This is a genomic window from Mesorhizobium yinganensis, assembly GCF_040081985.1.
GTDB classification, from domain to species: Bacteria; Pseudomonadota; Alphaproteobacteria; order Rhizobiales; family Rhizobiaceae; genus Kumtagia; species Kumtagia yinganensis.
In genome coordinates this window covers 1-56527 of record NZ_JBEBMH010000007.1, presented here as the reverse complement: position 1 = coordinate 56527, position 56527 = coordinate 1, and the positions used below count along the sequence as shown (strand labels likewise).

Sequence of the window (56527 nt, the reverse complement as noted above, 5' to 3'; positions counted from 1 at the left end):
GATGAGCGGGCGTGGCTTTCGCCGCCTCGCCCGCCCAAGCGCATAATCAAACTCCCGCGGCACGATCCGCTCACGACGGAGTTGGCCGCGGAGACCGCTCGTTCGTCCGACGCGCGAATTTGGACGCTGCGGCCAGCAGTCGATGCAATCATCGGCGCCGGCGTTCAGGCAGTCCGCCTCATCGCGCTCCGCTGAGCCATTGCCGGCATTTCAACCCACCTCGGCAGCCCGGCCAAGCTTTGCTTCCGCCGTCAAAGATGCCGGCGCCGGAATTCGGTCCACCAGCCCCTCGTCTCCATTGCGTCCGCGCGGCGCAACGCCGCCTCTGCGGTAGATCGGACCATTCCGGACGCGGCTCCGAGATCCCGCAAAAGCGTCCGCCATAATCGGCAATGCCGGCCTAGGCCCGATCATGGTTAAGCAACAGGGTTAAGCGCACCTTAACCTTTACCCTTCATTGTCCACGTCGAGTTCAACCTCTTTCGGGCGAGTGCCTAGTCCCGGGGAACGTGGGGTATTGAAAATGTTCAGACTTGGAATCGCGGGCCTCGCGGCCGTCCTCGCAAGTGGCGCCGCACTGCCCGCGCTCGCGGCGGACTATGTCGAACCGCCGGTTGTGGAGGCGCCCGTCGAGCCGGTCGTCTATGCGCCGAATGTCGGCGGATGGTACATTCGCGGCGACATCGATTACCACTGGTCGGATTTCCGTGGCGCCGACTACGTTCTCTACGGAACGGATGGCGAGATGGGCAATCTTGACGGCGACCTGAAGGGCGCCATGTCGCTCGGCGCCGGTATCGGTTACCAAGTCAACGACTATTTCCGCGTCGACCTGACGGGCGATTATTTCTTCAGTGCGGACTTCGACGGCAGCACCGAAGGTTTCTGCGGCGACGTGCCCTGCACGTCATCCGACAGTTCGTCCGTGCAAGCCTTCCTGATGCTCGCCAACGCCTATGTCGACCTCGGCACCTATAACGGCTTCACGCCCTATGTCGGCGCGGGCATCGGCGGCGCGTATGTCAAATGGGACAATCTGGTCAACAACGACGACAATGGCGAATTCACGCATGACGGCGACGGCAACTGGCGGTTTGCCTATGCCGCCATGGCGGGTGTTTCCTACTGCCTGACCGACACCACGAAACTCGACGTCGGCTATCGTTTCTCGCATATCGATGGCGGCCAGATGTTCGGCTACACGGCCAATGCCGGCCCGGGTTACGACGACGGCTTCAACACGCATGAAGTACGCGCGGGCCTGCGCTATCAGTTCAGCGGCAGCAATGGCTGCGTCGCCCCGGTCCCGTACGAGCCGGCGCCGGTCTACAAGCAGTAGTCGCACGACGAGATCCCGATCCCGACCGCCCGGCCTTGTGCCGGGCGGTTTTGTTTTGCACCGCGCAAAGTTCAAAACTTAACCAGCGGCGTAAAGGATCGGTTAGGCTTAACGCTGATTTAACCGTTATGGTTAACAATACTTCTCGACCGCGATGGATGAACTGTCGGCGTCATCGTCGTATGAGGAGTATCCTGACCATGTTTCTAGCCAGACGCTTCGCCTTGCTGCTCGCCGCCACCGCGTTCCCGCTGTCCCAGGCCGCCGCGGCGGACTACGAACCGCCGGTGGTGGTGGAGACCGCGGAAGAATTCGTTCCCGTGGAAGTCGGCTCGGGATGGTACCTGCGCGGCGACATAGGCTACATCTTCTCGCAGGATTCCGGACGATACTCCTACACCATATCCGACGGAGTGAACTCCACGAATTCCTCCTTCAACAGCGCCTCGCTGGACAATGATTTCACCTTCGGCGGCGGCGTCGGTTACCAGTTCAACGAATGGTTCCGCGCCGACGCCACGGTCGACGGGTTCCGCTCCGATTTTTCCGGAAGCACCAGCAGCTTGGTGCCTTGCTCCGACGATCCGGACCTCGACGGCACGGGCTGCCGTTCCTCCGACAGCGCCGACATGTCCGCCATCAGCGTCATGGCCAATGGTTATGTCGACCTCGGCACCTATGCCGGTTTCACCCCCTATGTCGGCGGCGGCCTCGGTTTCAGCTATGTCAGTTGGTCCGATCTCGGATCGAAATACTACTGCGTCGACGGCGATGCGGCCTGCCCGGACTCGACCTTTGCAGGCTCCAGCAGCATGGGCGGCGAGAGCGACTGGCGCTTCACCTACGCCCTCATGGCGGGCGCGGCCTATGATCTTACCAACAACTGGAAGGTCGATGTCGGCTATCGCTACAAGCAGATCGACAATGGCGATATGTTTAGCTGGGCCAGCGACGGACTGAGCATCAAGGGCAAGGACAGCGACCTCTCGCAGCACGAAATCCGCCTCGGCCTGCGTTACGAAATCTGGTGAGCATGCCGCTACGGCGGCACGGTATCCTCGCGGCGGGCTTTTGCCCGCCGTTCGCTTTTGGCGCTGCCCCTGCGGCATCCTGTTCCGGATACGACGAAAACTTTGCCCTTGACGGCAAATGAGCGACCGAATATTTCCGCCAGTGGGACACCCCTCCCCAACGAGGGGCTTTCTATCTGGAAGGATAGCCACAATGACGACGACCGTCTCCAAGCCCGGACTCCGTCCGGCAAACCCCAATTTCTCCTCAGGTCCCTGCGCGAAACGCCCCGGCTGGTCGGTCGAGGCGCTGAGGAATGCCGCGCTCGGCCGTTCCCACCGCGCCAAGATCGGCAAGACCAAGCTGGAGCAGGCAATCGCGCTGACGCGCGAAGTGCTTGAGGTTCCCGCCGACTACCGCATCGGCATCGTGCCGGCCTCCGACACCGGCGCCGTCGAGATGGCGATGTGGTCGCTGCTCGGTGCGCGCGGCGTCGACATGCTGGCCTGGGAAAGTTTTGGCGCCGGCTGGGTGACCGATGTCGCCAAGCAGCTAAAGCTGAAGGACGCGCGGATTTTCGAGGCGCCCTATGGCGCGCTACCGGACCTCGCGAAAGTCGATTTCGACCGCGACGTGGTCTTCACCTGGAACGGCACGACATCGGGCGTGCGTGTTGCCGATGCCGATTTCATCCCGGCCGACCGCAAGGGCCTGACCATCTGCGACGCCACTTCGGCGGCTTTTGCCCAACGGCTGGACTTTTCGAAACTCGACGTCGTGACCTTCTCTTGGCAAAAAGTTCTGGGCGGCGAGGGCGCGCACGGCATGCTGATCCTGTCGCCGCGCGCCGTCGAGCGGCTTGAGACCTACAAGCCCGACTGGCCGCTGCCGAAGATTTTCCGGCTGACCTCGGGCGGCAAGCTGATCGAGGGCATCTTCAAGGGCGAGACCATCAACACGCCGTCCATGCTGTGCGTCGAGGACTATATCGACGCGCTGGAATGGGCGAAGTCGGTCGGCAAGCTGGACGGGCTGGTCGCCCGCGCCGACGCCAATGCCGCCGTGCTGGCGGATTGGGTGGCGGAGAATGCGGCTGTGGACTTCCTTGCCGAAGTCGAGGCGACGCGCTCCAACACCTCCGTCTGCCTGCGTTTTGTCGATCCGGCCGTTGCCGGTCTGGACGATGCCGGCCAGCAGGCTTTCGTGAAGGCGTTCACGGCGGCGCTTGAGGCGGAGAAGGTGGCCTACGACATCGCCAGCTACCGCGACGCCCCGCCCGGCCTGCGCATCTGGTGCGGCGCGACCGTCGAGACCGACGATTTGCGCAAGCTGACGCCCTGGCTCGACTGGGCCTTTGCGCAGCAGAAGGCGGCGCTGAAGGCGGCGGCATAATGCGACGTTCCCCCTCCCCCTTGCTGGAGGGTGGCCGCGAAGCGGCCGGGTGGGGTTATCTCCACCGCTCCGACTTTCAACAAGGACAGGCCGAGTTCGGCCGCTAGGACCCCACCCGGTCGCTGCGCGACCACCCTCCCCGCAAGGGGGAGGGAAGCCAATCGCAGAGGATTCCCATGCCCCGCGTACTCGTTTCCGACAAACTCTCCACCACCGCCGTGCAGATCTTTAGGGATCGCGGCGTCGAGGTCGACTATTTACCCGATCTCGGCAAGGACAAGGATAAACTACTCGAAGTGATCGGGCAGTATGACGGCCTTGCCATCCGCTCGGCGACAAAGGTCACGGAAAAACTGATCGCCGCCGCGACCAATCTGAAGGTCATCGGCCGCGCCGGCATCGGCGTCGACAATGTCGACATCCCCGCCGCCTCGCGCCGCGGCATCATCGTCATGAACACGCCGTTCGGCAATTCGATCACCACCGCCGAGCACGCCATCGCCATGATGTTCGCGCTGGCCCGCCAGATCCCGGAGGCCAACGCCTCGACCCATGCGGGAAAATGGGAAAAGAACCGCTTCATGGGCGTCGAAATCACCGGCAAGACGCTGGGCGTCATCGGCTGCGGCAATATCGGCTCGATCGTGGCGACGCGCGGCGTCGGCCTGAAGATGCATGTCGTCGCTTACGACCCGTTCCTGTCGGAGAGCCGCGCCACCGAACTCGGCGTCGAGAAGGTCGAACTGGAGGAACTGTTCCACCGCGCCGACTTCATCACCCTGCACACGCCGCTTACCGACAAGACCCGCAACATCATCGACGCGGCGGCGATCGCCAAGATGAAGGATGGCGTGCGCATCATCAATTGCGCGCGCGGCGGGCTGATCGTCGAAAAGGACCTCATCGCCGCACTGAAGAGCGGCAAGGTGGCCGGCGCCGGCATCGACGTGTTCGAGACCGAGCCGGCGACCGAGCACCCGCTGTTCGGCATGGAGAATGTGGTGACGACGCCGCATCTCGGCGCCTCCACCAGCGAGGCGCAGGAGAATGTCGCGCTGCAGGTCGCCGAGCAGATGTCCGACTACCTGATCAAGGGCGCCGTCTCAAACGCCATCAATATGCCTTCCATCACAGCCGAGGAAGCGCCGCGGCTGAAACCCTTCATCAAGCTCGCCGAAGTGCTGGGCGCCTTTGTCGGCCAGGTAACCGAGGAGCCGATCACCGAGGTGGAGCTGCTGTTCGATGGCGCGACCGCCGGCATGAACACCCGCGCCCTGATCAGCGCCGCGCTCGCCGGCCTGATCCGGCCGCAGGTGGCCGACGTCAACATGGTGTCGGCGCCGATCATGGTGAAGGAACGCGGCATCGTCCTGTCGGAGGTCAAGCGCGACAAGTCGGGCGTGTTCGACGGCTACATCAAGCTGACGGTAACCACCGAGAAGCAGACGCGCTCGATCGCCGGCACCTGCTTTTCCGACCACAAGCCGCGCTTCATCCAGATCAAGGGCATCAATCTCGACGCCGAGGTGGGTCAGCACATGCTCTATACCACCAACCCCGACGCACCGGGCATCATCGGCCTGCTCGGCACAATCTGCGGCAAGAACAACGTCAACATCGCCAACTTCCAGCTCGGCCGCAACAAGCCGGGTGGCGACGCCATCGCGCTGCTTTATCTCGATGCGCCGTTCCCGGAGGACGTGCTGGCCGAACTGCGCGCCAATCCGAAGATCGTTTCCGCCAAGCCGCTGAAGTTCGACGTGGCGGCGGCCTGATGGAACCCCGGGCCGGCCGCCGGCCGACTCAACTCTTCACGGTCGAGGCGGCATAGATTTCGTCGATCGACTTTTTGAGCGCCGCCTGGAACTCGGCGTCGCTCATGGAATGTCTGAGGTCCTCAGCCAGGGCGCGCGAAAAACTGGCGATCATGCCGTGGTTTTCGGCCAGCCGCCTGCAGGCGTCGGCGCGGGTATAGCCGCCCGACAGTGCCACCACCCGGGCGACGCGCGGATGCTCGACCAGCGGCGCATAAAAATCCGGCTGGTCGGGGATCGTCAGCTTGAGCATGACCTTCCGGTCCTGCGGCAGGGCGTCGAGCCGGCCAAGAATCTCGCTACGCAGGATCGCCTCGGCGCCGGGCTTGTCGGGGCTCTTGATCGAGACTTCCGGCTCGATGATCGGCACCAGCCCGTGCGCGGCGATCTGCGCGCCGACGTCGAACTGCTGCGCCACCACCGCGGCAATGCCGGTCTTCGACGGCAGGTTGATGACGGAGCGCATCTTGGTCCCGAACACGCCGAGTTTGACCGCGCGCTCCAGCAGCGGGTCCAGCGTCGGCATCGGCTTCATCAGGCTGACGCCGTCGTTCTCTGCCTCCAGCCCCTTGTCGACCTTCAGGAACGGAATGATCTTCCGCTGCTCCCAGAGATAGGATGGGACCGGCCTGTCGCCGACCGAGCCGTCCATCGTGCGCTCGAACAATATGGCCGCCAGGATCTTGTCGCCGGTGAAGGCCGGCGCGGTCATGATGCGCACCCGCATCTCATGCACCAGCTTGAACATCTCGGCCTCGCCGCTATAGGCGGTCTCGGGAATGCCGTAGAGTTTCAGCGCGCCCGGCGTCGAGCCGCCGCTCTGGTCCAGCGCGGCGATGAAGCCCGGGCTTTTGGACATCCGTGCCATCATCTCGGTATTGCTCATGCCGGTCTCCCTTGTGAGGACGTCGGATCGAGCGCCCTTTGCTGTTTCGGAGACATTGCCACGGAGTTCGAAGCGCGCGCAATCGGGGATGACTCGCTGCAACCGGTCAAACGTTCCAGGGATTGACCAGGCGGATGTCGAGGTCGCCAAAATCCTTGGTGTTGCGGGTCGCCAGCGTGGCATTTCGCACAATGACGATGCCGGCGATTTGGATGTCCCAGGTCCCAACATTGCTGCCCCGGAGTGTCCGGGAGGCAGCGATTCCGGCCGCCCGCTCGGCGGCATCGGCATCGAACGGCAGGATTCGGCCAGAAAGCTGTTCCCGAAGCAGTCGGCTGAAGCCCGCGCCGAGCCTCTCTTTTCGGCGGCCGTCCGGCAGAAACAGGATTCCAGTCCTGATCTCCAGGACGCAGACCGCCGTCGTCCAGATCGACTCCGCCGGCTGCCCGTCAGCCCATTCGACGATCGCAGCGTTCCGCTCCGGCATCATCAGGGCGGACAAGACATTCGTGTCGAAAACGATCACTCGCCGAACCGCGCCGGCCGGACCGGCTCGTCCGGAAGGTGTGGAAGCGGTTCGTCGTTGCCGGGAATGTCCTTGAACAGTTCAGCGATCCTGGTGCCAAGACCCGGCACCCTCGGTTCGTCGCGCAGAACGATATCCTGCAGGATGGCGCGCACCTCTTCTTCCATGCTTACGCCATGCCTTGCTGCCCGCTGCTTCAGGCGGGTCTTCAGGTTGTCATCGACGCGCCGGACGAGGATTTGCCCCATGTTTCAACTCCCAATTTGCTATCGTGATAGCATATTGGAGGCGGATCGCCAAACTTGTCTGCCTTGTTTCTCCATCGGCAAACCGTTCCGCCCGAGCCCGTTCCCAACTCTTATACCCTTGCCCGGCGATATGCCGGCCGGAGCGAAACCGTCTGAAATCCGGAAAATTATTGTGCCCGTATCCCTTTTTCACCGATGACAAAGGTCGCGCTCGCGTAACCTTGCCGCTATAGAAGCCCGTTGCCCGGTTCCGGGCTTTCTGTGTTTGAGGAAATGACATGGCCAATGTGGTGGTCGTCGGCTCGCAATGGGGCGACGAAGGCAAGGGCAAGATCGTCGACTGGCTGGCCGACCGCGCCGATGTGGTCGTGCGTTTCCATGGCGGTCACAATGCCGGTCACACGCTGGTCATCGGCGGCGTCAGCTACAAGCTCGCGCTGCTGCCATCCGGCCTCGTCCAGGGCAAGTTGTCGGTCATTGGCAACGGCGTGGTCGTCGACCCGCATCATTTCGTCCAGGAAATGGAGAAGCTGCGCGGCCAAGGGGTTACGATCACGCCCGAGGTGCTGCGCATCGCCGACAACGCACCGCTGATCCTGTCGCTGCATCGCGAACTCGACGGCATCCGCGAGGACGCCAATTCCGCCCTCAAGATCGGCACCACGCGGCGCGGCATCGGCCCTGCTTACGAGGACAAGGTCGGCCGCCGCGCCATCCGGCTGATCGACCTCGCCGAGCCCGAGACGCTGATGCTCAAGATCGAGCGGCTGCTCACCCACCACAACGCGCTGCGGCGCGGCATGGGCCTGGCCGAGATCGAAGCGGCTGCGATCCATGAGGAACTGACCTCGATCGCCGAAAAGATCCTGCCTTTCATGGACCAGGTCTGGCGCGTGCTCGACGAGAAGCGCCGCGCCGGCGCGCGCATCCTGTTCGAGGGCGCTCAAGGCGCCCTGCTCGACAATGACCACGGCACCTATCCGTTCGTCACCTCGTCGAACACCGTGGCAGGACAGGCGGCGGCAGGCTCCGGCCTTGGCCCGACGGCGATCGGCTATGTGCTGGGCATCACCAAGGCCTATACGACCCGCGTCGGCGAAGGGCCGTTCCCCTGCGAACTCGACGACGAGATCGGCCGCCATCTGGCGACCGTCGGCCGGGAGGTCGGCGTCAACACCGGCCGTCCGCGCCGCTGCGGCTGGTTCGACGCGGTGCTGGTGCGCCAGACGGTCAAGACCTCGGGCATAACGGGCATAGCGCTGACCAAGCTGGACGTGCTCGACGGCCTGAAGGAAATCAAAATATGCGTCGGTTACGAGCTTGACGGGCAGAGAATCGACTATCTTCCTGCCTCAATGCGGGCACAAGCTGCGGTTAAACCGATCTATGAAACCCTCCAAGGGTGGTCGCAAACGACGGCCGGGGCGAGAAGCTGGGCCGAATTGCCGGCCCAGGCGGTGAAATACGTGCGATACATCGAGGAACTGATCGGCGCGCCCGTCGCGCTGCTTTCCACCAGTCCGGAACGGGACGACACGATACTTGTGACCGACCCGTTTCAAGATTAATTTTGGCGAATCCCGAACTGCCGCCGCCGGCCGGCGCGCCGCGGGCAATCCAGACCACAGGTCGACAGTAGAATGGCGGATTTCGTAGCGGTCCTGAAAAAGACCCTGGAAGGCTTGAGCGACACCACGCCCGCGATGCGCGAGAAGGTGTACGAGAAGGCGCGCATCACCATTTCGGGAAAACTGGCGGCGATGAATCCGCCGTTGCCGGACGGCGTGGTCGCCAAGCAGAAGCAGGCGCTCGAGGAAGCGATCGTCCAGGTCGAGAAGGAATATGCGCGCGGCAAGCCAGCCGATCCGCTGAGCGAGTTGGAGAGTGTCTTTGCTTCGCTGAAGAATCCGGCTCCGCACATCCCGCTGCGCGATCCGGCTGCCAAGGTTCCCGCCGCCGACAAATCGCTCGCTGCCCCTGTCGCAGCCAAGCCCGCCGCCCCGGCACCGGTGGCAAAAGCGCCGGCTCCAGCTCCGGCTCCGGCGAAATCGCCGGTTCCCGCTTCACCTCCCGCAAGGACGGAGCCGGCTCCGCGCCCCGAAGCGCCGGCAACCTCGCCGGTTAGCGCCAACGATCCGAAGCCGATCGATGAGGTCGTGGACGAGGAGCGCAGCAATGACGATGCTCCGCCTTCGTTCCTGCCGGAGCGGGACGATGGCGAGACGATCGCGCCGGAAGAGGAACCGGAGCGTCGCCGCGGCTACGGCCGCCTCATAGCCGCCGCCGTGGTCCTGGCAATCCTCGCGGGCGGCGGATACCTGGTTTGGGCGAAGCCCGATCAGGTCGAGCAATTGCTGGCGCGCGTCGGCATAACCGGCGCGCACCTCTCCTCGAACGAACCGGCGGCGACACCGGAGCAGCCGGCAACCGAGACTCCCGCTCCCGATGTCGCGGCGGTTCAGCCGCCGGCTGCGCCTGAACCTGCCCAGCCGGCGCCGGAGGCCACGGCGCCCGAGCCGGCGAATGCGGGGCCCCAGAAATTCACGCAGCGCCTCAGCCCCGATGGCACCGAGATTGACGCAGGGCCGGCCGGAGGGCCAGCGGCAATCGGCGAAGGAACCTCTGTCGCAGCCGTGACGCAGCCTTCCATGCCGGCCACCGAACCAGTCGAGCCGCCAACGGCTGAGCCCCCGGCCGCGACCCAGCCGCCCACAGCGGCGCAATCGCCGGCGGAATCTTCGGAAACGACGGCACAAGCCCCCGCCGCGACCGGAGAGACGCCAGCCTCCGAGACAACGCCGGCCCCAGAGACGGCGCCGGCCGCTGGGACTCCCGCACCGGACGCGGCGGCCCCGCCTGCCAATGCCGCGTCGCCGAACGAGCCGCCGGCCGCGGTTGCCGAAACGCCTGTGCCGGCCGCCGAAACGCCGCCGGCGGCTGAAACACCCGCTGCCGAGCCTCCTGCCGCAACCGATTCTGCCACACCGGCCCAGCCCGCGCCGGCCACGCAGGCCGCGCAGCAGGAACAGTCGGTTCCGGTCGGGCAGCGCGCGATCTTCTACGAGGAGCGCACCAACGTCGCCGAGGCATCCGCCGAGCCAGGCTCGATCGTCTGGTCGCTGGTGCAGGAATCCCCCGGCGGCGACCTGCCGCCTGAACCGGCCATCCGCGCCGAAGCGACGATCCCCGGCAAGGACGTGCAACTGCGCATGACCATCCGCCGCAACGCCGACAGAACCCTGCCGGCGAGCCACATCGTCGAGATGATCTTCCTCACGCCGCAGGGTTTCGAGGGCGGCGGCATCGACAATGTGCTGCGCCTGTCGCTCAAAGGCTCGGAACAGGAGGCCGGCAGCCCGCTGCTCGGCATTCCCGCCAAGATCGCCGACGGCTTCTTCCTGATCGCGCTCAACGACAGCAAGCCGGAGATCGAGGCGAACACGCGCCTGCTGCGCAGCCAGGCCTGGATCGACGTGCCGGTTCAGTACAAGTCCGGCCGCCGCGCTCTGTTCACGATGGAAAAGGGCATTCCCGGCGCGAAAGTGTTCGACGAGGCGCTGAAGGCCTGGGAGGCGGCAGGCAGCGGCTGATTGTTCGAGACCGCTGCGGCGCGAGGCCACTCACCGCTTTAAAAGCCCTGGAAGAGCATTTCGAGCGCCGCCACGATCTCTTCCTGGTGACGAACAAAATTCGTTCGCGGCTCCGACAGGCGCGACAGCGGAACGGTCGCGATCAAGTGCGCAAACATGATGTATTGCTTGCCATCGATGGTGAAGGTGGGATTGAGCCTGCGTATGACCTTCACCGACGCGGTCGCAGGGAGCAGCGGCGCCACTACCCTCGTGTTGAGGTCACTCAAGAGATCGGCCTGAAGTTCGAGCAGGAAGCCGTCGCCCGAGGGGTTGGGAAACACATCGTATCTGGCCATCAGGCTTGCTGCGGCTCGTCTAGCGGCAGGCCCTGCTTTTCCGCGTAATCATTGAGGCTCTGGATGACGTCGCGATTCTCGATCTTCCAAAGCCGCGCTTTTTCCTCGCTCACCGCTTTGGCGATGCTTTCCTCGGCAACGCGCGAGATGTTGATGTCGAGATTCTTGGCCTCGACGACCAGACGGGCGTCGAGAGTAAGGTTGGTCGGCTTTCGCACTACGGAACGGGCCCCGGCGCGCATGACGCATTCCCAATCCAGAAGACGCGCATATCCTATGCGCATGAATGCCGGCCTTGCAACCGGTCAAGGAGAAATCCGGCCCGACTACCCTTCCATCTCCTCGCGCAGCATTTCGAGTTCAAGCCATTCGTCTTCCAGCGCCTTCAGGGTCGCGCGCTCCTTGTCCAGCGCGGCGATGGTCTTCTGGAAACCGCCGGGATCGCGCGTGTAGAAGGCGGGATCGGCTATGCGGTCCTCCAGCGCCGAGATTGAAACGGATACCGCCTCCATCTTCTTCGGCAGGTTCTCCAGCGCGAATTTCTGCTTGAAGGAGAGTTTTTGCGCCGGTGCCTTCGGTGACGGCTGCGCGGGCTCGGTCCTCGGCGCGGAACCGTTGTCCGGTCTGGCATCCTTGCGCCGGTCCGCGAGTTTCGTGCCGCCGCGCTGCGCCAGCATGTCGGAATAGCCGCCGGCATATTCGATCCAGCGGCCGCCGCCGTCCGGCGCGATGACGCTGGTGACGGTGCGGTCGAGAAAGTCGCGGTCGTGGCTGACCAGCAGCACGGTGCCGGCATAACCCGCCACCAGTTCCTGCAACAGATCCAGCGTCTCCATGTCGAGGTCATTGGTCGGCTCGTCCAGCACCAGCATGTTGGAGGCGCGCGCCAGCACGCGCGCCAGGATAAGCCGCGCCCGCTCGCCGCCGGACAGTTCACGGATCGGCGTACGCGCCTGCTCTGGCTTGAACAGAAAATCCTTCATGTAGGAGACGACGTGTTTTTCCTCGCCATTGACGACGAGGTTGTCGCCACGCCCGTCGGTGAGGAAATGCGAGAGCGTTTCTTCCGGGTCGACTGCCCGCTTCTGGTCGAGCGTGGCGATCTCCAGATTGGCGCCGAGCCGGATCGAGCCGGTGTCCGGCGCGAGGTCTCCGGTCAGCATCTTCAGCAGCGTCGTTTTTCCCGCCCCGTTCGGCCCGACCAGGCCGATCCTCGCGCCGCGCGCAATGCGGGTTGAAAAATTGTCGACCACGGTGAGGTCGCCGTAGCGCTTGCCGATGCCCTTGGCCTCGATCACCAGTTTTCCGGATTCGGAAGCATCGGCAGCGGCAAGGTTGACCAGCCCCTCGGGTCCGCGATGGCTGCGCAGGCGCTGGCGCATGTCCTGAAGGTCACCGAGGCGGCGCATGTTGCGCTTGCGCCGCGCGGTGACGCCGTAACGCAGCCAGTGCTCCTCGCGCACGATCTGGCGCGCCAGCTTGTGCTGGTCGCGTTCCTCTTCCTCCAGCACCGTGTCGCGCCACGCCTCGAAATGCGCGAAACCCTTGTCGAGCCGGCGCGTCTGGCCGCGGTCCAGCCAGACGGTGGCGCGGCTGACGCGCTCGAGGAAACGGCGGTCGTGCGAGATGACGATGACGGCGGAACTCGACCGGTTGATCTCGTCCTCCAGCCATTCGATGGTTTCGAGGTCGAGATGGTTGGTCGGCTCATCCAGCAGAACGATGTCGGGCTGTGGCGCCAGCACACGGGCGAGGGCGGCGCGCCGTGCCTCGCCGCCGGACAGGTTTTCCGGTTCCTCCTCGCCCGTCAGGCCGAGATTTTCCATGAGATAGGTGGCGCGATACGGGTCGTCTGCCGGCCCGAGGCCGGATTCGACATAAGCGCGTACAGTGACAAAACCTTCCATGTCGGGAATCTGCGGAAGATAGCGTATCGTCGCCGAAGGCTGGCGGAACACCTCGCCGTCCTGCGGCTCGATCAGTCCCGCGGCAATCTTCAGCAGCGTCGATTTTCCCGACCCGTTGCGGCCGACCAGCGCGATGCGGTCGCCGGCGGACGCCGAAAGGGCAGCCCCGTCAAGCAAGGGCGTGCCGCCAAAAGTCAGGCGTATGCCGTCGAGGGCAAGCAGCGGAGGAGCCATGTCGGTCTTTCTATTCCTGCCCGGCCGGGGCGGCAGTCGGATGGACGATCAGCATGGCGCGGCCGCCGCGGACGGTGATTTTCAGAAGACCGTCGGTTTCGTTGGAGACGGTCCATGACGAGCCGAAAGGCACCTCCACATCGTACAGTGGCCACTTTGCGCCGGTCACCGTCAGGCCGGAGAGTTCCGAGAAGGCGATGACGCTGAACAAGGTATTGTTCGGATAAGAAAATTTGGACTTTCCGCTGAGCGGAAACCCCTCCTGCGTACCGCTGGTCAGTGCCACCGGAATCCCCTTCTCCGCCAGGCGGATGGCCAGCGTCAGATGCAGGAATTCGTGGTCGCTGCGTTCGCCACCGAAAGCGCCGACCAGCAGCAGCGAGGTGGCGCCCAGCGACAGCGCAATGTCGGCGGCAAGCTCTCCGTCCGTCTTGTCCTTTTCGCGTGGAAACCCCTGCCGCTGCACCGCCTTCAGATGGTCCGGCAGCGTCTCCGGCTCGGAATCGAAATCGCCGACCCACAGTTCCGGCACGATGCCGAGGACCGCCGCGTGCTTCATTCCCGCGTCGGCCGCGATGACGCGCGATCCCGCGACACGGCGCGCGACGGCGGGCGTGGGGAAAAGGTCGCCGCCAAGCAGGATGGTGAAAAGGCTCATGCGGCAGGGCTCTATCACGGCGGCGGCGGAAAACGGAAGCCGACAAAGCCGCTTGCGCGCATGCGCCGCCGGGCCTATGGTCCGCCCCGCTCTAACGGGGTGCCGGCTGCGGGAAATCGCTGACCGGCTGAGAGGCTAGACGCCAACCCGCTGAACCTGATCCGGCTCGTACCGGCGGAGGGATTAGAAGCGATCGGACAGTCCGGCGCCCATTCCCTTCAATTCAAACGATGGAGGCGCCGATGCGCAAGACGTTTACGATACTGCTCCCCGCCCTGCTGGCACTCGGCCTTGCGCCGGCGGCCGCTGAGGAAAAGACCCTCACCGTCTACAGCTATGAGAGCTTCAACTCCGAATGGGGTCCAGGCCCGCAGGTGGAAAAGGCTTTCGAGGCCGAATGCGGCTGCGACCTCAAATTCGTCGGCGTGGCCGATGGCGTCGCGCTGCTCAACCGCGTGAAGCTGGAAGGCGCCGGCACCAAGGCTGACATCGTGCTCGGCCTCGACACCAACCTGACCGCCGACGCCAAGGCGACCGGCCTGTTCGCGCCCTCGGGCGTCGACACGTCGGCCATCAATGTGCCTGGCGGCTGGAGCGACGACACTTTCGTGCCGTTCGATTACGGCTACTTCGCCGTCATCTACGATTCCGAAAAACTGCCGAACCCGCCGAAGAGCCTGCATGAGTTGGTCGACGGCGACCCGGCGCAAAAAATCGTCATTCAGGACCCGCGCACCGCGACTCCCGGGCTTGGCCTGCTGCTCTGGGTGCGCTCCGTCTATGGCGACGATACCCCCGCTGCCTGGGCAAAACTTCGCAAGCGCGTGCTGACCGTCACGCCGGGCTGGAGCGAGGCCTATAGCCTGTTCACCAAGGGCGAGGCGCCGATGGTGCTGTCCTACACCACCTCGCCAGCCTACCACATCGTCGCGGAGAACACCGAGAAGTACAAGGCCGCGCCGTTCTCCGAAGGCCACTACCTGCAGGTCGAGGTGGCCGGCATGACCACCACCGGCGCCGCCAATCCGCTGGCAAAGCAGTTCCTCGCCTTCATGACCGGCCCGAAATTCCAGGACGTCATTCCCGAGACCAACTGGATGTTCCCGGCGGGGAAAACCGACAAGCCGCTCAACGCCGCCTTCGACACGCTGGTGAAGCCGGAAAAGACGCTGATCTACAGCCCCGAGGAGGTCGAGGAGAACCGCAAGGCCTGGGTCGACGAGTGGCTTTCGGCGATGAGCGAGTAGGTCGTCAATAACGTATGCTCGCCGCTATCCACCCCCCTCTGGCCTGCCGGCCATCTCCCCCTCAAGGGGGGAGATTGGCTGTTTCGGTGCCGCTTCCAATCTCCCCCCTTGAGGGGGAGATGGCCGGCAGGCCAGAGGGGGGTGGGACAGGTTCTTCCTCTCCCCAGGAACACCCCTAGATGCCGGCGTCACCGATCGACCGCCGCATCCTCGCTGGCATAACCGCCCTCACGGCAATCGGTATCTTGATCGGTGGCGCGTTTCTCGGGCTCATCCTCGAAGGTTTCGGCGACTGGTCTGGCGCCATCGCCGCCTTTGACAGCTATCTCCTGCGCATCACGCTGTTCACGGTCTGGCAGGCGGCACTGTCGACGCTGCTGTCGGTCGCCCCTGCCATCCTGCTGGCCCGCGCCCTTTCGCGCCACCCAGCCTTTCCCGGCCGTGCGCTGATCCTGCGGCTGTTCGCGCTGCCGCTGGCGCTGCCGGCGATCGTCGCCGCGCTCGGCCTGCTCGAATTGTTTGGCCGCGCCGGCTACCTTGCCGGCGTGCTCGGCTGGCTTGGCGGCGGCGACTGGCCCGGCATCTACGGCCTCTCCGGTATCCTCGTCGCGCATGTCTTCTTCAACCTGCCGCTGGCGACACGTCTGTTTCTCGAAGCGTTGAACACCGTGAGTTCCGACCAGTGGCGGCTGGCGAGCCAGCTCGGCATGCACGCGGGACCGTCCTTCCGTTTCATCGAATGGCCGGTTTTGCGCTCCGCCCTTCCCGGCGTCGCCGGGCTGGTGTTCATGCTGTGCATCACATCCTTCACGCTGGTACTGACGCTCGGCGGCGGGCCCCGCGCGACGACGCTGGAGGTCGCGATCTACCAGGCGCTGCGCTTCGATTTCGATCCGGCGCGCGCGGTGACATTGACGATATTGCAGATCGGGCTGACGGTTGCGGCGGTGCTGGCGCTGGCGCGCCTTGGCGCCAACATGACCGGCGAAGCCAATCTCAGCGTCGCATCGCTACGCCCGCCGGCGGCCGGCAAGGGTGAGACGGCGCTCAACGCGATCCTGCTTGGCCTGGCTCTGCTCTTCGTCGCAGGGCCGCTGGTTGCGACGCTGATGTCCGGTCTGCAGGCCGACCTTCTCCGCCTGGCAGGCGAGGCCAGCGTGCAGAAGGCGACGGCGACGAGCGTCCTTCTGGCGCTGACGGCTTCCGCCCTCTCGGTGGCGCTGGCATGGTCGTTGGTCGCGGCGCGTCGGGCGCTGGCAGCATCCCGCCGCTCCGGCTCACTGCTGGAACGCATGATGGACACGGGCGCGGGCTTCGTGCTGGTCGTGCCGCCGATCGTCATCGGCGCCGGCTGGTTCCTGCTGGTGCGCCGCCACGCCGACGTGTTTGCAATCGCGCCGGTCATGATCGTCACCGTCAACGCCGTCATGGCGATGCCGTTCGCCATCCGCGCCATCCGCCCGGCCCACGACGCGGCGGCGGAGCGTCACGACCGGCTATGCGCAGGGCTCGGCATTTTCGGCTGGACCCGGCTGAAACTCATCGACTGGCCGGTGCTGAAGCGGGCACTTTCCACGGCCGGTGCGTTCGCCATGGCGCTGTCGCTGGGCGATCTCGGTGTCGTCGCGCTGTTCGGCAGCGATTCCGTGCAGACTCTGCCTTACCTGCTGCTGGCGCGCATGGGGAGCTACCGCACGGCGGATGCCGCCGGCGTCGCGCTGCTGCTCGGCCTGCTCTGCCTGGCGCTTATGATGATCGCCGACCGGTTCGGCAGGGAGCCCGCCCGATGACAGAAGCCGGCATCCGGATCGACGGCGTGCGCTTCCGCTATCCGGAGATGGAGTTGCTGTTCGACGCGGTCATCCCGCCGAAAACCATCACCGCCGTGATGGGGCCGAGCGGTTCGGGAAAATCGACACTGCTCGACCTGATCGCCGGTTTTCGGACACCGGAGGCCGGGCGCATCCTCGTCGGCGATCGGGATGTCACAATGCTGCAGCCGGACCAACGTCCCGTGTCGATGGTGTTCCAGGAAAACAATCTCTTCGCCCATCTCAGCGTGGAGAAGAATGTCGGGCTTGGCCGCTCGCCATCGCTGAAACTGTCACCGGCCGATCACCGGGACGTGGCGGATGCTCTCCAGCGAACCGGTCTTGCCGGCAAGGAAAAGCGCCTGCCCCGCGAGCTTTCCGGCGGGGAGCGGCAGCGCGTTGCGATCGCCCGCGTGCTGGTGCGCAACCGCCCGGTGCTGCTCATGGACGAGCCGTTCGCGGCACTCGGCCCATCACTGCGCGACGATATGATGGACCTGATCACCGCGGTGCAGGCCGAGCGTGGCCTCACGGTCGTGCTGGTGACGCACCATCCGGAAGACGCGCGGCGTGTGGCCAGCCACATGATATTCATCGACGAAGGAAAGGTGGCTGCGGCCGGCCCTTCCACCGATTTCTTCGGCAAAACTGGACCCGAGGCGTTCCAGCGCTATATCGGTCAAACCGGCTCTGCCGACGAATTGCTGAGAATCGCCCGCAAGCCGACATAATTGTGAGGCAGACGAGGCCTTGCTACCTTACTGTCGTTGTGTTCGGAATGTATATGGTCTTGCCCGCACAACGCATGGAAGGCGAGATTCGCCCGCGGCCACAAACGAGAGGATTGAGCCCTGCCGGACGTCCTGAACAGACGCGAAGTTTCGTATGCTTTCCTGCGTGCGAATGCCCGGCGTCTGGTGGCGCTGGCCTTTGCGGTGTTCCTCGCGGGCTGCGAGAGCTTTCCGTCGAGCGTCGAAGAATCGAACTTCCAGCCCTCGGACAAGCCGGTCACGGTGGACACCGTCACCCGAAACGACCGGCTGGCGGAACTGGCGCGCGCCCAGCATCCGCGTATCCTGGCCACCTATGGCGGCGAGTATTCCGACCCGAAACTGGAGCGCATGGTCGCGAAGGTGGTCGGCAGCCTGACCACGGTTTCGGACAATCCGACCCAGAGCTACCGCATCACCATCCTGAACTCGCCCAACGTCAACGCCTTCGCACTGCCGGGCGGCTATCTCTACGTGACGCGCGGCCTGCTGGCGCTCGCCAATGATTCCGCGGAACTGGCGGCGGTGATCGCGCACGAGATGGGCCATGTCACCGCCAATCACGGGCTGGCGCGCCAGCAGAAGGAGGCCGAGGAGGTGCTCGCCAGCAAGGTGGTGAGCGATGTTCTCGGCGAGACGCCGACCGCCAGGGTGGCGATGATCCGCGGCAAGCTCAGGCTCGCGCAGTTCTCGCGCAACCAGGAACTGGAGGCCGACGCGATCGGCATCAAGACCAGCGGGCTGGCCGGCTACGACCCCTATGCGGCCGCGCGCTTCCTTCAGTCGATGGCGGACTACAGCAATTTCCGCTCGATCAGCGGCGCCACCGATCCCAGCCTCGACTTCCTTGCAAGCCATCCCAACGCGCCGCAGCGCATCGAACTGGCGCGCGCGCATGCCAGGCAGTTCGGGCAGCCAGGCACCGGCGCCACCGATCGCGACTCCTTCCTCGCGGGCATAGACGGGCTCCTCTTCGGCGATACGCCGGAGGAAGGTTATGTGCGCGGCAGCACCTTCCTGCATCCGGGGCTGGGCATTTCGTTTTCGGTGCCTTCGAACTTCGTCATCGACAACACCGCCGCCGCTGTCACCGCCACCGGGCCGGGCGACGTGGCGATCCGCTTCGACGGGGTCACGCTCGACCGCAAGGTTTCGCTGCCCGACTACATCCGCTCCGGCTGGGTGACCGGCCTGGACACCGCAAGCGTGCGAGCCGAGACGATCAACGGCAACGAGGCGGCAATCGCCAGCGCGCGCGCCGAAGGCTGGCAGTTCGACATCACGGTCATCCGCGTCGGCGGCCAGGTCTACCGGCTGCTCACCGCCGCGCCGGTCGCTAATACGACCATCAACGTCATCGCGCGCTCGGTCGGCGGCAGCTTCAAGGCGCTGAGCGCCAGCGAGAAGGCGGCGCTGAAGCCGCTGCATGTGCGGGTCATCACGGTGAAGGCTGGCGAGACCGTCGGCACGCTGTCGGCGAAGATGGTGGGGGTCGACCGCAAGCTCGACCTGTTCCGCCTGCTCAACGCGCTGTCGCCGGTGGCGTCGGTGTCGGCCGGCGACAAGGTGAAGATCATCACGGATCAGTAAGCCGGCGGCGCCCGAGACTGGCCGATTGATCGTGCCTCCTTCGAGGCTCGCCTCGAAAGCCCACAACACGTTGAAATTATGCCATAGTGTTCGCGGGTGAGCCTCGAAGGACGCACCTGCGCAACAGCCCTCCTCGAGGCAGTGCCGTCAGGCGAGGAAAGCCGAACTGCCGCTGACCAGCGCGACGCGCAGCTTCTCCAGCGCGCGGCTTTCGATCTGGCGCACGCGCTCCTTGGAAATGCCCAGCGCTTCGCCCAGCGATTCCAGCGTGGCGCCCTCGTCCTGCAAGCGGCGTTCGGCGATGATCTGCCGCTCACGGTCGTTGAGCACGCCAAGCGCCTTGTGCAGCCAGCCGGAGCGGCGTTCGACGTCGATCGTCTCGCCGACGATTTCGTCAGGCAGCGGGGCGTCGGAAATCAGAAAATCCATCCGGTCCGCCGATCCGGAACCCTCGTCGTTCATCGGGGCGTTCAGCGAGGAATCCGGGCTGGAAAGCCGCGAATCCATCAGCGCCACGTCGGCTTCGGAAACACCAAGCTCGGACGAGATCTCCTTGTAGAGCGCCGGGCCGGTCAGCATGTTGTCGCCCCTCGCGAGCCGCGCCCGCAGCCGTCGCAGATTGAAGAACAGCGCCTTCTGCGCTGAACTGGTGCCGCCGCGCACGATCGACCAGTTGCGCAGGATGTAGTCCTGCATCGAGGCGCGGATCCACCATGTGGCATAGGTCGAGAAACGGACTTCGCGCTCCGGTTCGAAACGCGCCGCCGCTTCGAGCAGGCCGACATGGCCCTCCTGGATCAGGTCGCCCATGGAAAGCCCGAAATGCCGGAAGCGGGCCGCCATCGAGATCACCAGCCGCATATGGGCGACGGTGATGCGGTGCATGGCGTCCTGATCGTGGTTGTCACGCCAGCGCTGGGCAAGTTCCAGCTCTTCAGCGCGCTCCAGATATGGCGCCGCCATCGCCGCGGCGATCATCGATCTTCTGGCTTTGTCGTCCATGACCGTCGTCCCGAATAAAGGGCCCCGTCCCGGAAAATCTAAAACCGGCAAAGTGGAAAGATCACGGGAACGACGATGACGAGAGCGTGATCCCCACGCACATGCGCCGCCCGGGAGACTTCAACGCTCCGCACTTGGCGCAGAACGCGGGTTTTCACCGATTGTTCCGGTGGGAATCGCACGACTTCGTGAACAGCGCCGATCGGTCGGCGCGAATAGTCGATGGTTCAGAAACAAAAAACCCGGCGCGAGGCCGGGTTTCGGGGATTGGCAGAAGAAAACCCGTCAGGCAGCTTCTTCCTGCTCGGCTTCCTCATTGTCGGCCTTGGCGCCACGCTTCGGACCTTTGGCGAGGTTGGCCTCGATCATGCGCACGGCCTCGGTCTCCGAGACGCGGTTCACCGCCGCGATCTCGCGTGCCATGCGGTCGAGGGCAGCCTCATAGAGCTGGCGTTCCGAATAGGACTGCTCCGGCTGGTTCTCGGCACGGTAGAGGTCGCGCACCACCTCGGAGATGGAGATCAGGTCACCGGAATTGATCTTCTGATCGTATTCCTGCGCACGGCGCGACCACATGGTGCGCTTGACGCGGGCACGACCCTGCAGGACCTTCAGCGCCCGTTCGACATAGTCGGTCTCGGACAGCTTGCGCATGCCGATGGCGGTCGCCTTGGCGACCGGCACCTTGAGGCGCATCTTGTCCTTGGCGAAATCGATGACGAAGAGCTCGAGCTTGTGGCCGGCGACCTCCTGCTCGTCGATCGACACGATCTGGCCGACGCCGTGAGCCGGATAGACGATGAATTCCCCGCTCTTGAACCCGTGACGAACCGGGGACTTCTTCTGCACTGGTGCCGTTGCCATTACGCCGTGAACTCCTGTTGCGCCGCCGGCACCCCGTGCCGGCCGACAAATGGATCGGCTTTTCGCCGAACGAGAGCCGCCAGAGACAACACGAACCCTTCCGGAAAAGCCTCGACCGGGGTAATGCCTAAACGGCAAAACCCAGCCCAAGTTGCCTTGGCCGGATGGAACTACACCTTTCAGTGATAGAGGCTCTTCGCCATTAAACGACGACGTGTCTGCGGCATGTTTTTATGGGGTAGCATAAAAACGGGCAAGAATCAAGAATTTACTGCACCCGCGAAGACGGATGCCAGCGCAAGGCCTTTCGCCCGCACTGTCCGCACATTTCCAAAACCGCCGGAGCGCGGGCTTCTTGTCAGTCGCCTTCGCCGGGTTCCGGCGAAAAATACTTCTCCAGCTTGTTCTCCACCCCGTCGAATTCCTTGGCGTCCGGCGGTTCGTCCTTCTTTGTGGTGATGTTGGGCCACTTGACCGAATATTCGGTGTTGAGCTTCAACCACTTGTCCAAGCCGGGCTCGGTGTCGGGCTTGATGGCGTCGGCCGGGCACTCCGGCTCGCAGACGCCGCAATCGATGCACTCGTCCGGATGGATGACGAGCATGTTCTCGCCTTCGTAGAAGCAGTCGACCGGACAGACCTCGACGCAGTCCATGTACTTGCACTTGATGCAATTGTCGGTGACGAGGTAGGTCATATCGAGGCTCCGGCGGCTTGCCGCTCATCGGTCATTGGGTGACGTAATTCCTTTGCCGCACGCTGGCAAGGGTCAGGTTTGCGCCGCTAAGCCGCAGGACGGAATGGCGTTTCGGAACATGGGGCGAGCAAGCATGGACATGGTCCAACATCGTCTCGATCTAGGACCCATCGCGCAACCGGTCGGTCTGCCGCCGCTCCTTCTTGGTGGGGCGGCCGCTGCCGATGTCGCGAACCGCGGGAAGCGCGTCCGGCAAGGATTTCTCGCTCGCGGATGGCGGCGAGAGGTCCTCGTAGAGAGTGCGGGCTTCCTCCGCCGGTCCCCGCCGGCTGCCCGGCAAGAGCACCTTATAGACCAGGATACGGCGTTCGAGCGTGATGGTGAGCGTGTCGCCGGGCTGCACCAGGTCGGAAGCCTTGTCGCTTTTTTCGCTGTTGATCCGCACCCTGCCCGCCTGCGCGAGCTTGGCGGCGAGCGAGCGGGATTTGACGACGCGCGCGAAAAACAGCCACTTATCAATGCGTTGCCGCGCCTCGACCATTACTTCTTGAGCTGATCGCGCAAGGCGGCGAGTTTTGCGAAAGGCGAATCCGGATCGAAACGAACGGGGCGTTCTTCGCGCGGCTTGGCCTGAAAATTGGGCTTCCCGCCGTCCTTGTTGCGGTGATCGGGTCGGTTTCCGCGATCCGGGCGCTCTCCGCGATCCGGCCGGTTGCCGTCCGCTTGCGGCCGGTTGCCGTCAGGCTTCCCCTTGAACCGGCTGCGGTCGAATTTCGGTTTGTTTCCAGGACGTTGATCGGACTGTCGCTGGTCGCCTGCCGGTGCTCCCTCGGGACGGTCACGCCGCGGACCGCGCGCATCGCGCTGGCCTTCCGGTCTTGGACCCTCGTGCCGCTGGCCATCCCGCCGTTGTCCGTCTCCACGAGACTGGCCATCCCGCTGCGGGCGATTGCGGTCGCCATGGCGATGATGTCGCGGACGCTGCTCGAAACGGATAGGGCGCCACAAAAGCAATGGCTTAGGCTCTTCGACCGGCATTTCCGGCGTCGCGGCCGGCGCCGCGTCAACAGATTTTTCCTCTGCCTTTTCAGAGCCTTGCGCGGAATCGGCGACGAGTTCGGCCGATTCAGGCTGACGCAAGGTGCCGTCGAGCTTGCCGTCACCCTCTTTTTCCCTGACGGAGCCAGCGGATTCCTCTTCCGACACGACGCTGGCCGTGCCGTCCTCATGAACCGCTTCAACCTGCTCGATCGGCTCCGACGCCGCTACAATCGAGGACGCTCCCTCCGGCTCGACCGACACGGCCTCGTCCGGTGCGACGACCTCATTCTGGACCACTGCGATCTCGGTCCCCTCAGCCCCTGCCGTTTCATCAACCACCGTCTCGGTGGCTGCTTCGGCTCCGGCGGCGTCATCAGCTTGAACAGCGGCATCACTGGATTCGGTGGCCGCGACTTCGATGGCCATCCCGGTGTCAGCCTCGTCCTGATTAGTCCCGGACGATCCGGCCAACGCGGATTCGGCGTCCGCGGAAACGGACCCTTCTTCTCCGGTGGCGGCCGCAACGGCACCGTCTCCTGCGACAACCTCGGCAGGTGAAGCGGATTCGGCACCAGAATCGGCGGCCGGTTCGGCACCGTTCGCGGCCTCGTGCGCCGCCTTTTCGGCAGCGGCTTCCCTTGCCGCCTTCTCGGCGGCGGCGGCTTCCTGCGCGGCGGCGCGGTCGGCGGCGGCCTTGGCAACGGCTTCCCGGGCGGCGAGGTCCAGGGCTTCTAGGCGCGACTTGACGTCGACGGCCGGCTTCGGCTCGGAACGATAGCCGAGGCCTTTCAAAATATCCTCGATGTCCTCGCCGGTGGCGCCGAGGATCGACATCATCGCCGGTGTGACCAGGAAGGCGCTGCCGTCGAAGGCACCATCGGGGCGCAGGCCGGTGCCGGGCTTCCACGACAAAGCCGGACGGATCAGGTCGGCCAGACGCTCCAGAATGTCGACGCGAACGGCCCGGCGGCCAAGGATGCGGAAACCGGCGAGAGCGTAAAACGCCTTGTCGAACACGGCATTGACCAGAACAGACGTGCGGCCGGCGGCAAGCATGTGGACAACGTCGCCAAAGCCGGGCTTGTCCTTGCCGTCATTCTTCAGCGACCAGAGCAGCGTGATGATGCTGGCGGGCGCCGGCTTGATGAGGGCTGGAACAAAGATGTGGTAGGCGCCGAAGCGCACGCCGAGCCGGCGCAGCGCAGCGCGGCCTTCCTGGTCGAGCGACTTCACCTCGTCGGTGATGTCGCGGCGGTTGATCAACCCGAACTGCTCGACCAGCCGGAAGGCGATGCCGCGGGCAATGCCGGTCAGTTGATCGGCCTGCTTCAAATCGATCAGCGGCTTCAGCAAGGTCTCGATCTGGAACGTTACGAAACGCTCGGCCCGCGCCGCGACCTTGTCGCGTGCCGGTCCCGTCAACTGCTCGTCGGCGAGCAGGATGACGCGCGGCTTCAGCGCGTCCTCGGTGGCGGCCAGCGTGCCGATCGGCGCGCCGATCCAGCGCAGGATGCCATCGGAGGCCAGCGCGATGTCGTGATTGGCGCACAGCGCGAATTTTTCGGCGCGCGTCTCGAACTCGGCCGCCAGCGCCTTTTGGGCAGCGGCGCGCACCGCCTTGGCGTCCTCGCCGCCGGCGCTCTGGTCGGCGGTGAAACGGAAGCCCTGCAGGTCGCCGACATGGTGGCCTTCGACATTCACAGTTCCGGACGGGTCTATTTCGGCTTCAAGCATCGTATTTTCTCTAAGGCGCCGCATGAGGACGGAAGTCCTGCGATCAACGAAGCGTTTCGTCAACCGCTCATGCAGCGCATCCGACAATCTGTTTTCGATCTCGCGCGTTTTTTCCTGCCAGTGCAGCGGATCGGCCAGCCAGCCAGGCCGGTTCGACACATAGGTCCAGGTGCGGATCTGGGCGATGCGGTTGGAGAGCGTGTCGATATCGCCGTCGGTGGAATCGGCGCGACGCACCTGCTCGGCCATGTAATCCTCGTCGACATGGCCGCGCCGGGCGATGTCGGTGAAGATCGAGCCGACGAGTTCCGAATGCTGCGCGGGTGCGATGCGGCGATAGTCGGGCAGCGAGCAGACGTCCCACAGCAAAGCTACCTGCTGGCGGCCGACAGCCAGCCTCTGGATATCGGGATCGCGGGCGAGTTGCTCCAGCGCGCGGGCATCGACCGCGGGCAGCGCGCGCGTCAGCCCCTCGACCGGCGTCGGCGTCTCGATCGAATGCCGCAGCGCGTCGAGGCTGGAGAAGTCGAAATGCGCGGTGCGCCATTGCAGCACCTTCACCGGCTCGAAATCGTGGCCCTCGATCTTCTCCACCAGATCGTCGTCGAGCGGATCGACCTGGCCGGTCACACCGAACGTGCCGTCCCGCAGATGCCGGCCGGCACGCCCGGCGATCTGGCCGAGCTCCGCCGCGGTCAGCGCCCGGTACTGGAACCCGTCGAATTTCCGGTTCTGGGCGAAGGCGACATGATCGACGTCGAGATTGAGGCCCATGCCGATCGCGTCGGTGGCGACGAGATAATCCACGTCGCCGGACTGGTAGAGCGCAACTTGCGCGTTTCTGGTGCGCGGGCTGAGCGCACCGAGTACCACCGCCGCGCCGCCGCGCTGGCGGCGGATCAGTTCTGCGATGGCATAGACCTCGTCGGCGGAGAAGGCGACGATGGCCGAGCGGCGCGGCAGGCGGGTGAGTTTTTTCGACCCTGCATAGGCCAGATGCGACAGGCGCGGCCTTGTCACCACCGAAATGCCGCGCAGCAGTTTTTCCAAAATGCCGCGCATGGTGGCCGCACCCAGCAGCAGCGTCTCCTGCCGCCCGCGCAGATGGAGGATACGGTCGGTAAAAATGTGGCCGCGCTCCAGGTCGCCGGCGAGCTGGATCTCATCTATGGCGACGAAAGCCGCGTCGGTCTCGCGCGGCATGGCCTCCACGGTGCAGACGGAATAGCGCGCGCCGGCCGGCGTGATCTTCTCCTCGCCGGTGATCAGCGCGACCTTGTTGGCGCCGACCTTTTCGCAGACGCGGCCATAGACCTCGCGCGCCAGGAGCCGGAGCGGCAGGCCGATGACGCCGCTTTCATGGGCAACCATTCGCTCGATGGCGAGATGGGTCTTGCCGGTATTGGTCGGCCCCAGAACGGCGGTCACATCGCGCCCGGAAAGGATCAGCGGGTCGGTCTTGAACTGGTGGAGATTCATCGGATCGGAAATCGGCCCTTCGTCAGGGTTGCGGCGCGGCACCCGGAAACAGCCGGGTCACGGGATCTAGGCAAGCCGTCCCCTCCCGCCACAGATAGGGTTTTCGGGCTGGAAACGAAAGCCTTAGTTTTCTGCTCGGTCGGTTGATTCGCGGAACGAGTCTGGAACGAAACGGAGACGAATCGCTGACTCCGGCTGATTCAGGGTTTGTTCCTTTGGTCCATGGCTAGTCCGTTCGGGCTATCTTGTTGATCCTGAATCCAAAATCGATTCAACGGAATCCTTCACCGGCACGCTCGAAGCGTGCAGCTAAACCCTTGTACAACCGCTTTTTTTTGCGTGTCGGCAGCGATAGAGTGTGAGTCGTGGTCAAGGAGGGAATTTTGCCATGTCAAAGCGATTGATCGCTGAATTTATCGGTACGTTCTGGCTTGTGTTGGGTGGTTGCGGCAGCGCCGTGCTGGCCGCGGGTTTTCCCGAGTTGGGCATCGGGTTTCTTGGCGTTGCCCTGGCGTTCGGACTGACCGTGCTGACAATGGCCTATGCGGTGGGCGGCATTTCCGGCGGTCATTTCAACCCGGCGGTGACCGTGGGACTGTTTACCGGCGGCCGGTTCGAGGCAAAGGACGTCATTCCCTACATTATCGCGCAGGTGGTGGGCGCGATCGTCGCGGCAATCGTTCTTTATGCGATCGTCAGCGGCAAGGCGGACTTCGCCGGCGTCGGCGGCTTCGCCTCCAATGGCTACGGCGATGCGTCGCCGGGCAAATACTCTTTGCTGTCCGGCCTGATCATCGAAATCGTCATGACGTTCATCTTCCTGTTCGTCATCCTGCGGGTGACGTCGGGTGACGTTCCCGCCGGCTTCGCGCCGATCGCCATCGGCCTGTGCCTGACGCTGATCCACCTTATTTCGATCCCCGTGACCAACACCTCGGTCAACCCGGCCCGCTCGACCGGCGTGGCGCTATTCGCCGAAGGTCCGGCGCTGGCGCAGCTCTGGCTGTTCTGGGTCGCCCCGCTGATCGGCGGCGCGTTGGCCGGCATCGTGCATTCGGCGCTGTTTGGGAAGAAGTGAGGGCCGGGTCTCCCTCCCCCTTGAGGGGAGGGTGGCCGCGTAGCGGCCGGGTGGGGTCGCCGCGGCCAAACTCCACCCTCGCTTTGCGTCGGAGCATTTCATCACCGACCCCACCCCGCGTCAAAAACCTCGCGTTCCGCTCGGTTTTCTCCGCGACCCTCCCCTCAAGGGGGAGGGTAAGCCCCGGGCAATGTCGGCATCACGTAATATACTGCCCGCCATTGGCCGTGAGCGTCGAGCCGGTGATGAAGCCGGCCTCGTCGGAGGCGAGGAAGACCACGCAGCGGGCGATCTCGTCCGGCTCGCCGAGGCGGCCGACCGGGATTTGCGCCACGATCGATTCCCGTACCTTTTCCGGCACGGCCATCACCATGTCAGTGCCGATGTAGCCCGGCGCGATGACGTTGACGGTGATGCCCGCGCGGGCCCCCTCCTGAGCAAGCGCCTTGGTGAAGCCGATGTCGCCGGCCTTGGCGGCGGAATAGTTCGCCTGGCCCATCTGGCCCTTCTGACCATTGATCGACGAGATGGTGATGACCCGACCGAATTTGCGGTCGCGCATGCCGGTCCACAGCGGATGCGTCATGTTGAAGGCGCCGCTTAGGTTGGTGTCGATGACCTCGCGCCACTGCTGCGGGGTCATCTTGTGGAACATGGAGTCCCGCGTGATGCCGGCATTATTGACCAGCACCTCGACCGGGCCGAGATCGGCCTCGACCTGCTTGATGCCGGCTGCGCAAGCGTCGTAGTCGGCGACCGACCATTTGTATGTTTTGATGCCGGTCTCGGCGGTGAACTTTTGGGCCGCCTCGTCATTGCCCGCATAATTGGCAGCAACTTTGTAGCCGGCGTTTTTCAAAGCAATTGAGATGGCGGCTCCGATTCCACGAGAACCACCGGTGACCAACGCTACTCGTGCCAAGTTTTTCTCCCTCTAGTTGACGCCCAGCTTATCGGCTTCGATTGCCAGTTCTTCATCAGCCTCGTTCGTGAAGGCTTCAGGCAGCCTACGCAGTTGCGCACCAGCTTTCCAGTTCCGCGGACGCATTTTGGGCATAAACCACGCGCACGCCTCGACCTGCACCCAATAGCGCCGGCGTGCGACACAGCCACAATACCCGTCATCCTCGTATCCGAACTCGACGCCACAACACTGGCAGATGTCGTGCGACGGGGTTGCAGCGTCCGCACCCCAGGGCAGATTGGGATAACAATTGTAGCCGCAGACGCGACAACGATAGCGGTCTGCGACCTCTGTGAAAGAAGCGACCTTATTCAGCGTCGCCTCCCAGCCTCAGTTCAAATCGCCTCGACGCACATCGCGACACCCATGCCGCCGCCGATGCACAGAGTCGCCAGACCCTTCTTGGCGCCGCGGCGGCGCATCTCGAAGACCAGCGTATTGAAGACGCGGGCGCCCGACGCGCCGATCGGGTGGCCGATGGCGATGGCCCCGCCATTGACGTTGACGATATCGGGGTTCCAGCCCATGCCCTTGTTGACCGCGCAGGCCTGGGCGGCGAAAGCCTCGTTGGCCTCGACCAGATCGAGGTCGCCGACCGACCAGCCGGCCTTCTGCAGCGCCTTCTGCGAAGCGGGGATCGGGCCGGTGCCCATGATGGCCGGATCGACGCCGGCGGTCGCCCAGGAGACGATGCGCACCAGCGGGGTGAGACCGCGGCGGGCGGCTTCGGCCTCCGTCATCAGCAGGGCGGCGGCGGCGCCATCATTGAGGCCGGAGGCATTGGCGGCGGTCACGGTGCCGTCCTTGTCGAAGGCGGGGCGCAGCTTCTGCATGGCGTCCAAAGTCGCGCCGTGGCGGATGTATTCGTCGCTGTCGACGATCGTGTCGCCCTTCCTGCCTGGAACCGTGACGGCGACGATCTCGTCCTTGAACTTTCCGGCCTTCTGCGCGGCCTCGGCCTTGTTCTGCGAAGAGAGCGCGAACTGGTCCTGCGCGTCGCGGGTGATCTGGAACTGTTTTGCGACGTTTTCCGCCGTGTTGCCCATGTGGTAGCCGTTGAAGGCATCCCACAGCCCGTCCTTGATCATCGTGTCGATCAGCTTGAGGTCGCCCATCTTGGTGCCGGCGCGCAGATGCTGGCAGTGGGCCGACAGCGACATCGATTCCTGTCCGCCGGCGACGATGATTTTTGCATCGCCCGAAGCGATCTGCTGCATGCCGAGCGCAATGGCGCGCAGGCCCGAGCCGCAGACCTGGTTGAGGCCCCAGGCGGTGGCCTCCTTCGGCACGCCGGCCTTGATCGCGGCCTGCCGCGCCGGGTTCTGGCCCTGGCCGGCCGTGAGCACCTGGCCGAGAATAACCTCGTCGACTTCGCCGGCCTCGACGCCGGCGCGCGCCAGCACTTCCTTGACCACGACGCTGCCCAGGTCATGCGCGGGGGTTGCGGCGAAAGCGCCGTTGAAAGAGCCGACCGGGGTGCGGGCCGCGCTGGCGACGACGATGGCATCGGACATGCTTGCTTCTCCAGACCTTGGCGACGGCCTTGCCGTCCTGTTTCCCTGGACTTCATGTGGCCTTGTCCCACGGGCCGTGTCAAACTGGAAAATCAGGGGGCAGGCATGCGTGGCGCGAAGCCGCATCCATGCTGCGCAGCATTTTTCCTGTCGCAATGCCACCCGGAAATCCCGCACCGCACAAAGCGCTTGGATTTGTGACGGTTTTGCGCGTATCCTCCCCGGACGCGCAATCGTTACCGGCCGCTTACCCAGCGGCACGGTATCCCCGGGAGGACGTTGATGGCCGCGAAGGACGAACCCGTCGTCATCAAGAAATACGCGAACCGCCGTCTCTATAATACGGGCACAAGCACTTATGTGACGCTTGAGGACCTTGCCGGCATGGTGAAGCGCGGCGAGGATTTCAGCGTGCAGGACGCCAAGACCGGCGAGGACATCACCCATCCGGTGCTGACCCAGATCATCTTCGAGCTGGAGAACAAGGACGGGCAGAACATGCTGCCCATCCCGTTCCTGCGGCAGTTGATCTCCTTCTACGGCGACCAGATGCAGATGATCGTGCCGAGTTTCCTCGAACAATCGATGTCGGCCTTCGCCAAGGAGCAGGAACGCTTTCGCGAGCAGATGAAGTCGGCCTTCGGCAAGACGCCGGTCGACCTGATGAAGATGGCGCCGCCGATGAAGGCGCTGGAGGAGCAGACGCGCCGCAATATGGAGCTGTTCCAGAACGCCATGCGGATGTTCACACCCTTCCCCGGCAGCACGCCGGGCACCACCGCGCCCGAACCGGCTGAGAAGAAGCCTTCCGAAAAGGCGGACGACCTGTCCGAACTGAAGGAACAGATCGCCGCGATGCAGCGCAAGATCGACTCGCTGAGCTGAGTGGAACTCCAGGGGACAGTTCACTTCATTCCGCAGAAAGACGCGGCGCTTCAAGGTTGACGCGGGCGGAATCAAGTAAACTGTCCCGGCACTCATTTGCCTGCACCCTCCGTCACATCCGCATCACCGATTGAGGAATATTGCATTGCGTCATCGCCCGCCCCGTTGCGGGTGGACGGGCGGAGTGCTGTACTGCTTGAAAAATCGGGGACTGAATGATGTCGCTCTATCTTGCCGCCCTGCTCATCGGCATCGTTGCCGGGCTGCGCGCCATGACCGCGCCGGCGGCCGTCAGTTGGGGCGCGGCGCTCGGCTGGCTCCCGGGGATTTCGGCAAGCTGGGCGGCCTTCATGGGCTACCGCTTCACGCCGTGGATCTTCTCAATCCTTGCGCTGGCCGAGTTCGTTACCGACCAATTGCCGTCGACGCCGAGCCGGAAAGTGCCGCAGCAGTTCGGCGCGCGCATCGTCAGCGGCGGCTTCTGCGGCGCGGTGATCGGCGCGGCCAGCGGTGCGACGATCGGCGGCGCCGTCGCCGGCATCATCGGCGCTGCGATCGGCACGTATGGCGGGGCGGAAGCGCGTGGCCGGCTTGCCGCTATGTTCGGGCAGGACCGGCCGGCGGCCGTGATCGAGGACGCGGTCGCCATCGTGCTCGGGCTGGTGGCGGTCTCGGTGCTGACATGACCGGGAAATTCGACGCGATCGTCATCGGCGGCGGCCAGGCCGGCCCATCGCTGGCCGTGCGGCTGGCGAATGCGGGCAACCGCGTCGCCATGATCGAGCGCAAATTCCTGGGCGGCACCTGCGTCAACACCGGCTGCAAGCCGACCAAGACGATGGTCGCCAGTGCCTATGCCGCCCGCATGGCGCGGCGCGGCGCCGACTACGGCGTGGTGCTGGGCGAAATCGGCATCGACATCAAGCGCGTCATGGCGCGCAAGGAAAAGGTAACGCTGGATTCGCGCAACGGGTTGCGCGATTGGCTGGCCTCGACGCCCAACGTCACGTTTATCGAGGGCCACGCAAAATTTCGCGCGCCCGGTGAGATCGAGGTCAATGGCGAGACGCTGTCGGCGGCAAAAATCTTCCTCAATGTCGGCGGACGCGCCTCGGTGCCGGACCTGCCCGGCGTGAACGACATTCCGTACCTGACCAACAGCTCCATCCTCCAACTCGAGACGCTGCCGCACCATCTGGTGGTCGTCGGCGGCAGCTATATCGGACTGGAGTTCGCGCAGATGTTCCGCCGCTTCGGCAGCGAGGTGACCGTGGTCGAGAAAGGCCCGCGCCTGACCGGCCGCGAGGACGAGGACGTGTCGCAGGCGATCCAGGATATTCTTGCCAAGGAAGGCATCGCCTTCCGGCTGAGGGCGGAGTGCATAAAATTCCGGCGGCAGGGCGGCGACATCGCGGTCGGCGTCGACTGCACCGACGGTGCGCCGGAAATCCTTGGCAGCCACGTGCTGCTGGCGATGGGGCGGCGGCCCAACACCGACGATCTTGGCCTGGAGGCCGCCGGCATCGAGACCGATGAGCGCGGCTACATCAAGGTCGACGACCAGCTCCGCACCAGCGCCGAAAATGTCTGGGCGATGGGGGACTGCAACGGCCGCGGCGCTTTCACCCACACCGCCTACAATGACTACGAGATCGTCGCGGCAAATCTGCTCGACGGCGACCATCGCCGCTTGAGCGACCGTTTCCCCTGCTACGCGCTTTATACCGATCCGCCGCTCGGGCGAGTCGGCATGACCGAGGCGGAAGCGCGCAAGTCTGGAAAGAACTGCCTGATCGGCGGCGTCGAGATGACGCGGGTCGGCCGCGCCGTCGAGCGCGGCGAGACAGAGGGTTTCATGAAGGTGCTGGTCGATGCCGACAGCCGCCAGATCCTCGGCGCGTCGATCCTCGGCGCCAGCGGCGACGAAGTCGTGCACGGCATTCTCGACCTGATGTATGCCAAGGCCAAGGTGGACACGCTGATACGTTCGGTGCCGATCCATCCAACGATTTCCGAATTCCTGCCAACGGTTTTTGCCGGCCTGAAACCGTTGCAATAAGGCGTTCTGGACGCGCCATGCGGAGCAACCTTCGACGGCGCTCGGCCACGAGAAGACCGCGATGGCGAGCGACCTGTTCGCCTTCCTCGTGCCGGTCGCCAGTGCCGCGGCTACCTATTTCGGCTGAGAGGCAGAAAGTCCTTAGCCCGCTCATTGGACAAGCGGCGAAGCCATAGTATCTTCGCCTGCTTCGTCCGCGGCGCTTCGAAAGGCGCCGGCGGGCGGCATTTCTGGTGGGGTGGCGGCAGGCCGATGCAGGCATCGATGCGCAACGCGATCAGCGGAGAGGTCTTTCCGCTCGGCGACGTGTCGCTGATCGGACGCGGCGAAACCGCGACCATTCGCCTGGCCGACGCCAGCGTCTCGCGCCAACATGCGACGGTGCGCCATGAGGAAGCCAATTATTGGGTGGTCGACCTTGGCAGCGCCAACGGCACTTTCGTCAACGGTTCCGCCATAGCCGGTCCACGCGCCCTGCGGCCCGGCGACCGGCTGCAATTCGGCAAGGTCGTCCTGGTGTTCGAAGACGCGGGATCCGTCGCGCGCACCGAGGTGCTCGACGATCGCACGCAGATCTCGCGGTTGCCGCCACAGCCGATACAGACCACGCCCATGACCATCCTGGTCGGCGATCTGAAAGGGTTCACCGCGATCTGCGCGATGCTTTCGGCCGAGGAGGTCGCCGGGCTGCTGCGCGAATGGTATGCCGATTGCGACACCATCCTGAGACGCCAGGGCGCATCGATCGACAAGTTCATCGGCGACTGCGTCTTCGCCTATTGGCACGGCACCGAACTTGAGGTCCGGGCCAGGGCCTTGAAGGCGGCGGAATTGCTGCGCGGCGCTGAAACCGCGCCGTCGTCGCCGACGCGCCTCCTGCTCAGGCAACGGCATGGTCTCTCGCTCGATTGCCGGGTCGGTCTGCATCTCGGCGAGGTGGCACTGGGTTCGATGGGCAAAGGCATCAACACGGCGCTCGGTGACGCCGTGAATATCGCCTTCCGCATCGAGAGCCTGACGCGCAGGGTCGAGGAGCCGATCCTGATGAGCGCCGCCTTTGTCGACGGATTTTCCGGTCGCGTCTTCCGCTCCTGCGGCCGGCATCAGGCCAAGGGCGTCGAGCAGCCGATCGAGGTTTTTGCATCGGAATCGGGAACATCGGCTCAATAAAGGCGGAGACCGCGATTCTGCGAGCGAAAGCAAAGTCGAGAAGCCGTCCTACCTCTTCAAAGTGGCTGGTAATTGGTCGGAGCCTGGAGCAGTATACGCCGTGATGGCGCAGCCATCGCCCGGGAGGGGCTTTGTTGGGTTGGAAGTAAATCACATGTCCGCGAAAGTCGGACAATACAAGGAGGAGACGTCCATGAATTTTAGACTACTGCTTGCCGCGACCGCGGCGGCCGGCATGCTGCTTGGCGGATCGGCGATCGCGCAGGACAAGAAGCAGCTTGCGTTCGTCGTCAATGCGTCATCGGACTTCTGGAAACTGGCCGAGGCTGGCGTCAAGAAGGCGCAGGGCGAGTTGGGCGACGGTTACGAACTGCAGTTCCGTTATCCCGCCCAAGGCACTGCCGCGCTGCAGAACGCGCTGATGGACGATCTGGTCGCCGCCGGCACCGACGCCATCATGATCTCGTCCGCCGATCCGAAGAACTCGATCGACGCGTTCAACAAGGTGGCCGCGCAGGTTCCGCTGTTCACCACCGACTCCGACGCGCCGCAGTCCAAGCGCATCGCCTATCTCGGTTCATCCAACACCGCCGCCGGCGTGCAGGCCGGCGAGGAGATGGTCAAGGCGATGGCCGGCAAGGAAGGCAAGTGCATGGGCTTCGTCGGCTTCCTCGGCGCCGACAACGCGGTGGAACGCATCAACGGCTTCAAGCAGGCGATCGAGGGCAAGGGCATCACGCTTGTCGACGTTCGCGGCGACGATGTGGACTTCGCCCGCGCCCGCACCAATGTCGACGACGTGCTGGTGGCCAATCCCGAGATCAACTGCATGGTCGGGTTCTATTCCTACAACCCGCCGAAGATCTATGAGGCGCTGCAGGCGGGCGGCAAGCTCGGCCAGATCACCGTCGTCGCCTTCGACGAGGACCCGGTCACGCTGGGCGCCGTCAAGGAGGGTAGCTTCGCGGCGACCGTCGTGCAGCAGCCTTTCGAGTGGGGCTATCAGGGCATGAAGCTGATGGCCGCCTATCTCGGCGGCGACAAGTCGATGATCCCGGCCGACGGCCTGATCATCGTGCCGACCGCCGTCATCAACAAGGAGAATGTCGACGCGTTCTCGGCCGACCTGAAGGCCAAGATCGGCGGCTGATCGAAAAAGGCATGAGCCTGGGGCGCGGCATTTCTCGCCGCGTCCTAGGTCGCCCCGCGGTCGCATGAACGCTTCCCCGCAAAAATCCCGAGCGATTGCCGACGCAAAACCGTTCCTGCGGTTGAGCGGCGTACGTAAGGCCTATCCGGGTGTCGTGGCGCTTGCCGGCTTCGACCTGGAGGTTCGTCCCGGCGAGGTGATCGGCATCGTCGGTGAGAACGGCGCCGGCAAGTCCACGCTGATGAAGATCCTCGGCGGCGTTGTCGTCCCCGACGGCGGCACGATCGAGGTCGACGGCGTCGCCAGCCAGTCCTTCACCGTGACGGAATCCATCCGCGCCGGCATCGCTTTCGTCCACCAGGAACTCAACCTGTTCGACAACCTCGATGTCGCCGCCAACGTCTTCATCGGCCGCGAGCCGCGCAAATACGGCATCCTCAACATCGTCGACACCGAGCGCCAGCGCGCCGCCGTGGCACCGCTGCTGCGACGGCTCGGCGCCAATTTCGGGCCTGCGGCGCCCGTCCGCAAACTGTCGCTCGCCCAGCAGCAGATCGTCGAGATCGCCAAGGCGCTGAGCTATGAGGCGCGGCTGATCATCCTCGACGAGCCGACGTCGAGCCTGCCGCTGCACGAGACGGAAAAACTGCTGGAGGTAATACACGGGCTGAAAGCCGACGGCATCGCCGTCATTTTCATCTCGCACCGGCTGCACGAGATCGAGCGCGCCTGCGATCGGGTGGTCGTGCTGCGCGACGGGGAATTCGCGGGCGAACTGGACCGCGCGGAAGTCACTTACCAGAAGCTGGTCAGGATGATGATCGGCCGCGAGCTGAAGGTCGTCTACACCCCGCCGTCGCGCCCCCGTGGCGAGGTGGCGCTGTCGGCGCGCGCTATCCGCACCGCCGCCTATCCGCGCCAGCCGGTGACGCTCGACCTCCACCGGGGCGAAATCCTCGGGCTCGCCGGGCTGGTCGGCTCCGGGCGCAGCGAACTTGCCCGCGCCATTTTCGGGATCGATGCGATCTTCGGCGGCGAGGTCGCCTTCGCGGGCAAGGCGTTCGCCGTCAGGGCGACCGGCGACGCCACGTCGCGCGGCATCTTCCTGGTCCCGGAGGACCGAAAGGGCGCGGGCATCCTGCTCGACCTGTCGATCGCAGAGAATATCACGCTGCCGAATCTCGGCGCCTATTCGCGCGGCGGCATCGTCTCCACGTTGGCCGAGATCAAGCGCGGCGAGCGCAGCAAGGCGGAACTCGATATCCGCGCGCCGAACGTCAAGATGCGTACCGGCGCGTTGTCGGGCGGCAACCAGCAGAAGGTGGCGCTGGCCAAATGGCTGGCGATGGACCCGCAGGTCATCGTCCTCGACGAGCCGACGCGCGGCATCGACATCGGAGCGAAGTTCGAAATCTACAGATTGATGCGCGGGCTGGCGGACGCGGGCGTCGCGGTGCTGATGATTTCCTCCGACATGGAAGAGGTGATCGGCGTGTCCGACCGAATCGCCGTGATGCATGAGGGCCGCATCTCCGGCACGCTGACGCGCGACCGGTTCAGCGAGGAAAACGTGCTGATGCTGGCCGTCGGCCGCGAAGTGGAAGAAACGGGAGCGCGCGCGTGAACAGGAAAGACCTCGGGCTTCTGGTGCTCATCCTGGTGGTCGGCCTGTTCGTCTATCTGCGCAACCCGCTTTTCCTGTCTTCCAACAATCTCGCCAACACCGCCAATCTGATCGGTCTGTTCGGCCTGTTCGCCATCGGGCAGGGTTTTGTCATCATCACCGGCGGCATCGAGCTTTCGGTCGGCTCGATGATTGCGCTGCTCGGCGTGCTGTTCGTCGACATGGTCGGGCGCATGGGCATTCCCTGGCCGATCGCCGCTTCCATCGTCATGGCGCTCGGTCTGGCCATGGGGCTGGCGCACGGCCTGCTGATCACAAAACTGCGCATGCAGCCTTTCGTGGTGACGCTGTGCGGGCTGTTGATCTATCGCGGCGTGGCGCGCGGCTATACGGCGGATGCCACCGCGGGCTTCCCCTTCGGCAGCACCTATCCCGGCCTCGATTTTTTCGTCGCGCGGCCCTTCGGCATCCCGACCTCGGTGTTCGTGCTGGCGGTCGTCGCAATCATCGCCTGGATCGTGCTGCACCGCTCCGTCTTCGGCCGCTACCTCTTCGCGGTGGGCAAGAACGAGGAGGCAGCGAAATTTTCCGGCATCCGCACCGATCTGGTGGTCATCGCCGCCTATGTGATCTGCGCCGCGCTGACGGCGCTCGCGGCGATTTTCTTCGCCATGTACACGCGCTCGGTGCAGCCCTCCGGCCACGCCAATTTCTACGAACTCTACGCCATCGCGGCGGCGGTGCTGGGCGGCTTCTCGCTGCGCGGCGGCGAGGGGTCGATCATCGGCGTGATCCTCGGAACGATCCTGCTTCAAATCCTGCAGAACCTCGTCAACCTGCTCGGCATCCCCTCATCGCTCAACTTCGCGGTGATGGGCACCGTCATCCTCGTCGGCGTGCTTGTCGACCAACAATGGGGCCGGTTCCGCGAGCGCAGCCGCATTCGCGAAGCAGCGCGTCTCGCGCTCAAGGCGGCGGAGTGACCGGGCCGGCACGGCGCCGCTGTGACATAGACAACCCTTGCGCCGACGCCGGCACGATGGTCTAGGGACCACGCTTCCGCCGTCGCACCCCTGACACGGCGGCTGGCGAAAAGGACCCAAGGCTGGCAGCGCATGATCCGTCTCGAAAACATCGGCAAGCAGAACGGCAAGCAGATCGTCTTCATCGAGGCGTCGGCTGCGATCCAGCGCGGCGAGAAGGTCGGGCTCGTCGGCCCCAACGGCGCCGGCAAGACCACGCTGTTCCGCATGATCACCGGCGAGGAGCAGCCCGACGAGGGCCAGGTCTCGATCGACCGGGGCGTGACCATCGGCTATTTCAGCCAGGATGTAGGCGACATGGCCGGCCGCAGCGCCGTGCACGAGGTGATCGACGGCGTGGGCCCGGTCAGCGCGCTGGCAGCCGAGATGGCCGAGCTGGAGGCCGCCATGGGCGACCCCGACCGCGCCGACGAGATGGACGACATACTGGCGCGCTACAGCGACGTGCAGCACCAGTTCGACGAACTCGACGGTTATGCCCTGGACGGCCGCGCCCGCGAGGTTCTGGACGGGCTGGGCTTTTCCCAGGAGATGATGGACGGCGACGTCGGAAAGCTCTCGGGCGGCTGGAAGATGCGCGTGGCGCTGGCAAAGATCCTGCTGATGCGGCCCGACGCCATGCTGCTCGACGAGCCGTCGAACCATCTCGACCTCGAAAGCCTGATCTGGCTGGAAAATTTCCTCAAAGGGTTCGACGGCGCGGTGCTGATGACCTCGCACGACCGCGAGTTCATGAACCGCATCGTCGGAAAGATCGTCGAGATCGACGCCGGCGCCCTGACCTCCTATTCCGGCGACTATGAATTCTACCGCCAGCAGCGGGCGGTGGCCGAAGTGCAGCAGCAGGCGCAGTTCGAGCGCCAGCAGGCGATGCTGGCCAAGGAGATCGCCTTCATCGAGCGCTTCAAGGCGCGCGCCAGCCACGCCGCGCAGGTGCAGAGCCGCGTCAAGAAGCTGGAGAAGATCGACAAGGTCGAGCCGCCGAAACGCCAGCAGACGGTGCGTTTCGAGTTCCAGCCCGCCCCGCGCTCGGGCGAGGACGTCGCGACGCTGAAGAATGTCCACAAGAGTTATGGCAGCCGCCGCATCTACGACGGGCTGGACTTCCAGGTGCGCCGACGCGAACGCTGGTGCGTCATGGGCGTCAACGGCGCGGGCAAGTCGACGCTGCTGAAACTGGTCGCAGGCGCCTCGGAGCCGGACGACGGCACGGTTTCGCGTGGCCCGAGCGTCAAGATGGGCTATTTCGCCCAGCACGCGATGGAACTGCTCGACCGCGAACGCACCGTGCTGCAGTCGCTGGAGGATTCCTTTCCGCAGGCCGGCCAGGCCCCGCTGCGGGCGCTTGCCGGCTGCTTCGGCTTTTCCGGCGACGAGATCGAGAAGAAATGCCGCGTCCTTTCAGGCGGCGAGAAGGCGCGGCTGGTGATGGCCAAGATGCTGTTCGACCCGCCGAATTTTCTCGTCCTCGACGAGCCGACCAACCATCTCGACATCGCCACCAAGCAGATGCTGATCGAGGCGCTGTCGCGTTACGAGGGGGCGATGCTGTTCGTCAGCCACGACCGGCATTTTCTCGCGGCCCTCTCCAACCGCGTGCTGGAGCTGACGCCGGACGGCATGCACGCCTATGGCGGCGGCTATACGGAATATGTCGAGCGCACGGGGCAGGAGGCTCCTGGGCTGAGGAGTTGATCGGCGGACTGGGTCCCTCTGGAGCTATCGTTCGAGAAGCAGGGCAATTGCAATAAGCTTGTCCTGGCAGACGATCCTCGACGCCTCGCCTGCGGCGAAACGCCGAAGCACCACCCCCTTTCCGGCCCTTCGGGCCACCTCTTCCCCTGCCCGGGGGAGAGGATGGCTGGCCGACATGACGGCGCTTCAAACGGCACCGCCGATCCTCTCCCCCGGGCAGGGGGAGAGGTGGCCCGAAGGGCCGGAGAGGGGGTGGTGCTGAGACCAACCGGCAAAGCCGGTTTGACGAGGATAACGTCTATATGCGCGATTGCCATTGTTTGAGGCGATGCGATCTCTGCCGTCCTTGACTTTCCGCCAAATATCCTGTTGAAGCCGCAGTAATTCAGCGACGAGGATCTATTCCGAGCCGCCGACCGGGGCGCCTGAGAGTCAGGACCGACCCCGGAGGCCAACACCCGGCAGCGCGATGCGCCCCCGGGTGCTTTTTGGTTTTGGCTATTCGGTGCTTGGGTCTTGGCCGCAAAGATACTACCTCTCGGGCACCATTCTGGCGCACGGGAAAAGGAAGACGGATGTTCGAGAGCCTACAGGAACGGCTTGGTTCCATTCTGAACGGCCTGACCGGCCGCGGTGCGCTGTCGGAGGCGGATGTCTCGGCGGCCCTGCGCGAGGTGCGGCGCGCCCTTATCGAGGCCGACGTGGCGCTCGAGGTGGTCCGCTCCTTCGTCGACAAGGTGCGCGGCAAGGCCATCGGCGCCGAGGTGCTGAAGTCGATCAAGCCTGGCCAGATGGTCGTCAAGATCGTCCATGACGAGCTGGTCGACATGCTCGGCGCCGAGGGCAAGACCATCGACCTCAATGCGCCGGCGCCGGTCGTCGTCATGATGGTCGGCCTGCAGGGCTCGGGCAAGACCACGACCACGGCCAAGATCGCCAAGCGGCTCTCCGAGCGGCAGGGCAAGAAAGTGCTGATGGCCTCGCTCGACACGCGCCGGCCGGCCGCGCAGGAGCAGTTGCGCCAGCTCGGCGAGCAGACCAAGGTGGCGACGCTGCCGATCGTCGCCGGCCAGTCACCCGTCGACATCGCCAAACGCTCTGTGCAGGCGGCAAGGCTCGGCGGCCACGATTTGGTCATCCTCGACACAGCCGGCCGCACCCATATCGACGAGCCGCTGATGCAGGAGATGGCCGAGATCAAGGCCGTCTCGTCGCCGCACGAGATCCTGCTGGTGGCGGATTCGCTGACCGGCCAGGACGCGGTGAACCTCGCCCGCTCCTTCGACGACCGCGTCGGCATCACCGGCCTGGTGCTGACACGCATGGACGGCGACGGACGCGGCGGCGCGGCCCTTTCGATGCGCGCCGTGACGGGAAAACCGATCAAGCTGATCGGCGTCGGCGAGAAGATGGATGCGCTGGAGGAATTCCATCCACGCCGCATCGCCGACCGCATCCTTGGCATGGGCGACATCGTCAGCCTGGTCGAGAAGGCCGCCGAAAACATCGACGCGGAAAAAGCCGCGGCGATGGCGAAAAAGATGCAGTCGGGGAAGTTCGACCTGAACGACCTCGCCGACCAGCTCCGCCAGATGCAGAAGCTGGGCGGCATGGGCGGCATCATGGGCATGATGCCCGGCATGGGCAAGATGAAGGACCAGATGTCGGCGGCCGGCCTGGACGACAAGATGTTCGGCCGCCAGCTCGCCATCATCTCGTCGATGACCAGGGCCGAGCGCTCCAATCCCGATATGCTGAAGCATAGCCGCAAGAAGCGCATAGCCGCCGGCTCCGGCACGGATGCCTCCGACATCAACAAGCTGTTGAAGATGCATCGCGGCATGGCCGACATGATGAAGGCCATGGGCGGCAAGGGCAAAGGCGGCGGCCTGATGCGCGGCATGATGGGCGGACTCGCCTCCAAGATGGGGCTGGGCGGCATGATGCCTGGCGGCATGGGCGGAATGCCCGACCTGTCGAAGATGGACCCGAAGCAGCTCGAGGCGCTGCAGAAGCAGGCAGAGGCCTCCGGCCTCGGCGGCGGCATGCCCAAGGGCCTGCCGCCGGGCTTTCCGGGCCTTGGCGGAGGCGGCGGATTGCCCGGCCTGCCGGGCGGCCTGAAGCTGCCGGGTCTCGGCGGTCCGGGCGGGCTTCCGGGGCTGGGCAAGAAGAAGTGAGGGCGGAGATGAAGGAGCACGACGACCCCGTGGCGGCCGGCTTCAAGCGCGTGAACGACGCGCATGACGCGCTGAAGGGATTTCGCGCCTCGATCGACAACATCGACGCCGCGCTGATCCACATGCTGGCCGAGCGTTTTCGCTGCACGCAGGCGGTCGGCGTGCTGAAGGCCACGCACGGCCTGCCGCCCGCCGATCCGGCGCGCGAGTCCCAGCAGATCGCGCGGCTCAGGCAACTGGCGCAGGACGCCAATCTCGACCCCGATTTCGCGGAAAAATTCCTGAACTTCGTCATCAAGGAAGTGATCCGCCACCACGAACAGATCGCCGCCGGCAACGGCGCGACTGCACCCGGCGCTGAGGGCGCCTCCACCAACGGCTGACCTCAGCCAACCAACCAGGACTTAGGAGTAAGACAATGTCACTGAAGATACGGCTGGCCCGCGCGGGCTCGAAGAAGCGTCCCTATTACCACATCGTCGTCGCCGACGTGCGCAGCCCGCGCGATGGCCGCTTCATCGAGGCGGTCGGCGCCTGGAACCCGCTGCTGCCGAAGGACGGCGATCGCGTAAAACTCGACGCCGAGCGCGTCACCCATTGGCTGGGCAACGGCGCTCTGCCGACCGACCGCGTCGCCCGCTTCCTCGACCAGGCCGGCCTGTCGAAGCGCGATGCACGCAGCAACCCGACCAAGGCGCTGCCGGGCAAGAAGGCGCAGGCCCGCCTCGACGCCATCAAGAAGGCGCAGGACGAGGCCGCCGCGGCCATCGCCGCCGCCACCGCCGCTCCGGCCGAGGAAGCCGCTGCGTCCTGATCCGCTATTCACGGACACTGAACCGACGGCGGGCCAAAAGCCCGCCGTTTGTTTTTCACGCTGTGCGTTCGCCCTGCGCTATCGCTTCGGGCGTTCGCTGCCAGGATCGACAAATCGTTGTCGATCTTTCGACTATCGGTCGACCGCTCCTCAATCCCTAAAAATAGTGGGCGCGCAGTGCGCCGTCATAGCGCCCGCTCTTCAGGCAGCATTTCTTGAAACAACCTCCCGGACCCGCAAGGGCATGGGTCGTTGCGGCCGAGCTTTTCGATCAGTTCGACGCAATCGTGGACAAAACGATGCCCACGTTTCACATGGGTCTCGGACGGATAGGATTTGCGGCGCTTCGAGGTGATCTCAAAAGCAGGGCAGATCGTCGACGATGCTGTTCTTGCGCATTGCAGCCTCCCTTTGGTTGGCGCCGCGCCGATAACATCGAGGCCGGTGCACAGCAAGACGGAGCGCCAGTGCGTATTGAGATTCGGGCGCTCCGTATCGCTTTCGCGCTCGCTGCCGGCAGCTTAGGGAACGGCGCAGAGCGAGGCGGCCGGCCGCGAGGACGACGATTTCATGACCGTCCCGCGCTCGCGCCCAGCGTGACGAGAAGCTCGTCCAGTTGCGCGAACTGCTCGCCCATCGCATCCGCCGCCCCGGTGCCGGCAGCGTCGAGAGCTTCCTTCGAGGGATAGAGTTCGCGCAGGACCAACAGCGTCTTTCCCTCTTTTTCCTCGAAGGTCACCGTGGTCACGGATCCAACGTCGCCGCCTTCGTCATTGGTCCAGACAATCCGCGCGTTTGGGATCACTTCGATGTATTTTCCGAAGAACGCGTCAGAGTTTGCGTCATCGTGGCCGAACACCAGACGGTAACTGCCCCCTGTACGAACATCCATGTCGCAGGAACGCAGGACCATGCCCATCGACTTCGGCACCCACCAGCGCATGAACAGGTTGGGTGTGGTCCACGCCTCGAACACGATGCGCGCCGGGGCGTCGAAGGTTCGCGTCACGACCAGCTCCCGGTCGGACTTCCGTTCCACCGTTGTGCGGTTCTTCATCGGCTCACTTTCTCGTCTATCGTTCATCGCGTTTCTCCTTCCGTTTCAATTCCTCGACAATCCTGTCCAACGCGTCGAAACGCGCGTCCCAGAGCTGGCGGTGCCTCTCGATCCAAGCCGCCTCTTCCTCCAGGCGGCGCAGGCCGAGCTTGCAGGTCCGCACCCGGCCGACCTTCTGCGTGGTGACGAGCCCCGCCTGCTCCAGGACGCCGACATGCTTCTTCATGCCCGTGAGGGTCATGTGGAATTTTTCGGCAAGCTCCGTGATCGAAGCGTCCGAACGTCCGAGCTGCTCCAGCACGCCGCGCCGGGTGGCGTCCGAAAGCGCGGCGAACGAGGCATCGAGGCGGGCTGTCAAATACTGAACCATATAGTTCAGTATCTAGCGCATGAATGAGCTGCCGGCAAGGGGACCGAAGGCGCGTGAACGGCCGCGGCCTTTCTTGTCTCCGTCACAATCCCGCCGCAGACGATGCGGCGCGGCTGGCATAGCGTGGCCTCTTCGGCAAAGGGGAGACCGCCATGACGCTGACCGTGTTTCTTGCCTATTGCGCGGCACATTTCGTCGCCGCCGTCACGCCCGGACCGTCGATGCTGGCGGTCATCGCCACCGGTATCTCGCGCGGCACGCGGCGCGGCATCCTGGTCGGCATCGGCGTAGCGCTGGGCGACATGACGCTCGTCACCATCGCCATGTGCGGCCTGATCGCCCTGGCGCAGGCTTTTGCGATCGTCTTCCTCGCCGCCAAATATCTCGGCGCCGCCTACCTGATCTGGCTGGGCGTCATGATGTGGCGCTCGGCCGGCACGATCGACACGAACACGGCGCGGCCGGCCGGCGGTGCCGGGCGCCCGTTCCTGCTGGGGCTCATGCTGGCACTTTCCAACCCCAAGGCGATCCTGTTCCACGCCAGCCTGATGCCGCTGATCCTCGACCTCCGCACGCTGACGGTCGTCGACGCGCTGCTGATTATGGCGGTGGTGTTCAGCGTCAATGTGCTGACCATGAGCGCCTATTCGCTGCTGGCCGGCAAATCCTCCGCATGGTTCCGCAGCGGCGCGCGGCTGCGCTGGATGAACCGCATTGCCGGCAGCGCCATGATCGGCACCGGCGCGCTGATCGCCAGCCGATAGGCGCTTTCACGGCTTGGACGCCGGCAGTTCCGGGAGCGGAGGCTCGTCCTTCTGGTCCAGGAAATCCTTGATGATGGCGGCTGCGTCCTTGGGGAATTCCCAGAACATGTTGTGGCCCGCCCCGGCGAACACCTCGAAGCGCGCGTCCGGATAGGCCTTTTCCAGTTTCTCCTGATGCGGCAGGTCGAACAGCCCATCCTTTTCGCCCCACAGCACCAGCACGGGCGCCTTCACCTGCGGGGCGATCGGCGCGAGGTCGCCAGTGGCGGCACCCCACAGCACTCCGGTCCAGACATGGATGGGAGTCGCGGCGCTTTCGGTGCGCTCGCGGGTGATGAAATCCTCGTCGACCGGATTTGGGTTGGCGTACCAGTCCTTCATGAACTGGCTGTCCGGGTCGATCGGCGCCTTGAGCTGCATGACGTTGTCCCACAGCCACGAGCCCGGCCCGCTGCCGATTGCGGTGGTGGAAGAAACCAGCACCAGCTTTGCGACCTTGTCCGGATGCTGGGCAGCGAACAGTTGCCCGGCCAGCGACCCCAGCGAGTGGCCGATCACATCGGCCTTGGCGATCCCCATGGCATCCAGGAACAGGGAAGCATCGTCGGCGAAATCCGTATAGGCGTAACAGCAGGGCGGCGCATCGGACTTGCCATGGCCGCGCATGTCGAGGGCGAACAGGTGCCGGTCTTTCAGGAACGGCGCAAGCAGCGACCAACTGCGGCTGTTGTCGGTGTAGCCATGCAGCAGCAGCGTCGGCGCGCCGTCCGGGTCGCCCATCTCGGAATAGGCAAGGGTCAGCCCGTTGGCGAGTTTCACGGTCTTCTTGGCATCGGCCCATTCGGCCTGCGTCGGCACCGGAATTTCTTCGGCCGCCGCGGTAAGAGGCGTCAGCAGCCCCGCCAGGGCCACAAAAGTCGCCATCAGCAGAAACAATCGCCGCATTTGCCACCCCGCTCACACTGGCGCAGCCTTCGGCGCGCGGGAGAAATGTTGCAGAATGTAGGAATGGCGTCGAGGGCGAATCCGGCCGGCGGCGTTCACTCCTTGCGGACCGCCAATTTCTCCGCGAGGTTTTCCATGCGTTGAGCGAGGCCGCCCAGTGCCCCGGTCAGCGCCGCATCGTTCTTGTCGGCTTTCATCAGCGCGTCGTCGCGGGTCTTGCGGAGTGTGAGAATCTCGCTCTCCATGCCCTTCACGCGCTTCTGCAGCTCGGTCAGCTCGTCCATGACCATGATGCCCGACATCACGGTCAGCCGCTGGTCGCCGATCTCCCCGAACGTGTCCTTCAGATGGGAAACGTAGCGGTCGAAGCGCTGCGCAAGGTCGAGGAGATGTTCCTCCTGGCCTTCGTCGCAGGCCATCCGGTAGGTCTTGCCGTCGATCGTGACCGTCACTTGAGCCATGGCGGAACCTATCTGTCGAGGACCGCGCGGATGGTCTCCATCGCGGTCACCAGACGCCGGGACACTTCCTTGTTGGCTTCCTCCAGCCGCTCGGCGCGCGCCTCGGAGAGGTCGAGTTCCTGCGCCAGCCGGCTGCGGTCGGCGTTCATGCGCTGCACCTCCGCCTCGGCTTCGGAATAGTCCTGTTCGTTTTCGAGCCGTGCGGCCGCCGCATGTTCGAGCAAGTCCATCGCCTTGCCCAGGCGAATGATGACTTCCCGCAGCGTCGTTTCCCCGGTCATGGCACCTGTCGAAACCTCCGCCAATCCCCGAATCAATGACGGATAATAACAATTTACCGCTGAAAGATTAGGCATCGTGTCAACAGCCAGTCAACACACCAGCGCGCCTTTCCCCCGTTAACCGGCGCAGCAATGTCGGAGGTACGCCTGCTTGCACCGACAGGAACGTCGTCGGACGCCCTTGCCAGGGTTGATTTCATCGGGCGGGAAAACGCGCATGGACGTGTCGCCGGCACCCCCCGCGTTTTGTTGACAGCGGCTTGGCACCTGATATGTGTCCCGTGCCTTTGGGGCAGCCCCCGCCAAAACCCTCGGAGATCCAGCATGACGAGCCGCGAAAAGCACGACCGCATGGCCAATGCGATCCGCTTCCTGTCCATGGATGCTGTCGAAAAGGCGAATTCCGGTCACCCCGGACTGCCGATGGGCTGCGCCGACATCGCCACCGTGCTGTTCACGCGCTTCCTGAAATACGATCCGAAGAATCCCCATTGGCCGGACCGCGACCGCTTCGTGCTGTCGGCCGGCCACGGCTCGATGCTGCTTTATTCGCTGCTGTACCTCACCGGTTACGAAGACATCACGATCGACGAGATCAAGAATTTTCGTCAGCTCGGATCGAAGACGGCCGGCCACCCGGAATACGGCCACGCCGCCGGCATCGAGACGACCACCGGCCCGCTCGGCCAGGGTTTCGGCAACAGCGTCGGCATGGCGCTGGCGGAACGCATCCTGAATGCGCAATTCGGCGATGCGCTGGTCGATCACCATACCTATGTGATCGCCGGCGACGGCTGCCTGATGGAGGGGATCAGCCAGGAGGCGCTGGCGCTGGCAGGGCATCTGAAGCTCAACAAGCTGATCGTTTTCTGGGATCACAACAACATCTCGATCGACGGCGCGGTGTCGCTCGCAGACTCAACCGACCAGGGCGCGCGTTTCGCCGCCAGCGGCTGGAACACGCTGGCCTGCGACGGCCATGACCCGGAGGCCATCGCAAATTGCATCGAGCAGGCGAGGAAATCCGACCGCCCGACCCTGATCGCCTGCAAGACGACCATCGGCTTCGGCGCGCCGACCAAGGCCGGCACCAAGGCCGCGCACGGCTCGCCGCTTGGCAAGGACGAGATCGCCGCGACCCGCAAGGCGCTGGGCTGGGAGTTCGCGCCGTTCGAGGTTCCCTCCGACATTCTTGATGCCTGGCGGCTGGCGGGTCTCAACTCGGCCAAGAGCCGCAAGGACTGGGAAGCGCGGCTTGCAGGAACGGGCGCCGATACGCGCGCCGAGTTCGAGCGGCGGATGCGTGGCGACCTGCCCGTCGGTTTCGATGACGCCATCACCGCCTACAAGAAGAAACTGGTGGTCGACAAACCGAAGGTTGCGACCCGCAAGTCGAGCGAGATGGCGCTGGAGGTGATAAACGGCGTGGTGCCGGAGACCATTGGCGGCTCGGCGGACCTGACGGGTTCCAACAACACCAAGACCAGCCAGACCAATGCCATCTCCGCCGGCAATTACGGCAACCGCTACGTTCACTACGGCATCCGCGAGCATGGCATGGCGGCGGCCATGAACGGCCTGACGCTGCATGGCGGCGTCATCCCCTACGGCGGCACCTTCATGTGCTTCTCCGACTATGCGCGGCCGTCGATGCGGCTGGCCTCGCTGATGGGCATCCGCACCATCTTCGTGATGACCCATGATTCCATCGGCCTCGGCGAGGACGGCCCGACCCACCAGCCGGTCGAACATCTGGCGGCGCTGCGGGCTATTCCCAACCATCTGGTCATGCGGCCGGCCGACGCCACGGAAGCCGCCGAATGCTGGCAGATCGCGCTGGAGAGCACCAAGACGCCGTCGACCCTGGCGCTGACCCGCCAGAACCTGCCGGCGCTGCGTACGGAATTCAACGACGAGAATCCGTGCCGGCTGGGAGCCTACGAGCTTGCCACAGCCGACGGCGAGGCGGCCGTGACGATCTTCGCTACCGGCTCGGAAGTCGAGATCGCCGTTGCCGCCCGTACGCTGCTGCAGCAGCATGGCCATCCCACCCGCGTCGTCTCCGTGCCCTGCTTTGAATTGTTCGAGGAGCAGTCCGAGGAGTACAAGGCGGCGCTGATCGGCAAGGCCAAGGTCAAGGTGGCGATCGAAGCCGGCATCCGCCTCGGCTGGGACCGCTTCATCGGGCTGGACGGCATCTTCATCGGCATGCACGGCTTCGGGGCGTCCGGCTCGATCGAACAGCTCTATCCGCACTTCGGCATCACCGCCGGCGCGACGGTGGACGCGGTCGAGAAGCGCCTGCACAAGAAATAGCGCGTCGCGATCTTCGCCCCACGGCTGGCGGCACAAGCCATGCGCCGCCATGTCGCATGCCGCGCCAGCGGAATAATGCGGAGGAGCCGCTGCTAATCGATTTAAATTCGCCCTTCCGGCATATGGATTCTTTGGCTGCCCGACGTTAAGAAGCGGGCGGCACCCATCCCAAGCGTAGCCGCGCCTTCACCGCGACAGGAGGAATTTCATGACCGTCAGAGTTGCCATCAACGGATTCGGCCGCATCGGCCGCAACATCGTGCGCGCCATCTATGAGTCCGGCCGCAAGGATATCGACGTCGTAGCCGTCAACGATCTCGGCCCGGTCGAGACCAACGCCCATCTGCTGCGCTTCGACAGCGTGCATGGAAAATTCCCGCACGAAGTCAGGGTCGAGGGCGACACGATCAATGTCGGCTCCGAGAAGTTCAAGGTTCTGGCCGTGCGCGATCCCGCGCAGCTTCCGTGGAAGGACCTCGGCGTCGACATCGCGCTGGAATGCACCGGCATCTTCACCTCCAAGGACAAGGCCTCGGCGCATCTGACCGCCGGCGCCAAGCGCGTCCTGGTCTCGGCTCCGGCCGACGGCGCCGATCTGACGGTCGTCTACGGCATCAACCATGACAAGCTGTCGAAGGAGCACATCGTCGTCTCCAACGCGTCCTGCACGACCAACTGCCTGGCGCCGCTCGCCGCCGTCATGCACGAGACCGTCGGCATCGAGAAGGGAATGATGACCACCATCCATTCCTACACCGGCGACCAGCCGACTCTCGATACGATGCACAAGGATCTCTACCGCGGCCGCGCCGCGGCGCTGTCACAGATCCCGACTTCGACGGGCGCGGCCAAGGCGATCGGCCTCGTCCTGCCGGAACTCAAGGGCAAGCTCGACGGCATCTCCATCCGCGTGCCGACGCCCAACGTCTCGCTGGTCGACTTCAAGTTCATCGCCAAGAGGAATACCACGGCGCAGGAGATCAACGATGCGGTGATCGCCGCCTCGAACGGCAAGCTCAAGGGCGTCATGTCCTTCACCACCCATCCGAACGTTTCGATCGACTTCAACCACGACCCGCATTCCTCGACGGTGGCGCTCGACCAGACCAAGGTGATGGAAGGCAATCTGGTGTCGGTTCTGTCGTGGTACGACAACGAATGGGGCTTCTCGAACCGCATGGCCGACACCGCCGTCGCCTTCGGCAAGACCATCAGCTAACTTCCGACATACATTCGCGAATTCGCAACGCCCGGCCTCGGCCGGGCGTTTTTCGTTTTGCTTGAATGTTTGCCGCAAATCGCTAGCCCGATGCCTTGTCTTCGCCGCACTCTGCATGGATCGACGATCCTGGGATCGAGGGAGCGGAATCGGCATGGATCAGGCAATCTACCTCGCAACGCTGGTCAGCGCCGCCCTGGTGGTCGCCGCAGCGTTTTCGAGCCTGATCGCCTTCCGCTTCGGCGCCCCGCTGCTGCTGCTGTTCCTCGCCATCGGCCTGGCCACCGGCGAGGACGGGCTCGGCATCAAGTTCGACAACCCGCAGCTGGCCTATTTTGCCGGCTCGCTGGCGCTGGCGGTCATCCTGTTCGATTCGGGTTTCGGCACGCCGCTGAAGATTTTCCGGCAGGCGGCCGCGCCCGCGTTGACGCTGGCGACGGTCGGCGTGCTGCTGACGACGGCGCTGTTCGGCGCGGCCGCCTTCTATCTCACCGATCTCGACTGGCTGGAATCCTTCCTGCTGGGCGCGGCGGTGGCCTCCACCGACGCGGCGGCGGTGTTCTTTCTGCTGCGAGCGGGCAACGTCAACCTGCGTGAACGTGTGCGCGCGACGCTGGAAATCGAATCCGGCACCAACGATCCCATCGCCATCTTCCTGACCATCACCCTGGTGGAGATCATCGCGCTGGGCGCACAGCCACATGCCGAGGTCATTCTGTTCGATCTCGTGCTCGGCTTCGTCACGCACATGGCGTTCGGCGCGGCGATCGGCCTGGCGGGCGGTTATGGCATCGTGAAACTGGTCGACCGGCTCAACCTCGACAGCGGCCTGCTGCCGATCTTCGTGCTGACGCTGTCGCTGATGATCTTCGCGGCGGCCGGCACGATTGGCGGATCGGGTTTCCTCGCCGTCTATCTCGCGGGACTGGTCGCCGGCAATTCCGACATACGCGCGGTTTCGGTGCTGAAGCGTTTTCAGGACGGCATGTCGTGGCTGGCTCAGATCATCATGTTCCTGGTGCTCGGCCTGTTCGCGACGCCGTCGCAGTTCCTGCCGATTCTACCGGCCGCGATCGCGCTTGGGCTGGTCCTGATCTTCGTGGCGCGGCCCCTGGCCGTGTGGCTCTGCCTCATTCCGTTCAGCATGCCCAGGCAGGAAACGGCCTTCATCTCCTGGGTCGGCCTGCGCGGCGCGGTGTCGATCCTGCTCGCAATCACCCCGATCCTCGGAGGGCTGGAGCATGGCCGGCTGATCTTCAACACCGCCTTCATCGTCGTTCTGGTGTCGCTGGTGGTGCAGGGCTGGACAGTGGGGCCCCTGGCCCGATGGCTGGGGCTGATCGTGCCGGCGCGGCTGGGTCCGCTGCAGAAAGTCGAACTCGAGCTTCCCGGCTCGGCGCACCACGAACTGCTGGCCTATACCGTGGTTGCCGGCAGTCCCGTGCTGCGCGGCCAGCGCATTCCGCGCTGGGCGCGGCCGTCGCTGGTGGTGCGCGAGGGGCGATCCATAAAATTCCAGGACGCAGGTCGGCTGGTCGCCGGCGACCATGTCTACATCTTCGTGCCGGATCGTTATCCGCGCCTGCTCGACCGCCTCTTCGCCAGCCGCACCGAGGTCGATCCCGAGGATGAGGATTTCTTCGGCGCCTTCGCCGTCGATCCGGCCCGCCCGGCCACCGATCTCGAGATGGCCTACGAAGCCAAGCTCGCGGAACCAGAACGCGGGCTGACCATCGGTGCGCTGATGGTGGCGAAGCTGAGCGGGCACGCCGAATACGCCGACCGCGTGAATCTCGGGCCGATCGAACTGATCGTGCGCGATGTGGACGAGAAGGGCCGTATCATCAGCGTCGGTGTCGCTCTGGAGCCGACCCCGCCGCCCGCCATTCCGGCATTCTTTGGCGCGACGGAGATCCGCGACCGGATCAAGGCGCATCTCCGGCAGCGGTTCGAGAAGACCCCCGCGCCTCAGCAGCCGGCCCCCGCGCCGGAAGACACGACTGTCGGCTGAAAGACCACCTTGCATGGACGGCGCGGCGCGATAATGTCCGCGCGACTCAACGACGGAGATGCCCGATGACCGCCTTCAAGACCCTCGACGACATCGGTGACGTCAGGGGAAAACGTGTCCTTGTCCGTGTCGACCTGAACGTGCCGGTCGCCGACGGCAAGGTCACGGACGCCACGCGCATCGAGCGGGTCGCGCCGACGATCACCGAGCTTGCCGACCAGGGCGCAAGGGTAATTCTGCTGGCGCATTTCGGCCGGCCGAAGGACGGTCCGACGCCGGAGTTTTCGCTTGAACCGATCGCGCGAGCGACGGCCGAGGTGATCGGCCGAAAAGTCGGCTTTGGCGCCGATTGCGTCGGCGAGAAAGCGGCCGAGGCGGTGTCGGCGATGCAGGACGGCGACATCCTGCTCTTGGAAAACACCCGCTTCCATAAGGGCGAGGAGAAGAACGACAAGGCGTTCACCGAGGCGCTGGCGAAGAACGGCGACATCTTTGTCAACGATGCCTTCTCCGCGGCGCATCGCGCCCATTCGTCAACCGAGGGCCTGGCGCGCCACCTGCCCGCCCATGCGGGGCGCACCATGCAGGCCGAACTCGACGCGCTGCACGCCGGCCTCGGCAATCCGAAGCGCCCAGTCGTCGCCATCGTCGGCGGAGCCAAGGTTTCGACCAAGATCGATCTTCTGACCAATCTGGTAAAAAAGGTCGACGCGCTGGTGATCGGCGGCGGCATGGCCAACACATTCCTGGCGGCGCGCGGCACCAATGTCGGAAAATCGCTGTGCGAACACGATCTGGCGGACACCGCAAAGCAGATCATGATCGACGCGGCCGCCGCCGGCTGCGCCATCATCCTGCCGTCGGACGGAGTGGTGGCGAAGGAGTTCAAGGCGGGCGCCGAGAATCAGGTGGTAGAGATCGAAGCGATCCCGGCCGATGGCATGATCCTGGATGTCGGTCCGAAGACGGTCGAAAAGATCGTCGAATGGATCGGCCGCGCCAACACGCTGGTCTGGAACGGCCCGCTTGGCGCGTTCGAGATCGCGCCCTTCGATGCTGCGACCGTGGCCGCCGCCAAGGCCGCCGCGGCTGAGACCACGGCTGGCGGACTGGTCTCCGTGGCCGGCGGCGGCGACACGGTGGCCGCGCTCAATCATGCAGGCGTGGCGGATGATTTCAGCTATGTGTCCACCGCTGGCGGCGCCTTCCTCGAATGGATGGAAGGCAAGCCTTTGCCGGGCGTCGAGGTGCTGAAAAAGGCCTGAGCGGAAGCCAGTGCGACTATGTCGTCGCGTGGCTGAGGATCACCGTCAGCGAGATCGCGGCCAGCGCCGCGACCGCCAGCTTCCAGAAGTCACGCCGCTGCCTGAGCCCCGGCAAGCCCAGCGGCTTGATGAGCTGGATGATCATCATGGCGACGATGACGAGCGACAGCGCTTTCGACATGGAGTGTTTTGAGCAGGCCTGCGCCGCGCTGTCAAAGTGCAATCCGCGGCTGGCGATAGCGTCCGGCGCGGCGGCGCTTTGCTACGCCGATAGTCAGGTGGACGCGCGCCCCCGCGGGCGGCTAAGCTTCGCGTAGGATCGGAGCGGGAGGAGCACCGATGGCGTCGCGCTATCATGAGGTCTATGCGGCCTGGAAATCCGACCCGGAAACTTTCTGGGCAGAAGCCGCAGGCGCCATCGACTGGTCGAAGCCGTGGGACAAGGTGTTTGACGCCGAAGCCGGTGTCTACGGCCGCTGGTTCGCCGGAGCCGAATGCAACACCTGCTTCAACGCGCTCGACCGCAACGTGGCCGGCGGGCGTGGCGACCAGCTTGCGCTGATCCACGACAGTGCCATCACGGGCACGGTGAAAAAATTCACCTATGCCGAGATGAAGCGCGAGGTTGTGGCGCTGGCCTCCGTGCTGAAGAACCACGGCGTCGGAAAGGGCGACCGCGTCATCGTCTACATGCCGATGGTGCCGGAAGCGGTGTTTTCCATGCTCGCCTGCGCACGGCTCGGCGCCATTCATTCGGTGGTCTTCGGCGGCTTCGCCGCGCGCGAGCTTGCCGCCCGCATCGACGACGCGACGCCGAAGCTGATCATCTCCGCCTCCTGCGGCCTGGAACCGGGGCGCACTGTCGTCTACAAGCCGCTGCTCGACGGGGCGATCAGCATGGCCCGCCACAAGGTCGGCCGCTGCCTGATCCTGCAACGCGAGGAGCAGCGCTGCGACCTCGTCGAAGGCCGCGACCTCGATTTCGCCGACCAAGTTGCGCGCGAGCGAGCAGCCGGCGCCAATGTCGATTGCGTGCCGGTCGCCGCCACCGATCCGCTCTACGTACTTTACACGTCGGGCACGACCGGCCAGCCCAAGGGCGTGGTGCGCGACAATGGCGGCCATATGGTCGCGCTGAAATGGTCGATGCAGAACGAGTTCGGCGTGAAGCCGGGCGAAGTGTTCTGGGCCGCATCCGACGTCGGCTGGGTGGTCGGCCATTCCTACATCGTCTATGCGCCGCTGCTGCACGGCTGCGCGACGGTGCTGTTCGAAGGAAAACCGGTCGGGACGCCGGATGCCGGCACGTTCTGGCGCGTGATCGCCGAGCATGGGGTTGTCGCCCTGTTCACCGCGCCGACCGCGTTCCGCGCCATCAAGGGCCAGGACCCGCTGGGTTCGTTCGTCCCGAAATACGATCTGACAAAATTCCGCACGCTGTTCCTCGCCGGCGAGCGCGCCGACCCGCCGACGCTCGAATGGGCGGAACGGATGCTAGGCGTGCCGGTGATCGATCATTGGTGGCAGACGGAAACCGGCCACCCGATTACCCAGAACCCAGTCGGCCTCGGCATGCTGCCGGTAAAGCACGGTTCGCCGGGCGTGCCGATGCCGGGTTTCGACGTGCGGGTTTTGGATGACGCCGGGCATCCCGTGGCGCCGGGAACGCTGGGCAATGTGGTGCTGAAACTGCCGCTGCCGCCCGGCTGCCTGCCGACCTTGTGGAACGCCGACCAGCGTTTTCACGATGCCTATCTCGCCGAATTCCCCGGTTCATACAAAACCGCCGACGCGGGACTGACGGACGATGACGGCTATCTGTTCATCATGGCCCGCACCGACGACATCATCAACGTCGCCGGCCACCGGCTTTCGACAGGTGGCATGGAGGAGGTGCTGGCCGAGCATCCGAACGTCGCCGAATGCGCGGTGATCGGCATTGCCGATCAGGTGAAAGGCCAGGTGCCCTGCGGCTTCGTCGTGCTGAACGCCGGCACGAACCGCGACGCGGCCGAGATCGAAAGCGAGATCGTGGCGCTGGTACGCGACCGGATCGGTGCTGTGGCGGCGCTGAAGACCGTGGTGGTCATCAAGCGGCTGCCGAAGACACGCTCGGGAAAGATCCTTCGCGCCACCATGCAGAAGATCGCCGACCGCGAGCCGTGGACGATGCCAGCGACCATCGACGATCCGGCGATTTTGGACGAGATCGCGGCGGCGCTGGCGGCGCGAGGGATCGGCGTCGAAGCCGCCTGATCGCCCTTCGGCTGATCTCGTCTTGCATCGACGTGGGAAGGCTTTGACCAGCCCCCATCAAGAGCGCCGGCGGTTAACGCAGTTAACTTTTTGCTAAAATCCTGAATTGCACCCTACAACCTGTATGATATGCCTTCTACTCGAAGGGCTAACAACCCAATCGACAGAAACGGGGTAGGGAACAATGACAACAGTCACAATGTCTTTTCCCGGTGGAGAATATCTGCCGGAGTATGTGGACTACAATCCATCGTTGGGGCAACTCCTCAACTTTGTAAACACGACGGTGATCGGCACGCCAAGCGCGACGCGAATCACGTTTCGGTTGGAGAGCGGTCTCGTCGTGAAGCTAATCGGGACTGGTTTTACCTATGATACAAATGGCGAGCCGACTGGCGGGACTTTGACCGGCCTTCAGGTATTGCTGGAGGACGGTGTTACGTTGCTCCAAAACGCTACGGGCTTTAACCTGTCACTTTTGGATGTCTATGATGCGGTGGATGCGAATACAGACGGCGAAGACGATTTTCTTTACTTCTTCTCTTGGCAATTCACCCAATGGCTGATGAACAGCAACGATACCATAAACGGCTCTTTAGGTAGTGACGACCTTTATGGCCATGCCGGCAACGACGTGCTGAAGGGCGGTGCAGACGACGACTATTTGGAGGGCGGCATCGGCAAGGACACTTACGACGGCGGCTCCGGCTTTGACACTTTGATGTTCCAGGACACTTATTTCGATCCCACCGCGCTACGTGGCATCGTGCTGGACGCGCAGGCGGGAACGGTCCTCGATCCCTGGGGCAACAGCGAGACCTTCACCAGCATAGAGGCCTTCCGCGGCACGCAGTTCGCCGATATCCTGAATGGCTCGTCGGTCGACGAACAGTTCTTTGGGCTCGGCGGGCGGGACAAAATCGACGGTAAGGGTGGCGTCGACGAGGTCCGCTACGACCGCGACGACCACCGTAACGGTTTCGATGGTGTCACCGTGAGTCTGACAAGCGGTGTTGCGATTGATGGTTTTGGCAAGTGACGTGAGACCCCAATCTCCTCCGGCTTGAGGGAGAGTCCTGGGTTTCGATTTAGGCCTCATGCGGCCTGTTTTTCCAGCGTGGATTTGATTGCGAACTCGACTGGCGGCATATTGCCGAGGGCCGAGTGTGGTCTGTGGTGGTTGTAGTCCTCCTTCCATGCGGTGATGGCGGTGCGGGCCTGTGTGAGCGTC

51 protein-coding genes and 1 riboswitch are annotated in these 56527 nt (G+C 64.5%); of the genes, 29 read left to right on the top strand and 22 right to left on the bottom strand.

Features of this window, described 5'->3' with window-relative positions; all coding sequences use genetic code 11:
• Nucleotides 1-523: 523 nt before the first annotated feature.
• The 4 genes from ABMA59_RS15165 to serA all read left to right on the top strand — a co-directional run bounded on the left by ABMA59_RS15165 (nt 524) and on the right by serA (nt 5517).
• A complete protein-coding gene (locus tag ABMA59_RS15165) occupies nt 524-1339 on the top strand; it encodes an outer membrane protein (RefSeq protein ID WP_349006208.1) in 816 nt (271 codons plus the stop codon).
• Between the two features lie 200 nt (nt 1340-1539).
• Nucleotides 1540-2370 (top strand): outer membrane protein, encoded by an 831-nt coding sequence (locus ABMA59_RS15160; RefSeq protein ID WP_349006207.1) that lies wholly within the window; start codon nt 1540-1542, stop codon nt 2368-2370.
• A gap of 193 nt (nt 2371-2563) precedes the next feature.
• A complete protein-coding gene (locus ABMA59_RS15155) occupies nt 2564-3742 on the top strand; it encodes a phosphoserine transaminase (protein WP_349006206.1) in 1179 nt (392 codons plus the stop codon).
• Between the two features lie 176 nt (nt 3743-3918).
• A complete protein-coding gene (gene serA, locus ABMA59_RS15150) occupies nt 3919-5517 on the top strand; it encodes a phosphoglycerate dehydrogenase (protein WP_349006205.1) in 1599 nt (532 codons plus the stop codon).
• 28 nt (nt 5518-5545) lie between these two features.
• Here serA and ABMA59_RS15145 read toward each other — a convergent pair whose 3' ends face one another.
• The 3 genes from ABMA59_RS15145 to ABMA59_RS15135 all read right to left on the bottom strand — a co-directional run bounded on the left by ABMA59_RS15145 (nt 5546) and on the right by ABMA59_RS15135 (nt 7216).
• Entirely contained in the window at nt 5546-6442 is an 897-nt protein-coding gene (locus ABMA59_RS15145; protein ID WP_349006204.1) for a fructose bisphosphate aldolase, read from the bottom strand.
• Between the two features lie 106 nt (nt 6443-6548).
• Complete coding sequence (locus tag ABMA59_RS15140) at nt 6549-6968, bottom strand: type II toxin-antitoxin system VapC family toxin (protein WP_349006203.1); 420 nt, start codon at nt 6966-6968, stop codon at nt 6549-6551.
• On the bottom strand, nt 6965-7216 hold the full coding sequence (locus tag ABMA59_RS15135) for a FitA-like ribbon-helix-helix domain-containing protein (protein WP_349006202.1): 252 nt from the start codon (nt 7214-7216) through the stop codon (nt 6965-6967). The genes ABMA59_RS15140 and ABMA59_RS15135 overlap by 4 nt, the downstream gene beginning before the upstream one ends.
• Before the next feature lie 278 nt (nt 7217-7494).
• On the opposite strand from ABMA59_RS15135, the gene ABMA59_RS15130 reads away from it, so the two are divergent.
• Both ABMA59_RS15130 and ABMA59_RS15125 read left to right on the top strand, forming a co-directional pair.
• Nucleotides 7495-8784, top strand: a complete 1290-nt coding sequence (locus tag ABMA59_RS15130; protein ID WP_349006201.1) for an adenylosuccinate synthase — start codon at nt 7495-7497, stop codon at nt 8782-8784.
• A gap of 72 nt (nt 8785-8856) precedes the next feature.
• A complete protein-coding gene (locus ABMA59_RS15125) occupies nt 8857-10806 on the top strand; it encodes a hypothetical protein (protein WP_349006200.1) in 1950 nt (649 codons plus the stop codon).
• 38 nt (nt 10807-10844) lie between these two features.
• Here the strand turns inward: ABMA59_RS15125 and ABMA59_RS15120 are convergent, their stop codons facing one another.
• From ABMA59_RS15120 to ABMA59_RS15105, 4 genes are all read right to left on the bottom strand, one after another.
• Nucleotides 10845-11144 carry a CcdB family protein gene (locus ABMA59_RS15120; protein ID WP_349006199.1) on the bottom strand — a complete coding sequence of 100 codons (300 nt, stop codon included), beginning with the start codon at nt 11142-11144 and terminating at the stop codon, nt 10845-10847.
• Nucleotides 11144-11386, bottom strand: coding sequence for a type II toxin-antitoxin system CcdA family antitoxin (locus ABMA59_RS15115; protein WP_349006198.1), 243 nt, complete (start codon nt 11384-11386; stop codon nt 11144-11146). Before ABMA59_RS15115 ends, ABMA59_RS15120 begins: the two co-directional genes overlap by 1 nt.
• Nucleotides 11387-11470: 84 nt before the next feature.
• A complete protein-coding gene (locus ABMA59_RS15110; RefSeq protein ID WP_349006197.1) occupies nt 11471-13285 on the bottom strand; it encodes an ABC-F family ATP-binding cassette domain-containing protein in 1815 nt (604 codons plus the stop codon).
• Nucleotides 13286-13295: 10 nt separating this feature from the next.
• A complete protein-coding gene (locus tag ABMA59_RS15105; RefSeq protein ID WP_349006196.1) occupies nt 13296-13943 on the bottom strand; it encodes a thiamine diphosphokinase in 648 nt (215 codons plus the stop codon).
• A gap of 85 nt (nt 13944-14028) precedes the next feature.
• Nucleotides 14029-14143, top strand: a riboswitch (TPP riboswitch).
• 42 nt (nt 14144-14185) lie between these two features.
• On the opposite strand from ABMA59_RS15105, the gene thiB reads away from it, so the two are divergent.
• From thiB to ABMA59_RS15085, 4 genes are all read left to right on the top strand, one after another.
• Nucleotides 14186-15190 (top strand): thiamine ABC transporter substrate binding subunit, encoded by a 1005-nt coding sequence (gene thiB / locus ABMA59_RS15100; protein ID WP_349006195.1) that lies wholly within the window; start codon nt 14186-14188, stop codon nt 15188-15190.
• A 179-nt stretch (nt 15191-15369) separates the two neighbouring features.
• Nucleotides 15370-16980: a thiamine/thiamine pyrophosphate ABC transporter permease gene (gene thiP, locus ABMA59_RS15095; protein WP_349006194.1), complete on the top strand. Its 1611-nt coding sequence runs from the start codon at nt 15370-15372 to the stop codon at nt 16978-16980.
• Complete coding sequence (gene thiQ / locus ABMA59_RS15090) at nt 16977-17732, top strand: thiamine ABC transporter ATP-binding protein (protein ID WP_349006193.1); 756 nt, start codon at nt 16977-16979, stop codon at nt 17730-17732. Before thiP ends, thiQ begins: the two co-directional genes overlap by 4 nt.
• 186 nt (nt 17733-17918) lie before the next feature.
• A complete protein-coding gene (locus ABMA59_RS15085; protein ID WP_349006192.1) occupies nt 17919-19361 on the top strand; it encodes a M48 family metalloprotease in 1443 nt (480 codons plus the stop codon).
• Between the two features lie 147 nt (nt 19362-19508).
• Here the strand turns inward: ABMA59_RS15085 and ABMA59_RS15080 are convergent, their stop codons facing one another.
• From ABMA59_RS15080 to ABMA59_RS15060, 5 genes are all read right to left on the bottom strand, one after another.
• Nucleotides 19509-20363, bottom strand: coding sequence for an RNA polymerase factor sigma-32 (locus tag ABMA59_RS15080; RefSeq protein ID WP_349006191.1), 855 nt, complete (start codon nt 20361-20363; stop codon nt 19509-19511).
• 285 nt (nt 20364-20648) lie between these two features.
• Nucleotides 20649-21227: a CarD family transcriptional regulator gene (locus tag ABMA59_RS15075; protein WP_349006190.1), complete on the bottom strand. Its 579-nt coding sequence runs from the start codon at nt 21225-21227 to the stop codon at nt 20649-20651.
• A gap of 358 nt (nt 21228-21585) precedes the next feature.
• Nucleotides 21586-21924, bottom strand: coding sequence for a ferredoxin FdxA (gene fdxA / locus ABMA59_RS15070; protein ID WP_349006189.1), 339 nt, complete (start codon nt 21922-21924; stop codon nt 21586-21588).
• 160 nt (nt 21925-22084) lie between these two features.
• Entirely contained in the window at nt 22085-22465 is a 381-nt protein-coding gene (locus ABMA59_RS15065; protein ID WP_349006188.1) for an RNA-binding S4 domain-containing protein, read from the bottom strand.
• Nucleotides 22465-26178, bottom strand: coding sequence for a helicase-related protein (locus ABMA59_RS15060; RefSeq protein WP_349006397.1), 3714 nt, complete (start codon nt 26176-26178; stop codon nt 22465-22467). Before ABMA59_RS15060 ends, ABMA59_RS15065 begins: the two co-directional genes overlap by 1 nt.
• 388 nt (nt 26179-26566) lie before the next feature.
• Here ABMA59_RS15060 and aqpZ point away from each other — a divergent pair, with 388 nt between their 5' ends.
• Nucleotides 26567-27256, top strand: a complete 690-nt coding sequence (gene aqpZ, locus ABMA59_RS15055) for an aquaporin Z (protein WP_349006187.1) — start codon at nt 26567-26569, stop codon at nt 27254-27256.
• 199 nt (nt 27257-27455) lie between these two features.
• Here aqpZ and phbB read toward each other — a convergent pair whose 3' ends face one another.
• On the bottom strand, nt 27456-28178 hold the full coding sequence (gene phbB, locus ABMA59_RS15050) for a beta-ketoacyl-ACP reductase (protein ID WP_349006186.1): 723 nt from the start codon (nt 28176-28178) through the stop codon (nt 27456-27458).
• Nucleotides 28179-28555: 377 nt separating this feature from the next.
• Complete coding sequence (locus ABMA59_RS15045) at nt 28556-29734, bottom strand: acetyl-CoA C-acetyltransferase (RefSeq protein ID WP_349006185.1); 1179 nt, start codon at nt 29732-29734, stop codon at nt 28556-28558.
• A 282-nt stretch (nt 29735-30016) separates the two neighbouring features.
• On the opposite strand from ABMA59_RS15045, the gene phaR reads away from it, so the two are divergent.
• The 11 genes from phaR (at nt 30017) to rpsP (ending at nt 42351) form a co-directional block, all read left to right on the top strand.
• Complete coding sequence (phaR, locus tag ABMA59_RS15040) at nt 30017-30619, top strand: polyhydroxyalkanoate synthesis repressor PhaR (protein WP_349006184.1); 603 nt, start codon at nt 30017-30019, stop codon at nt 30617-30619.
• Between the two features lie 218 nt (nt 30620-30837).
• Nucleotides 30838-31305: a DUF4126 domain-containing protein gene (locus ABMA59_RS15035; protein ID WP_349006396.1), complete on the top strand. Its 468-nt coding sequence runs from the start codon at nt 30838-30840 to the stop codon at nt 31303-31305.
• Nucleotides 31302-32678, top strand: coding sequence for an FAD-containing oxidoreductase (locus tag ABMA59_RS15030; RefSeq protein WP_349006183.1), 1377 nt, complete (start codon nt 31302-31304; stop codon nt 32676-32678). Before ABMA59_RS15035 ends, ABMA59_RS15030 begins: the two co-directional genes overlap by 4 nt.
• Nucleotides 32679-32930: 252 nt before the next feature.
• The gene (locus ABMA59_RS15025) at nt 32931-33848 is read left to right on the top strand and encodes an FHA domain-containing protein (RefSeq protein WP_349006182.1); all 918 of its coding nucleotides are present in this window, start codon (nt 32931-32933) and stop codon (nt 33846-33848) included.
• Nucleotides 33849-34041: 193 nt separating this feature from the next.
• A complete protein-coding gene (locus ABMA59_RS15020; RefSeq protein ID WP_349006181.1) occupies nt 34042-34998 on the top strand; it encodes a sugar-binding protein in 957 nt (318 codons plus the stop codon).
• A 64-nt stretch (nt 34999-35062) separates the two neighbouring features.
• The gene (locus ABMA59_RS15015) at nt 35063-36622 is read left to right on the top strand and encodes a sugar ABC transporter ATP-binding protein (RefSeq protein WP_349006180.1); all 1560 of its coding nucleotides are present in this window, start codon (nt 35063-35065) and stop codon (nt 36620-36622) included.
• On the top strand, nt 36619-37605 hold the full coding sequence (locus tag ABMA59_RS15010) for an ABC transporter permease (RefSeq protein ID WP_349006179.1): 987 nt from the start codon (nt 36619-36621) through the stop codon (nt 37603-37605). Before ABMA59_RS15015 ends, ABMA59_RS15010 begins: the two co-directional genes overlap by 4 nt.
• Before the next feature lie 132 nt (nt 37606-37737).
• Nucleotides 37738-39360 (top strand): ABC-F family ATP-binding cassette domain-containing protein, encoded by a 1623-nt coding sequence (locus tag ABMA59_RS15005; protein ID WP_349006178.1) that lies wholly within the window; start codon nt 37738-37740, stop codon nt 39358-39360.
• A gap of 575 nt (nt 39361-39935) precedes the next feature.
• Nucleotides 39936-41537, top strand: coding sequence for a signal recognition particle protein (gene ffh / locus ABMA59_RS15000; RefSeq protein ID WP_349006177.1), 1602 nt, complete (start codon nt 39936-39938; stop codon nt 41535-41537).
• 8 nt (nt 41538-41545) lie between these two features.
• The gene (locus ABMA59_RS14995; RefSeq protein ID WP_349006176.1) at nt 41546-41920 is read left to right on the top strand and encodes a chorismate mutase; all 375 of its coding nucleotides are present in this window, start codon (nt 41546-41548) and stop codon (nt 41918-41920) included.
• 35 nt (nt 41921-41955) lie between these two features.
• Complete coding sequence (rpsP, locus tag ABMA59_RS14990) at nt 41956-42351, top strand: 30S ribosomal protein S16 (protein ID WP_349006175.1); 396 nt, start codon at nt 41956-41958, stop codon at nt 42349-42351.
• 185 nt (nt 42352-42536) lie between these two features.
• Here rpsP and ABMA59_RS14985 read toward each other — a convergent pair whose 3' ends face one another.
• The 3 genes from ABMA59_RS14985 to ABMA59_RS14975 all read right to left on the bottom strand — a co-directional run bounded on the left by ABMA59_RS14985 (nt 42537) and on the right by ABMA59_RS14975 (nt 43778).
• Nucleotides 42537-42665 (bottom strand): SEC-C metal-binding domain-containing protein, encoded by a 129-nt coding sequence (locus ABMA59_RS14985; protein WP_349006174.1) that lies wholly within the window; start codon nt 42663-42665, stop codon nt 42537-42539.
• 254 nt (nt 42666-42919) lie between these two features.
• A complete protein-coding gene (locus ABMA59_RS14980; protein WP_425475920.1) occupies nt 42920-43435 on the bottom strand; it encodes an SRPBCC family protein in 516 nt (171 codons plus the stop codon).
• On the bottom strand, nt 43425-43778 hold the full coding sequence (locus ABMA59_RS14975) for an ArsR/SmtB family transcription factor (RefSeq protein WP_349006172.1): 354 nt from the start codon (nt 43776-43778) through the stop codon (nt 43425-43427). Before ABMA59_RS14975 ends, ABMA59_RS14980 begins: the two co-directional genes overlap by 11 nt.
• A gap of 152 nt (nt 43779-43930) precedes the next feature.
• On the opposite strand from ABMA59_RS14975, the gene ABMA59_RS14970 reads away from it, so the two are divergent.
• The gene (locus tag ABMA59_RS14970) at nt 43931-44542 is read left to right on the top strand and encodes a LysE family translocator (RefSeq protein WP_349006171.1); all 612 of its coding nucleotides are present in this window, start codon (nt 43931-43933) and stop codon (nt 44540-44542) included.
• A gap of 6 nt (nt 44543-44548) precedes the next feature.
• On the opposite strand, the gene ABMA59_RS14965 is transcribed toward ABMA59_RS14970, so the two are convergent.
• From ABMA59_RS14965 to ABMA59_RS14955, 3 genes are all read right to left on the bottom strand, one after another.
• On the bottom strand, nt 44549-45487 hold the full coding sequence (locus tag ABMA59_RS14965; protein WP_349006170.1) for an alpha/beta fold hydrolase: 939 nt from the start codon (nt 45485-45487) through the stop codon (nt 44549-44551).
• A gap of 95 nt (nt 45488-45582) precedes the next feature.
• Nucleotides 45583-45948, bottom strand: coding sequence for a cell division protein ZapA (locus ABMA59_RS14960; RefSeq protein WP_349006169.1), 366 nt, complete (start codon nt 45946-45948; stop codon nt 45583-45585).
• Between the two features lie 8 nt (nt 45949-45956).
• Nucleotides 45957-46229, bottom strand: a complete 273-nt coding sequence (locus tag ABMA59_RS14955; RefSeq protein WP_349006168.1) for a DUF4164 domain-containing protein — start codon at nt 46227-46229, stop codon at nt 45957-45959.
• Between the two features lie 324 nt (nt 46230-46553).
• Here ABMA59_RS14955 and tkt point away from each other — a divergent pair, with 324 nt between their 5' ends.
• The 4 genes from tkt to ABMA59_RS14935 all read left to right on the top strand — a co-directional run bounded on the left by tkt (nt 46554) and on the right by ABMA59_RS14935 (nt 53040).
• Nucleotides 46554-48545: a transketolase gene (gene tkt, locus ABMA59_RS14950; protein ID WP_349006167.1), complete on the top strand. Its 1992-nt coding sequence runs from the start codon at nt 46554-46556 to the stop codon at nt 48543-48545.
• 208 nt (nt 48546-48753) lie between these two features.
• The gene (gene gap / locus ABMA59_RS14945) at nt 48754-49764 is read left to right on the top strand and encodes a type I glyceraldehyde-3-phosphate dehydrogenase (protein ID WP_349006166.1); all 1011 of its coding nucleotides are present in this window, start codon (nt 48754-48756) and stop codon (nt 49762-49764) included.
• Between the two features lie 154 nt (nt 49765-49918).
• A complete protein-coding gene (locus tag ABMA59_RS14940) occupies nt 49919-51775 on the top strand; it encodes a potassium/proton antiporter (RefSeq protein ID WP_349006165.1) in 1857 nt (618 codons plus the stop codon).
• A gap of 65 nt (nt 51776-51840) precedes the next feature.
• The gene (locus tag ABMA59_RS14935; protein WP_349006164.1) at nt 51841-53040 is read left to right on the top strand and encodes a phosphoglycerate kinase; all 1200 of its coding nucleotides are present in this window, start codon (nt 51841-51843) and stop codon (nt 53038-53040) included.
• Between the two features lie 16 nt (nt 53041-53056).
• On the opposite strand, the gene ABMA59_RS14930 is transcribed toward ABMA59_RS14935, so the two are convergent.
• Nucleotides 53057-53221, bottom strand: coding sequence for a hypothetical protein (locus tag ABMA59_RS14930; protein WP_349006163.1), 165 nt, complete (start codon nt 53219-53221; stop codon nt 53057-53059).
• Between the two features lie 158 nt (nt 53222-53379).
• Between ABMA59_RS14930 and ABMA59_RS14925 the strand changes: the two genes are divergently transcribed.
• Nucleotides 53380-55296: a propionyl-CoA synthetase gene (locus ABMA59_RS14925; protein ID WP_349006162.1), complete on the top strand. Its 1917-nt coding sequence runs from the start codon at nt 53380-53382 to the stop codon at nt 55294-55296.
• 184 nt (nt 55297-55480) lie between these two features.
• Nucleotides 55481-56335, top strand: a complete 855-nt coding sequence (locus ABMA59_RS14920) for a calcium-binding protein (protein ID WP_349006161.1) — start codon at nt 55481-55483, stop codon at nt 56333-56335.
• A gap of 56 nt (nt 56336-56391) precedes the next feature.
• On the opposite strand, the gene ABMA59_RS37215 is transcribed toward ABMA59_RS14920, so the two are convergent.
• On the bottom strand, nt 56392-56527 hold a 136-nt coding region (locus ABMA59_RS37215; protein ID WP_425475858.1), incomplete at its 5' end, for an integrase core domain-containing protein.

What these genes read in the sequence shown, in the direction of transcription:
- ABMA59_RS15165 (WP_349006208.1), top strand. Translation starts at nt 524, where the DNA reads ATGTTCAGACTTGGAATCGCGGGCCTCGCGGCCGTCCTCGCAAGTGGC.
- ABMA59_RS15160 (WP_349006207.1), top strand. Translation starts at nt 1,540, where the DNA reads ATGTTTCTAGCCAGACGCTTCGCCTTGCTGCTCGCCGCCACCGCGTTC.
- ABMA59_RS15155 (WP_349006206.1), top strand. Translation starts at nt 2,564, where the DNA reads ATGACGACGACCGTCTCCAAGCCCGGACTCCGTCCGGCAAACCCCAAT.
- serA (WP_349006205.1), top strand. Translation starts at nt 3,919, where the DNA reads ATGCCCCGCGTACTCGTTTCCGACAAACTCTCCACCACCGCCGTGCAG.
- ABMA59_RS15145 (WP_349006204.1), bottom strand. Translation starts at nt 6,442, where the DNA reads ATGAGCAATACCGAGATGATGGCACGGATGTCCAAAAGCCCGGGCTTC.
- ABMA59_RS15135 (WP_349006202.1), bottom strand. Translation starts at nt 7,216, where the DNA reads ATGGGGCAAATCCTCGTCCGGCGCGTCGATGACAACCTGAAGACCCGC.
- ABMA59_RS15130 (WP_349006201.1), top strand. Translation starts at nt 7,495, where the DNA reads ATGGCCAATGTGGTGGTCGTCGGCTCGCAATGGGGCGACGAAGGCAAG.
- ABMA59_RS15125 (WP_349006200.1), top strand. Translation starts at nt 8,857, where the DNA reads ATGGCGGATTTCGTAGCGGTCCTGAAAAAGACCCTGGAAGGCTTGAGC.
- ABMA59_RS15120 (WP_349006199.1), bottom strand. Translation starts at nt 11,144, where the DNA reads ATGGCCAGATACGATGTGTTTCCCAACCCCTCGGGCGACGGCTTCCTG.
- ABMA59_RS15115 (WP_349006198.1), bottom strand. Translation starts at nt 11,386, where the DNA reads ATGCGCGCCGGGGCCCGTTCCGTAGTGCGAAAGCCGACCAACCTTACT.
- ABMA59_RS15110 (WP_349006197.1), bottom strand. Translation starts at nt 13,285, where the DNA reads ATGGCTCCTCCGCTGCTTGCCCTCGACGGCATACGCCTGACTTTTGGC.
- ABMA59_RS15105 (WP_349006196.1), bottom strand. Translation starts at nt 13,943, where the DNA reads ATGAGCCTTTTCACCATCCTGCTTGGCGGCGACCTTTTCCCCACGCCC.
- thiB (WP_349006195.1), top strand. Translation starts at nt 14,186, where the DNA reads ATGCGCAAGACGTTTACGATACTGCTCCCCGCCCTGCTGGCACTCGGC.
- thiP (WP_349006194.1), top strand. Translation starts at nt 15,370, where the DNA reads ATGCCGGCGTCACCGATCGACCGCCGCATCCTCGCTGGCATAACCGCC.
- thiQ (WP_349006193.1), top strand. Translation starts at nt 16,977, where the DNA reads ATGACAGAAGCCGGCATCCGGATCGACGGCGTGCGCTTCCGCTATCCG.
- ABMA59_RS15080 (WP_349006191.1), bottom strand. Translation starts at nt 20,363, where the DNA reads ATGGACGACAAAGCCAGAAGATCGATGATCGCCGCGGCGATGGCGGCG.
- ABMA59_RS15075 (WP_349006190.1), bottom strand. Translation starts at nt 21,227, where the DNA reads ATGGCAACGGCACCAGTGCAGAAGAAGTCCCCGGTTCGTCACGGGTTC.
- fdxA (WP_349006189.1), bottom strand. Translation starts at nt 21,924, where the DNA reads ATGACCTACCTCGTCACCGACAATTGCATCAAGTGCAAGTACATGGAC.
- ABMA59_RS15065 (WP_349006188.1), bottom strand. Translation starts at nt 22,465, where the DNA reads ATGGTCGAGGCGCGGCAACGCATTGATAAGTGGCTGTTTTTCGCGCGC.
- ABMA59_RS15060 (WP_349006397.1), bottom strand. Translation starts at nt 26,178, where the DNA reads ATGAATCTCCACCAGTTCAAGACCGACCCGCTGATCCTTTCCGGGCGC.
- aqpZ (WP_349006187.1), top strand. Translation starts at nt 26,567, where the DNA reads ATGTCAAAGCGATTGATCGCTGAATTTATCGGTACGTTCTGGCTTGTG.
- ABMA59_RS15045 (WP_349006185.1), bottom strand. Translation starts at nt 29,734, where the DNA reads ATGTCCGATGCCATCGTCGTCGCCAGCGCGGCCCGCACCCCGGTCGGC.
- phaR (WP_349006184.1), top strand. Translation starts at nt 30,017, where the DNA reads ATGGCCGCGAAGGACGAACCCGTCGTCATCAAGAAATACGCGAACCGC.
- ABMA59_RS15035 (WP_349006396.1), top strand. Translation starts at nt 30,838, where the DNA reads ATGTCGCTCTATCTTGCCGCCCTGCTCATCGGCATCGTTGCCGGGCTG.
- ABMA59_RS15030 (WP_349006183.1), top strand. Translation starts at nt 31,302, where the DNA reads ATGACCGGGAAATTCGACGCGATCGTCATCGGCGGCGGCCAGGCCGGC.
- ABMA59_RS15025 (WP_349006182.1), top strand. Translation starts at nt 32,931, where the DNA reads ATGCAGGCATCGATGCGCAACGCGATCAGCGGAGAGGTCTTTCCGCTC.
- ABMA59_RS15020 (WP_349006181.1), top strand. Translation starts at nt 34,042, where the DNA reads ATGAATTTTAGACTACTGCTTGCCGCGACCGCGGCGGCCGGCATGCTG.
- ABMA59_RS15015 (WP_349006180.1), top strand. Translation starts at nt 35,063, where the DNA reads ATGAACGCTTCCCCGCAAAAATCCCGAGCGATTGCCGACGCAAAACCG.
- ABMA59_RS15005 (WP_349006178.1), top strand. Translation starts at nt 37,738, where the DNA reads ATGATCCGTCTCGAAAACATCGGCAAGCAGAACGGCAAGCAGATCGTC.
- ffh (WP_349006177.1), top strand. Translation starts at nt 39,936, where the DNA reads ATGTTCGAGAGCCTACAGGAACGGCTTGGTTCCATTCTGAACGGCCTG.
- ABMA59_RS14995 (WP_349006176.1), top strand. Translation starts at nt 41,546, where the DNA reads ATGAAGGAGCACGACGACCCCGTGGCGGCCGGCTTCAAGCGCGTGAAC.
- rpsP (WP_349006175.1), top strand. Translation starts at nt 41,956, where the DNA reads ATGTCACTGAAGATACGGCTGGCCCGCGCGGGCTCGAAGAAGCGTCCC.
- ABMA59_RS14980 (WP_425475920.1), bottom strand. Translation starts at nt 43,435, where the DNA reads ATGAACGATAGACGAGAAAGTGAGCCGATGAAGAACCGCACAACGGTG.
- ABMA59_RS14975 (WP_349006172.1), bottom strand. Translation starts at nt 43,778, where the DNA reads ATGGTTCAGTATTTGACAGCCCGCCTCGATGCCTCGTTCGCCGCGCTT.
- ABMA59_RS14970 (WP_349006171.1), top strand. Translation starts at nt 43,931, where the DNA reads ATGACGCTGACCGTGTTTCTTGCCTATTGCGCGGCACATTTCGTCGCC.
- ABMA59_RS14965 (WP_349006170.1), bottom strand. Translation starts at nt 45,487, where the DNA reads ATGCGGCGATTGTTTCTGCTGATGGCGACTTTTGTGGCCCTGGCGGGG.
- ABMA59_RS14960 (WP_349006169.1), bottom strand. Translation starts at nt 45,948, where the DNA reads ATGGCTCAAGTGACGGTCACGATCGACGGCAAGACCTACCGGATGGCC.
- ABMA59_RS14955 (WP_349006168.1), bottom strand. Translation starts at nt 46,229, where the DNA reads ATGACCGGGGAAACGACGCTGCGGGAAGTCATCATTCGCCTGGGCAAG.
- tkt (WP_349006167.1), top strand. Translation starts at nt 46,554, where the DNA reads ATGACGAGCCGCGAAAAGCACGACCGCATGGCCAATGCGATCCGCTTC.
- gap (WP_349006166.1), top strand. Translation starts at nt 48,754, where the DNA reads ATGACCGTCAGAGTTGCCATCAACGGATTCGGCCGCATCGGCCGCAAC.
- ABMA59_RS14940 (WP_349006165.1), top strand. Translation starts at nt 49,919, where the DNA reads ATGGATCAGGCAATCTACCTCGCAACGCTGGTCAGCGCCGCCCTGGTG.
- ABMA59_RS14935 (WP_349006164.1), top strand. Translation starts at nt 51,841, where the DNA reads ATGACCGCCTTCAAGACCCTCGACGACATCGGTGACGTCAGGGGAAAA.
- ABMA59_RS14930 (WP_349006163.1), bottom strand. Translation starts at nt 53,221, where the DNA reads ATGTCGAAAGCGCTGTCGCTCGTCATCGTCGCCATGATGATCATCCAG.
- ABMA59_RS14925 (WP_349006162.1), top strand. Translation starts at nt 53,380, where the DNA reads ATGGCGTCGCGCTATCATGAGGTCTATGCGGCCTGGAAATCCGACCCG.
- ABMA59_RS14920 (WP_349006161.1), top strand. Translation starts at nt 55,481, where the DNA reads ATGACAACAGTCACAATGTCTTTTCCCGGTGGAGAATATCTGCCGGAG.